This window comes from Gemmatimonadaceae bacterium (assembly GCA_036003045.1).
Taxonomy (GTDB): Bacteria; Gemmatimonadota; Gemmatimonadetes; order Gemmatimonadales; family Gemmatimonadaceae; genus JAQBQB01.
This window is the reverse complement of sequence record DASYSS010000014.1, coordinates 1-57,671: the sequence shown is the minus strand read 5'-3', so window position 1 is coordinate 57,671 and position 57,671 is coordinate 1. Positions and strand designations below refer to the sequence as shown.

The 57,671-nt window shown below is 66.0% G+C and carries 40 protein-coding genes; 21 read left to right on the top strand and 19 right to left on the bottom strand.

Translation table 11 applies throughout. The features are described 5' to 3' along the window. Nucleotides 1–387 precede the first annotated feature (387 nt). A complete protein-coding gene (locus tag VGQ44_01785) occupies nt 388–1,266 on the bottom strand; it encodes a M23 family metallopeptidase (GenBank protein ID HEV8445512.1) in 879 nt (292 codons plus the stop codon). A gap of 263 nt (nt 1,267–1,529) precedes the next feature. Here VGQ44_01785 and VGQ44_01780 point away from each other — a divergent pair, with 263 nt between their 5' ends. Further along, a complete protein-coding gene (locus VGQ44_01780) occupies nt 1,530–3,770 on the top strand; it encodes a hypothetical protein (GenBank protein ID HEV8445511.1) in 2,241 nt (746 codons plus the stop codon). Here the strand turns inward: VGQ44_01780 and VGQ44_01775 are convergent. Continuing rightward, on the bottom strand, nt 3,698–4,303 hold the full coding sequence (locus VGQ44_01775) for a YetF domain-containing protein (protein HEV8445510.1): 606 nt from the start codon (nt 4,301–4,303) through the stop codon (nt 3,698–3,700). The two genes, VGQ44_01780 and VGQ44_01775, sit on opposite strands and share 73 nt — an antisense overlap. A gap of 150 nt (nt 4,304–4,453) precedes the next feature. Between VGQ44_01775 and VGQ44_01770 the strand changes: the two genes are divergently transcribed. Next, a complete protein-coding gene (locus VGQ44_01770; protein HEV8445509.1) occupies nt 4,454–4,924 on the top strand; it encodes a hypothetical protein in 471 nt (156 codons plus the stop codon). Nucleotides 4,925–5,135: 211 nt separating this feature from the next. Here VGQ44_01770 and VGQ44_01765 read toward each other — a convergent pair whose 3' ends face one another. After that, entirely contained in the window at nt 5,136–7,802 is a 2,667-nt protein-coding gene (locus VGQ44_01765) for a serine/threonine-protein kinase (GenBank protein ID HEV8445508.1), read from the bottom strand. Then, nucleotides 7,799–8,374, bottom strand: coding sequence for an ECF-type sigma factor (locus VGQ44_01760; GenBank protein ID HEV8445507.1), 576 nt, complete (start codon nt 8,372–8,374; stop codon nt 7,799–7,801). Before VGQ44_01760 ends, VGQ44_01765 begins: the two co-directional genes overlap by 4 nt. A gap of 182 nt (nt 8,375–8,556) precedes the next feature. Here VGQ44_01760 and VGQ44_01755 point away from each other — a divergent pair, with 182 nt between their 5' ends. Next, nucleotides 8,557–9,126 (top strand): outer membrane beta-barrel protein, encoded by a 570-nt coding sequence (locus tag VGQ44_01755; protein ID HEV8445506.1) that lies wholly within the window; start codon nt 8,557–8,559, stop codon nt 9,124–9,126. A 201-nt stretch (nt 9,127–9,327) separates the two neighbouring features. Beyond that, nucleotides 9,328–12,156 (top strand): hypothetical protein, encoded by a 2,829-nt coding sequence (locus tag VGQ44_01750; protein ID HEV8445505.1) that lies wholly within the window; start codon nt 9,328–9,330, stop codon nt 12,154–12,156. Nucleotides 12,157–12,299: 143 nt separating this feature from the next. Here the strand turns inward: VGQ44_01750 and VGQ44_01745 are convergent, their stop codons facing one another. Next, nucleotides 12,300–13,619, bottom strand: a complete 1,320-nt coding sequence (locus VGQ44_01745; GenBank protein ID HEV8445504.1) for an FAD-dependent oxidoreductase — start codon at nt 13,617–13,619, stop codon at nt 12,300–12,302. 16 nt (nt 13,620–13,635) lie between these two features. Beyond that, a complete protein-coding gene (locus VGQ44_01740) occupies nt 13,636–14,250 on the bottom strand; it encodes a DUF3109 family protein (GenBank protein HEV8445503.1) in 615 nt (204 codons plus the stop codon). Between the two features lie 300 nt (nt 14,251–14,550). Between VGQ44_01740 and VGQ44_01735 the strand changes: the two genes are divergently transcribed. Further along, nucleotides 14,551–15,201: a class I SAM-dependent methyltransferase gene (locus VGQ44_01735; protein HEV8445502.1), complete on the top strand. Its 651-nt coding sequence runs from the start codon at nt 14,551–14,553 to the stop codon at nt 15,199–15,201. A gap of 41 nt (nt 15,202–15,242) precedes the next feature. On the opposite strand, the gene VGQ44_01730 is transcribed toward VGQ44_01735, so the two are convergent. Further along, on the bottom strand, nt 15,243–16,379 hold the full coding sequence (locus VGQ44_01730; protein ID HEV8445501.1) for a VOC family protein: 1,137 nt from the start codon (nt 16,377–16,379) through the stop codon (nt 15,243–15,245). Nucleotides 16,380–16,502: 123 nt separating this feature from the next. After that, complete coding sequence (locus VGQ44_01725) at nt 16,503–18,512, bottom strand: PQQ-binding-like beta-propeller repeat protein (protein HEV8445500.1); 2,010 nt, start codon at nt 18,510–18,512, stop codon at nt 16,503–16,505. Nucleotides 18,513–18,660: 148 nt separating this feature from the next. On the opposite strand from VGQ44_01725, the gene VGQ44_01720 reads away from it, so the two are divergent. The 4 genes from VGQ44_01720 to VGQ44_01705 all read left to right on the top strand — a co-directional run bounded on the left by VGQ44_01720 (nt 18,661) and on the right by VGQ44_01705 (nt 23,806). Beyond that, nucleotides 18,661–19,836, top strand: a complete 1,176-nt coding sequence (locus VGQ44_01720; GenBank protein ID HEV8445499.1) for an ATP-binding protein — start codon at nt 18,661–18,663, stop codon at nt 19,834–19,836. 291 nt (nt 19,837–20,127) lie between these two features. Next, the gene (locus VGQ44_01715) at nt 20,128–20,964 is read left to right on the top strand and encodes a hypothetical protein (protein HEV8445498.1); all 837 of its coding nucleotides are present in this window, start codon (nt 20,128–20,130) and stop codon (nt 20,962–20,964) included. Then, nucleotides 20,961–22,316, top strand: coding sequence for a hypothetical protein (locus VGQ44_01710; protein HEV8445497.1), 1,356 nt, complete (start codon nt 20,961–20,963; stop codon nt 22,314–22,316). Before VGQ44_01715 ends, VGQ44_01710 begins: the two co-directional genes overlap by 4 nt. A 215-nt stretch (nt 22,317–22,531) precedes the next feature. Further along, nucleotides 22,532–23,806 carry a hypothetical protein gene (locus VGQ44_01705; protein HEV8445496.1) on the top strand — a complete coding sequence of 425 codons (1,275 nt, stop codon included), beginning with the start codon at nt 22,532–22,534 and terminating at the stop codon, nt 23,804–23,806. A gap of 300 nt (nt 23,807–24,106) precedes the next feature. Here the strand turns inward: VGQ44_01705 and VGQ44_01700 are convergent, their stop codons facing one another. Both VGQ44_01700 and VGQ44_01695 read right to left on the bottom strand, forming a co-directional pair. Further along, complete coding sequence (locus VGQ44_01700; protein HEV8445495.1) at nt 24,107–25,600, bottom strand: hypothetical protein; 1,494 nt, start codon at nt 25,598–25,600, stop codon at nt 24,107–24,109. Nucleotides 25,601–25,774: 174 nt separating this feature from the next. Then, nucleotides 25,775–27,685 (bottom strand): PAS domain S-box protein, encoded by a 1,911-nt coding sequence (locus VGQ44_01695; protein HEV8445494.1) that lies wholly within the window; start codon nt 27,683–27,685, stop codon nt 25,775–25,777. Nucleotides 27,686–27,809: 124 nt separating this feature from the next. On the opposite strand from VGQ44_01695, the gene VGQ44_01690 reads away from it, so the two are divergent. Continuing rightward, entirely contained in the window at nt 27,810–30,266 is a 2,457-nt protein-coding gene (locus VGQ44_01690; protein HEV8445493.1) for an ABC transporter permease, read from the top strand. A gap of 6 nt (nt 30,267–30,272) precedes the next feature. Here VGQ44_01690 and VGQ44_01685 read toward each other — a convergent pair whose 3' ends face one another. Next, the gene (locus VGQ44_01685; GenBank protein ID HEV8445492.1) at nt 30,273–30,887 is read right to left on the bottom strand and encodes a cytochrome P460 family protein; all 615 of its coding nucleotides are present in this window, start codon (nt 30,885–30,887) and stop codon (nt 30,273–30,275) included. A 182-nt stretch (nt 30,888–31,069) separates the two neighbouring features. Here VGQ44_01685 and VGQ44_01680 point away from each other — a divergent pair, with 182 nt between their 5' ends. Continuing rightward, nucleotides 31,070–33,256, top strand: a complete 2,187-nt coding sequence (locus tag VGQ44_01680; GenBank protein HEV8445491.1) for a prolyl oligopeptidase family serine peptidase — start codon at nt 31,070–31,072, stop codon at nt 33,254–33,256. After that, a complete protein-coding gene (gene ggt / locus VGQ44_01675; protein ID HEV8445490.1) occupies nt 33,253–35,046 on the top strand; it encodes a gamma-glutamyltransferase in 1,794 nt (597 codons plus the stop codon). Before VGQ44_01680 ends, ggt begins: the two co-directional genes overlap by 4 nt. A gap of 7 nt (nt 35,047–35,053) precedes the next feature. Here ggt and VGQ44_01670 read toward each other — a convergent pair whose 3' ends face one another. Then, on the bottom strand, nt 35,054–35,662 hold the full coding sequence (locus VGQ44_01670; protein ID HEV8445489.1) for a hypothetical protein: 609 nt from the start codon (nt 35,660–35,662) through the stop codon (nt 35,054–35,056). 230 nt (nt 35,663–35,892) lie between these two features. Between VGQ44_01670 and VGQ44_01665 the strand changes: the two genes are divergently transcribed. Continuing rightward, nucleotides 35,893–36,483 carry a hypothetical protein gene (locus tag VGQ44_01665; protein HEV8445488.1) on the top strand — a complete coding sequence of 197 codons (591 nt, stop codon included), beginning with the start codon at nt 35,893–35,895 and terminating at the stop codon, nt 36,481–36,483. A gap of 109 nt (nt 36,484–36,592) precedes the next feature. Continuing rightward, nucleotides 36,593–36,835, top strand: a complete 243-nt coding sequence (locus VGQ44_01660) for a hypothetical protein (GenBank protein HEV8445487.1) — start codon at nt 36,593–36,595, stop codon at nt 36,833–36,835. Between the two features lie 43 nt (nt 36,836–36,878). Here the strand turns inward: VGQ44_01660 and VGQ44_01655 are convergent, their stop codons facing one another. Then, a complete protein-coding gene (locus VGQ44_01655) occupies nt 36,879–38,123 on the bottom strand; it encodes an ankyrin repeat domain-containing protein (protein HEV8445486.1) in 1,245 nt (414 codons plus the stop codon). A 211-nt stretch (nt 38,124–38,334) separates the two neighbouring features. Between VGQ44_01655 and VGQ44_01650 the strand changes: the two genes are divergently transcribed. Next, nucleotides 38,335–39,108, top strand: a complete 774-nt coding sequence (locus tag VGQ44_01650) for a peptidylprolyl isomerase (GenBank protein HEV8445485.1) — start codon at nt 38,335–38,337, stop codon at nt 39,106–39,108. Here VGQ44_01650 and VGQ44_01645 read toward each other — a convergent pair. The 3 genes from VGQ44_01645 to VGQ44_01635 all read right to left on the bottom strand — a co-directional run bounded on the left by VGQ44_01645 (nt 39,054) and on the right by VGQ44_01635 (nt 42,831). Further along, the gene (locus VGQ44_01645; GenBank protein HEV8445484.1) at nt 39,054–40,550 is read right to left on the bottom strand and encodes an amidohydrolase family protein; all 1,497 of its coding nucleotides are present in this window, start codon (nt 40,548–40,550) and stop codon (nt 39,054–39,056) included. The two genes, VGQ44_01650 and VGQ44_01645, sit on opposite strands and share 55 nt — an antisense overlap. A gap of 81 nt (nt 40,551–40,631) precedes the next feature. After that, entirely contained in the window at nt 40,632–41,756 is a 1,125-nt protein-coding gene (locus VGQ44_01640; GenBank protein HEV8445483.1) for a serine hydrolase, read from the bottom strand. A 505-nt stretch (nt 41,757–42,261) separates the two neighbouring features. Continuing rightward, nucleotides 42,262–42,831, bottom strand: a complete 570-nt coding sequence (locus VGQ44_01635) for a hypothetical protein (protein ID HEV8445482.1) — start codon at nt 42,829–42,831, stop codon at nt 42,262–42,264. Between VGQ44_01635 and VGQ44_01630 the strand changes: the two genes are divergently transcribed. Both VGQ44_01630 and VGQ44_01625 read left to right on the top strand, forming a co-directional pair. After that, on the top strand, nt 42,742–44,283 hold the full coding sequence (locus tag VGQ44_01630) for a TonB family protein (GenBank protein HEV8445481.1): 1,542 nt from the start codon (nt 42,742–42,744) through the stop codon (nt 44,281–44,283). The genes VGQ44_01635 and VGQ44_01630 overlap by 90 nt on opposite strands. Before the next feature lie 436 nt (nt 44,284–44,719). Continuing rightward, entirely contained in the window at nt 44,720–47,443 is a 2,724-nt protein-coding gene (locus VGQ44_01625; protein HEV8445480.1) for an ADOP family duplicated permease, read from the top strand. 121 nt (nt 47,444–47,564) lie between these two features. Here the strand turns inward: VGQ44_01625 and VGQ44_01620 are convergent, their stop codons facing one another. After that, on the bottom strand, nt 47,565–48,131 hold the full coding sequence (locus VGQ44_01620) for a hypothetical protein (protein ID HEV8445479.1): 567 nt from the start codon (nt 48,129–48,131) through the stop codon (nt 47,565–47,567). A 354-nt stretch (nt 48,132–48,485) separates the two neighbouring features. Between VGQ44_01620 and VGQ44_01615 the strand changes: the two genes are divergently transcribed. Next, nucleotides 48,486–49,667 (top strand): metallophosphoesterase, encoded by a 1,182-nt coding sequence (locus VGQ44_01615; protein HEV8445478.1) that lies wholly within the window; start codon nt 48,486–48,488, stop codon nt 49,665–49,667. A gap of 230 nt (nt 49,668–49,897) precedes the next feature. On the opposite strand, the gene VGQ44_01610 is transcribed toward VGQ44_01615, so the two are convergent. Continuing rightward, nucleotides 49,898–50,425, bottom strand: a complete 528-nt coding sequence (locus VGQ44_01610; protein HEV8445477.1) for a hypothetical protein — start codon at nt 50,423–50,425, stop codon at nt 49,898–49,900. A gap of 132 nt (nt 50,426–50,557) precedes the next feature. Between VGQ44_01610 and VGQ44_01605 the strand changes: the two genes are divergently transcribed. Both VGQ44_01605 and VGQ44_01600 read left to right on the top strand, forming a co-directional pair. Further along, nucleotides 50,558–51,166, top strand: coding sequence for an ECF-type sigma factor (locus tag VGQ44_01605; protein ID HEV8445476.1), 609 nt, complete (start codon nt 50,558–50,560; stop codon nt 51,164–51,166). Next, entirely contained in the window at nt 51,163–53,940 is a 2,778-nt protein-coding gene (locus VGQ44_01600) for a protein kinase (GenBank protein HEV8445475.1), read from the top strand. The genes VGQ44_01605 and VGQ44_01600 overlap by 4 nt, the downstream gene beginning before the upstream one ends. Nucleotides 53,941–54,197: 257 nt before the next feature. On the opposite strand, the gene VGQ44_01595 is transcribed toward VGQ44_01600, so the two are convergent. After that, on the bottom strand, nt 54,198–54,629 hold the full coding sequence (locus VGQ44_01595; protein ID HEV8445474.1) for a TonB-dependent receptor plug domain-containing protein: 432 nt from the start codon (nt 54,627–54,629) through the stop codon (nt 54,198–54,200). A 720-nt stretch (nt 54,630–55,349) separates the two neighbouring features. On the opposite strand from VGQ44_01595, the gene VGQ44_01590 reads away from it, so the two are divergent. Then, complete coding sequence (locus VGQ44_01590) at nt 55,350–57,476, top strand: hypothetical protein (GenBank protein ID HEV8445473.1); 2,127 nt, start codon at nt 55,350–55,352, stop codon at nt 57,474–57,476. The last annotated feature ends 195 nt before the right edge of the window (nt 57,477–57,671 follow it).

The window sequence follows — 57,671 nt, the reverse complement described above, 5'->3', positions numbered from 1 at the left end:
ACGATGATCGCGGTGACGAGTGTCCGTCGTAGTATTGCCGGGTGTCGCAGACGCGACCCGTAGCCGAGAAGGAGACCCTCGTCCCGCCGCGGTGCTGCAATCCACGCATGCTGGAGCTGGTGTCCCGGCGCTGCCGGGCACGGATAGAAGGCCGTCGTGATCGCAGCGCGATCCGACCCTGAGAGACCGCGAACCGCGAATCGTCGGAACCACCACTGCGAAAGGCCCGCCGTGCCCGGGCCTCAGCAACCTGCTTTACCCACTGAAGGACGCTTGACAGAAACGGCCTCATAGAAGGCAATACTGACCGGCCGTATCGTCAGTATTGCACTGGTCGCGCGGAAGCCCTCGGGCCGTTTCGGCGCGTGAATGCCGACGGGGAGTCACTCAGCGCTTGGCGACCGCCCTCGCGGAACTCTTACGGGCGGTCGCAGTCGAGCGCTCGCCGGCCTTCGATGTCGGCGCCGTTACAAACGGCGGACCGAGAGACAACAGATCGGCCGGATCGATTGTCAAAGCTCCAAAGCGCGCGCTCCAGTGCAGGTGTGGCCCGGTCACACGCCCGGTCGCGCCGACCCGCCCGATCTCCTGTCCTTTCTCCACCGTGTCGCCGATCGCCACCTCCGGCTGGCTCATATGGAAGTAGCCCGTCACGAGCCCGTTTCCGTGGTTGATGTACACGACGTTCCCCGCGAGGAAAAACGTGTCCACCAGAGCCACGACGCCGCGGTTCGCCGCGTAGATCGGATCCCCCATCGCGCCGCGGTAGTCGACGCCGAGGTGGCTGCTCGACACGCGGCCGTTGAACACGCGGCCACTGCCGAATTTGCTCGTCACCTTGGCACTCCTCGGCCGAGTGAAGGGCGCCTGCCAGAGCGCGGGCGTTTCCTGCGCCTTGCGACCGACCTCGCGCGCGAGCTCGTTCTCATGCTCGACGCGCGCCTCGGTCGCGGAGTCTGGGCGTGCGGTGAAACGACGGTCGACCCTGAGACGGCTCGCACCCTTGGCCTTGCCGCGAGAGCCCATCGCCGACGGCGGCGGAGCCTGGTGCGGGTACGGGAGCTTGAGCCGGAGAGTGTCGGCCTTCCCGGACGCGCGCCCGATGACCACATTCGCCACGACCGAGTCCGACACCTCGACCGGAATGGCCCCGAGCGCTTCGAGCTTGTCCGTGCCGGCGTCGAGGAAGTGCAGCGGCTCGCCGGCCATCTCGCCGGCGACCGACACCACCGAGTCGGCGTGCCCGTCGAGTCGGTCGATCGTCAAGCGAGTAAGTGTCCCACCATTCGGGCGGCGCGGCTCCATTGTAAGACGTGGGGTCTGAGCGGCGACGCGAGATCCACCCAGCGCGAACCCAGCCGCGAGCGTGAATCGAACCAGTCGGCGGACGAGCGGACAGAACCTGTCCACCCGTCTACCTGTCCACCTGTCGAGCGGTTTAGTCATGTAGTAGAGGTGCACGGTAGTAGGATAGACGGGGCGCCGAGTGGTTCGGCAACCCGACGGCCCGCCATGGGTACGAACAAACGATGGACGTAGTTCGCCGCTTTTCTCTCCTCGTCACGGCCGCTCTGTTCGTCGCCGCCCTCATTCTCGGCGCGATGCACCAGCGGCCCTCCATCGATGCCGACGCCGCCTCGCAACTCATGAGGTCGACGTCGTACTTCGATTCCACGATCGTGCTCGCGCGAAACGCGAGCCCCCGTGGCGCTCGCGGCGACGCGCTCACGGTCAGCCTCAACTACCTGGAGCGTCTACGGCTCGGCCTCGGCAGCCCATTTCGCCTCGTGGATCAGGCGTTGGACGATCCACGCCTCGATGCCGACCCTGCGCTTCGGACAAGCGTCGTGTGGGCGCTGTTGGGGCGGCTACGCCGCGGTGACGCGTACGTCGTGGACTCCGCGGCGCTCGACGGTCTCGGACCTTGGGACGCGGACGGACACGGCGCGACGGGCTCGCAGCAGCTCGCGCTCATCGAGCGGGCAGTCGAATCGGCATCTGACCCGCGCGCGGGTGAGCTGGCCGTACGCCTCGCGTACATGATCAGCGCGGGGAAGGCGGCGGTGGCCTCGCCGGCCGTGGGTGTTGCCACGGAAGCGGCGGCCCTCGTCCGCGATCGTGTGCTCGCCCAGCGCGACCTCGACGACCTGTTTGCCGACGCGCTGCGCGATCCCGAGAACCGCGATGTCCTCTCGCTTCTCGAGGACCGCCGTGAAGCTACAGCCTTCCGCGTCGAACGCCCCGCCGCCGAGCCGCTCGACGCCGACCTGCGTACCGAAGCGATGAATGCCGTACCGGCGCTCGTGCGCGCCCTCGACACGCTCGAGAGGACGCCGGCGCCACGACTCGCTCAGCGCGCGACGCAGCCGCTGCTCGGACGTCACTTCGCCAATCGGGCGAGTGAGCTCGGAGCCGACCTCCCGCCTTCGGCGCCGATCGTCGTCGCTTCTCGTCTTCGCAACGAGCGCGCGCAGCCGGCGACGAACGAAGAGACGCTCGCCGCGGCGTACGACGTGGCGCCGCAAGCATCCGACTCCGTGCATCGCGTGGCGGCGCGCTCGCTGCTCTCCGACGCCGTCGCGCTACGCGCCTACGCGCAGGAGCGTCCGTGGTTGCCCGGCGACTCGACCGTCAGCTCCGCGGAGCTGGCTGACGAGTTCGAGCTCGCGTCGATCACGTTCGGACGCGACGTGCCGCGCGCGTGGCGTCCGTACTACCTCGGCTCGCTCCAGACCGCACTTCAGGACATGCGCCGCGTTTTCCCGGCGGTGTCGTTCGCCGGCCTGCACGTGCAGTTCGGCAATCAGACGCTCCCCGACTCGGCGCTCGCGATGCACGACCCGCGCACGCGCACGATCCAGCTGTCGATCGCGTCGTCCGCGGGGACGATCGCGCATGAGCTCTCGCACGACCTCGACTGGCAGACCGCTCGCCGGATGTACGCCAACGGCCGCGGGTACAGCACCGATCGAGCGATGGAGGATCGACACGGCGCGCTCGCCGAATCGGTGCGCGGCCTCGCCGAAGCTCGCGTGATTCGCGGTCTCGGCGGCGGCGGGCCGAGCGCGCCGTCGCACAACGATCGCCCCGCGGAGCTGTTCGCTCGGAGCGTGGACTGGTTCGTGTCGTCGACGCTCGCCGCGCAGGGGCGGTCGAACGGCTTTCTCACGGCGGTGCAGGACCCTATGCTGCCGGGTTACGCCGCCGGCGCACCGGCGATCGTCGGAACGGCAGGCGCGGAATCGCTGCTCGGCGCTCTGGCGCAGATGACGTTCATTCCGGACTCCGCGCGCGATGCGTTCGAATCGCAGTGGTCCGATCCCGCCGTCATCGATCCGACGCTGCTCGTGCGCCGGGTGCTCGACACGCCGGTGTCCTGGCGAATCGTGTGGCAGCAACTCGGGCGCTCGCCGAACACGCAGGCGAACGCCTCGATGCTCGGCCCCGCGTCGACCGCGCTCTGCCCGACCGGCAAGTCGCCCGAAGCGGCCGCGCGCGACCGGCTGCTTTCGCTCGCGATCGACGCGCGCGCGCGTGGCGCGGCGATCCGGCGCGCGCGGTACTATCCGTCGAGCATGCGCGGCGAATGGGCGCGCGGAGTGCTCGCGACGCCGCCCTGGCGCACGGACGTCGGCGAGTCCGTCATCGACGCGCTGCGCGCGTCCGTCGTGAACGAGTTGTCGGGCGCGGCCTGGGCTCAGGGTGTGGTGCCCGTGGTCCCCGCGATCTTCCGCTCCAGCGCGGCGAGCTGCTCGACCATCGCTCGCTGACGCGCCTCGAGCTGGCCGAGCAGGCCCAGCGTCTCGTGGTGCCGCGTCTCGTCCTCCGTGGGGTGTCGCTGGATGAACGTGAGCGCGCCGCCCGTTTCGAGTCTGCACGAGTTCACGTGGGCGAGTGACTCGATGCCTTGCCGTCTCGCCGCGGCCTCCAACTCGGCGACCGTGATCAGCTCGCGCTCGAGGTGATGACGGAGAATGCGGCCGTTGCGAATGAGGTCGTCGGGCTTTCCCTCGACCTTGTCCAACTCGCCGTAGTGATAGAGCATCCGGACGACCACCGCGTTGATCAGCAGCAGCGCCGCCGCTCCGATGATGCCGCCCGTGAGCGAATTGTCGTTCCCGATGATCGCGTTCTGCACCGTGTTCGACAACAGGAGCAGGACGACGAGATCAAACGGGTTTATCTGCGACAGCTCGCGTTTCCCGGCTAATCGAAGCCCGATGAGAAGGAATCCGTAGACGACGAGCGTCCGGAGCAGCTTCTCGAGAATTGGAATGCCGGGTTGGAGGAGTTCTTGGAGCATGACGGGAGCGGGTGGACGGGTGGACGGGTGGGCCGGTGGACCGGTGGACCGGTGGACCGGAACGATTCGAGTGCGGCGGTTGATCAGGGATCCCGACCGTGCCTCAGAGACCAGTTCGCCAATCTCGGACAATTCGATGTACAATCCGCGGTGGCCAATGGCAACCGCGAGATCGAGCGCAAATATCTTCTTGTCGGTCTTCCGCCACGGGCGACGACCGCGCCCGCCCTGCACATCGATCAAGGGTATCTGCCAGGGCGCCGCATCAACGAGCGCGTTCGCCGAACGAAAAGCGATGACACGGTGCGCTACTACCGGACCATAAAATCTGGTTCGGGAATCTCCAGGCTCGAGATCGAGGAGGAGACCGACGAGCGGTTTTTCTCGGCGGTTTGGCCGCTCACGCTTGGGCACCGCATCGAGAAGCGGCGATACCAAGTGGCTGAAGGGGATCTCATCTGGGAGATCGACGAGTTTCTCGACCGATCCGGGCTTTGGTTTGCGGAGGTCGAGTTGAGCGCGGTCGACCAGCGGGTGCTGGTGCCCGGCTGGCTCGCGGAGTTCGTGGAGCGAGAGGTGACGGAGGACGGGAGGTACACCAACTACGCTCTATCGAAGTGATCTGAGGTCTGAGGTCTGTGACTCTCGTTCGAGCTCTCCGTTGCGCGGCGGACATCTCGAAAGTTGGGTCGAGCCGAGCCCCGAGTGGCAGCTTTCAGCATGAGCGTTGAGCTGCAACTTCGTTTTGCTGGCTGAGGCTCATGCTCGCGGCTGATGCTCGCGGCTCGAGCTCGGGTAGCCGCCTGGAGATGCCGGAACGCAAAACCAATCTCTATTTGTTCGCGGCCTTCTCAGACGCCGCCAACTCCGCCCGGTACTTGGCCGCGGCGCCTTTGTTTCCGAGGGTATCGAACTCCGCCGCCAGGTCTTTCCGCGCGGTCTTCAAGAAGGTCAGATTCCCGCTCGCCTGCGTAACCAGCACGTCGTACCCCGCCTGCGTTTCCGCCTGCGCTTCGGCGAATCGGCGCTCCTTCAGTAGCACGTGGCCCAGCTTGACGAGCGCGATCCCCGTGTTCGTGTGGTTCGGCCCCTGCGCGACCGTGTAGCGGCGCACCGCCTCGCGGTAGAGCTGCTCGGCGCGCGGATAGTCTTTTTTGTCGTAGATCGCGGTCGCCAGGTTCGATATCGCGAGCGCGATCAGATAGTGCTTGTCGTCGTAGATCTTCCGATAGATGTCGAGGATCCGCGTGTAGTAGGCAATTGCCTCGTCGTCGTGGTCGCGCTGGTAGGCGATGTTTCCCAGCTCGTTCAGTGTCGACGCCACCGATGGGTGTACCGGGCCGTACACGCGCTCGCGAATCGCCAGCGCCTGGTTCAGCACGGTGTCCGCTTCGTCGAAGCGCTTCTCGAACTCGAGCGCACGACCGAGCATGGTGAGAGCCAGCGCCGTGGCGGGATTGCTGTCCCCGTAGAACGAGCGCGTCATCGCCAGCGCCTGACGGTGGAATCGCTCGGCGTCCTTGTAGTTCCCGCGCTCTTGCTGCGACGCGCCGAGGTTCTCGAGGATCTCGGCGACCTGCGGGTGCCGCGCACCGTACTCCTTCGTATAAATGGCGAGAACCTGCCGATTCAAAGAATCGGAAACGTCGTAGTGCCCCGCGTAGAAGTTGACGTCGGCGAGCGTGCTCAAGTTCGCCGCGAGATCCACCGGCGCGGCGCGCGCCGCGGTGTCACGGCGGACGACGTTCTGCATGATCGGAATCGCCTTGTCGTACGAGCCGCGCTCCTCGAGCACGCGTCCGAGCTCGGCGAGCGAGTGGATTACGGCCGGATCGTTCGACGGCAGACTTGCCTCGGCGAGATCGACGCCTTGGCGAATCAAACGCTCGGCGTCCTCGAGCTGCGCCTGGTCGATGCGCAGGTCGCCGAGCGCGACGAGGGACGCGGCGACGTCAGGGTGTGTCGGCCCGAGCACCGCGCGACGACGGTCGAGCGCGAGCCGGAGAAGCGAGTCGGCACGCGGGAGCTTGCCGAGGTGCTGGTAGATGCCGGCGAGCGTGACGTACAACTCCGCTTGCACCGCCGGCTCGGCATCCAGTGTGCGCGCTTGCGCGAGACCGCGGTCGAGCAGCGTGACGACGTGGAGGCTGTCGGCGGGTCCGGCGGCCTTGTCGCCGCCCTGGAAGAGATCGAGCGTGAAGCGTTGGATGCGCTGCGCGCGCGACGCTTCGGCGAGCGCGTCGTTGCGCGCGCGGGCCAAGCGTGCCGTGTAGAACGCGACCAACCCGACGACCAACGCGATCGCGACACTCGCCGCCAGCACCGCTTCGCGATTGCGCCGTACGAACTTCCCGAGGCGATACGGCAAACTGTCCGGCCGAGCCTCGAGCGGCTCGCCGTCGAGAAAGTGATCGACGTCGCGAATGAGCGCGTCCACCGTCGCGTAGCGGCGCTGCGGATCGCGATGCATGGCGGTGAGACACAACACGTCGAGGTCTGACCACTCGGCCGGGCGCAGCGGCTGCCCGGCCTGGTCGCCGCGCTCGGCTGCGGGATTCTTGCGCGCTCCTATAGACGGCCGCTCCGCCTCGCGTTCCGACAGCGCGGCCTCGAGCGCATCCAGCTTGTCGCCCGGCTCGAACGGGATGCGGCCGACGAGCAGCTCGTACAGGATCACGCCGAGCGCGTAGACGTCCGTGTACGTGCCGATTCGTCCGCCGCGAATCTGCTCGGGCGCCGCGTACGCGGGCGTGAGCAGTCGCAGTCCGGTGCGCGTACGATCCTTTCGCGTCTCGAGACCGTCGAGCTGCTTCGCGATGCCGAAGTCGAGCAGCTTCACGATCCCGTCGTTGCCGACGAGAATGTTCGACGGCTTCAGGTCGCGGTGAACGACGAGATGGCGGTGCGCGTGCTGCACGGCCTCGCACACGTCGCGAAACAGGCGAACGCGTCCGACGATCGACGTCGAGTGGGCGCGGCAGTATTCCGTGAGCGGCGCCCCCGCGACGTACTCCATGACGAGCCACGGCGTGCCGTCGCCGAGCGAGCCCGCGTCGTACAATCGCGCGATGAACGGATGGTTCAACTGCGCGAGCGTCCGCTGCTCGCTGGCGAATCGCTCGCGGCGCGAGGGAGACAGCCAGGCGTCGCGCAAAATCTTGATCGCGGCGACCGCGCCGAGGTCGTCGCGCTCGGCGTGGTACACGACGCCCATTCCGCCTTCGCCGAGCATGCGCGTGAGCCGGTACGGTCCAAGGCGCTGACCCGCAATTCCATGCTCGCCGGTGTTGCCGAGCACCGAGTCGGCCGCCGCGCCGACACCGCGATCGAGCAGCGAGTCGTTGCGTGCGTCCTCGGCGAGGAGCGCCAGAGCGTCATCGACGAGCGAAGGGTCGTCCGCGCATTGCGCCTCGAGGAAGGCGCGTCGATCGGCGGGCGGCAGGTCCGCGGCGTCGTGGAACAGCGTCTGGACGCGCCCCCAGCGAGCGGCGTCCATCATCGACCGGCGCCGCCTGTGCGCAGCTCGCGCGCGAGCCAGGCTTTCGCGGCGCGCCAATCGCGCAACGCCGTGGACTCGGAGATGTCGAGAAGCTGCGCCGTTTCGGCGACGTCCATCCCGCCGAAGAACCGGCTCTCGACGAGCAGCGCTTGCCGGGGCTCGAGACGCGCGAGGTCGTTGAGCGCCTCGTCGAGCGCGACGAGGTCGTCCGCCGTGGAGCTGGTCTCCTGAAGCGAGTCGTCGAACGTGACGACGACGGCGCCCCCGCCGCGTTTTTCGGAGCGGCGGCGGCGCGCCGCCTCGATCAGCACCTGGCGCATGGCGCGCGCGGCGATGCGCTTGAAGTGGAGGCGGGAGGTGTTGGCGACGCCCGGCGATTCGCGGAGCTTGAGCCACGCTTCGTTGACGAGCGCGGTGGGACTGAGCGTGGCGCTTGGGTCGTTGCGGCGCACGGCGGCGGCGAGGCGTCGCAGCTCTTCGTAGGTGGCGCTGAAGAGATCGTCGAGGGCGCGCGCGTCGTCGATTCGGCCTGCGAGTTCATTCCCGGCGTCGGGACGGGACCCGTCAGCCACGTTGCTCTCCGGTAGGTGTGACGGTTTCCGACCCCCCACCGCGCAATGGGGAGTACGACGAGCGGCCCGTCAAGGGCTGCGGCACCTCTGGTCTATTGTTACCGTATCGTATATCTTCGGCCCCGCAAGGGCTGGATTCCCTCCTCACACCTCCCCGTCCCTCACCTGTCAGGAGAATGACCATGCGACGTTTGGCAGCTCATGTCTCGACCCTAGCCCTCGCGACCGCGTGCCTGGCCCTGGCAGCGGCACCCGCTGCGGCCCAGGCGAAAGGCGCGGCGAACTTCTCGATGGGCTACACGGACGTCGGCCCCGTCGTGGGCATCGGCGGAATCAATGGCGCGAGCGCGTCGTTCGGCGGCCGCTTCGAGCACGCGATCAAGCCGCTGCCCGACCTCGGCAACGGAACGCTCGGCATCCAGGCCGCGTTCGACTACTACTCGTGGGGACAGGATTTCGTCGGGTACAGCTTCAGCTACAAGTACATCCCGATCGGCGTTACGGCGAACTACCACTTCAAGCTCGACGAGCCGAAGATCGATCCGTTCATCGGCGCGGGGCTTGGCTACAACATCGTGAGCTGCAACGGTACGGGCGCGTTCGGGAACGTGAGCTGCGGCTACAGCAGCGGCCTGTATTTCATCGGGCGCGTGGGCGCGCGCTACTTCTTCGCGCCGAAGATGTCGATCTACGCCGATGCGGGCGCCGGCGGCGCCGCGTTGAACGTCGGCTTGATGTTCAAGGTGCAATAGTGGCTTGACGGCCGCCGTCCGCCGCGGTTACCTGAGTGTCTGTGACACTCACGGGGAACCTCGGTGACGAAACGACCGTCTGACACTACAGAATTTCGGACCCACCCGAGTGCGGACCCTTCCAGCGCTGACGTAACGCTGGAGGGGTCTGCTTTTTCACGCCGCGGCTTCATCGTCGAAGCCGGGCGGCTCGGGCTCCTGATGTACGCGACGCCCCGCCTCGGCGGTGCGCTCCTGAGCGGATCTTCTCCGCTCTCCGATCTCCGTACTCGTGCGGCCTCGCCGCAGCAGCAAGTCGCGACGCTGGCGACTGGGCTCAAGTGGCGCATGCTCGGCCCCTTCCGCGGCGGACGCACCGATGCGGTGTGCGGGGTTCACGGCCGGCCGAACGAGTTCTACTTCGGCGCGGTGAACGGCGGCGTGTGGAAGACGATCGACGCTGGACGCGTCTGGGAGCCGATCTTCGACTCGCAGGCGGTCGCGTCGATCGGCGCGCTGGCGGTCGCCCCCTCGGCGCCCGACACCGTTTACGTCGGCTCCGGTGAATCGACGCTGCGCGACTCGACGGGTTTCGGCAACGGCATGTACAAGTCGACCGACGCCGGAAAGACGTGGACGCACATCGGCCTCGACGACACGCAGCACATCGGCAAGGTCGCGGTTCACCCGAAGAATCCGAACATCGTCTTTGTCGCGGCGATTGGTCATTTGTATGCGGCGAGCCCGGAGCGCGGCGTGTTTCGCACGCTCGATGGCGGGAAGACATGGAAGAAGGTCCTGTACAAGGACGAAAACGTCGGCGCCGTCGAGGTGGTGATCGATCCGTCGAATCCGCAGATCGTGTACGCGGGTCTTTGGAATACGCGGCGCCCACCCTGGTACACGTACGCGCCGACGAATGGCCCGGGCGGTGGGATCTTCAAGTCCACCGACGGCGGCAACACGTGGAAGCAACTGACCAGCGGCCTGCCGAAGGAGGGAATCGGCAAAACAGGCATCGCCATCGCGCCGAGCAATCCGCGGCGCGTGTACGCCGTGGTCGATTGCCTCGTGGCCGATCCGAACGCGCCGCCGCCCGCGCAGGGCGGAGGTGGTGGGGGGGGAGGGCGAGGCGGTGGGAATCCGCAGTGCGCCCAACCGCAGCCGCCTCCGGGGCAGGGTGGTTTCTTCCGCTCGGATGACGGCGGTACGACGTGGACGAAGCTGTCGAACGATCAGGCCCTTTGGGGACGCGGCTGGTACTTCGAGCACGTCGTCGTCGATCCCAAGAACGCCGACAACGTTTATGTGTCGAACGTATCCGTATCCAGATCAAAGGACGGCGGCCACAGCTGGGTGGCGCTCCGCGGCTCGCCTGGCGGCGACGACTACCATCAGCCGTGGGTGTCGCCCGACGATTCGAACACGATGATCGTGGCGAGCGACCAAGGCACGATCATCACGCGCAACGCCCTCACCGACGATCCGCGCGACGTCACGTGGAGCTCGTGGCTCAACCAGCCCACCGCGCAGATCTATCATCTCTCCGTCGACTACCGATTCCCGTATTGGGTGACGGGTGCGCAGCAGGACTCCGGCGCCGTCGCGGTGAGATCGCGCGGCAAGTTCGCCGAGATCTCGATGCGCGACTGGGAGCCGATCGGCGCGGGCGGCGAGAGCGGCTACACCGCCGGCGATTCGCAGCATCCTGGAATCATCTTCGGCGGCACCGGCCAGCGGTTCGACCTCGAGAGCAATACGGCGGTCGGCGGCACGACCGCGCCGCGCACGCCCGACTGTGCGCGCGCCGATTGGACGCAGCCGCTCGTCTTCTCGAAGGCCGACCCGAAGGCGCTCTATTACTCCAATCAATACGTGTTCAAGACGGTCGACGGCGCGGCGACGTGGACGCAGATCAGCCAGGATCTCACGCGCCCCGATCCGGGCGTTCCGCCGAATCTCGACGCGGCGGCCGCGGCGCAGGTGGATCGCAACGGCAAGCGCGGCGTCGTCTACACGATCGCACCCTCGCCGCTCGCCGCGCCGACGTTGTGGGTCGGCACGGACGACGGCCTGATTCACGTCACGACCGACGACGGCAAGACGTGGCAGAACGTGACGCCGAGCGCGCTCACGCCGTGGAGCCGTGTGACGACGGTCGACGCGTCGCATTTCGACGCGAACACCGCGTACGCGAGCGTGGACCGGCACCAGCTCCAGGATTTCGAGCCGTACATCTATCGCACGCGCGACATGGGCAAGAGCTGGCAGAAGATCACCAACGGGCTGCCCGCGGGCGTATACGTGCACGTCGTGAAGGAAGATCCCGAGCGGCGTGGCCTGCTCGTCGCGGGCACGGAGCGCGGCGCGTTCGTTTCGCTCGACGACGGCGACAGTTGGCAGCCGTTCCAGATGAATCTTCCGGTGACGTCCGTGCGCGACTTCGAGATTTACAACAACGATTTGATCGTCGGAACGCACGGCCGCGGATTCTGGGTCGTCGACGACATCAGCCCATTGCGCCAGATCAATGCGACGGTTCTCGCGGCCAACGCGCATCTGTTCAAGCCGGCGGACGTGGTCTATTTGCCACAGGGCGGCGACAACGGCACGCCGCTCCAGAAAGACGAGCCGCAAGCGGCGAACTCCGCGTTCGGCGCGGCGATCGACTACTACCTCAAGAGCAACGCGTCGGGCCCCGTGTCGGTCGAAATCGTCGACGCGACGGGCAGCGTCGTTGCGACGTTCTCGAGTACCGCGCCGCAGGGTGGAGGAGGCGGTTTTGGCGGCCGCGGCGGACGAGGCGGCGGCATCCCGAACACGTCCGCCCTCTGGCGTCCGGCGCCCGAACCCTTCGCGACGACGGCCGGGGTGCATCGTGTGACGTGGACGCCAGTGGCCGGCGGTGGAGGGCGCGGCCGCGGTGGTGGCGGAGGACGCGGTGGGGGCGGAGGCACGCTCACCGGAACGTTCACGGCACGACTCTCGGTCGGCGGCCAGACGTACACGCAGACGTTCAACGTGAGGGAAGCGCCGCAGAGGCCGCACTGAGGGTGGACGGGGGACCGGTGGACAGGCGGATGGCCGGAACAGAGTGCGTCCTAGCTCCGGGCGCGGTCGGTAGCTGTCACCGAGTGCAGCGGCAGACGATGAAGAATGTTCCCGTCCACCCGTCCACCTGTCCAACCGTCCACCTACAGCTGGCCGACGAGTGGTCCCCACTCGTCGACCAGCTTTTTATACGCAGGATCGTCGTAGCGCGACGGCAGAAACCATCGCGCGTACTCGGGCAGCTTCTCACCCGCGACGTGCAGGGACACCAGCTCGCCGCTCGCGTGCGCCGACATCACTCCCATGCCCGAGAGAGCGCCGAGCACGAACACGCCCTCGATCGGCAGGGGGCCGATCAGCGGACGGTTCTCCGGTGTCTTGCAGTAGAAGCCGCCGTCGATGAACCCGTGGTCCGCGGCGCCCTCCGCGACGTACGGTGCGAGGCCGGGCACCATGCGCGCCGCCCCGCGCAGCACGACGCCGGCGTAGGACCGGTCGAAGCTCGGCGGCCAGGAAAATTCCCTTGGCTCGGTTTCGAATGTCCAAATGAGATAAAGCTCATCGCCGTAGCCGAGGTCGATCGGGCGGATGTGGACGCCAGCCGGGCGCGATTCGCGCTCGCCGTCCAAGTGGACCGGGTCGCTCCAGATGAGAAACGGCGCGTCGCGGCCGACCGCCCGTCGCGGATCGCGCAGCGTCATCTTGGCGTGCAGCTCGCTGAATACCGGCAGATCGACGCCGAGCAGCGTCGAGAACGCGGGAAGTCCTGGGCCCGCGGCGACGACGAGACAATCCGTGGTGATGGAGTTGCCCGACGCGAAGTGCACTTCGCGCACGCGCCCGCCGGCCGCGTCCACGCGAGTCACGCGCGCGCGGACGAACCGCGCGCCATTCGCCACGGCTTGAGAGAGCAGCCAGGATCCGAGCGCGACGGCGCTCAGCCAACCGGCGCGGCGCACGTGAAGAGCGCCGACCGTGTCGTCGGTGAGGTAGGGAAACGCGGCGCGCGCGGCGTCGCCGACGAGGAGATCGGCGCCCGTCGGCTGTTCGCCGAAGCCTTCGGCGGGGGCGGGTCGGTAGCTCGAGATGCTCGAGTGGCGGCGCACGTCGCCCATGCCGAACGACGATACCCGTTGTGCGGTCGCCTCGAGTTGCGTGAGCTTGTCCGGATTCGCCGTCGCGAAGAGATAGCCGCGCCGATTCATGCGGAACGCGTGGCCGCTCTCGGCCGACGTCTCCTCCAGCAGATCGATGCTGCGCGAGACGAGGCGCAGCATCGTGTCGTCGGGGCCGGGCCACCAGTTGCGATACGCCTGGGTGCCCTTGTCGCTCGTGAGCGTGAGCGGCTCGCGCTCGTCGACGATCGCCACGTTCTTGATGCCGCGGCGCACGGCGATGTGATAAGCCGCCGCGGCGCCGGCGATGCCGCACCCGCAGATGACGACGTCCGCCGTCGAGCGCATGGAGCCGAGCGCTAGCTCACGCGTCCGGCTCGCGCCGCGAACGCGCGAGCTGCTGCAGCTCCTCGAGGCCGGCCTTGCCGACGACGTGCTCGAACTCGTACGCCAGCATCTCGAGCGCCGTCTGCGTGCCGTTCGGGTCCGGGCCGCAGCACTGCGTCTCCTCCGGACACCACTCGGCGTCGAGCGTCAGCGTCGCGTCGGAGATCACGACGGGGAACGCCCGGCAGTAGAACGGCTTGAGTCCCGGCGACGACGACTCGGCGATCTGCAGCACGCAGCGGCGCTGGCTGTCGAGAAACACACACCCATGGCCCACCACCTGCGTGCCGACGCATTTCCCGGACGGAAAATCCGCGTCCTCGATCTGCTCGGTCTCGAACCAGCGCGACGGATCGTGCTCCTGCGTCGCCTCCATGTGCCCAACGACGAGAGCCGCTTCGCGCAGAATGCGGTCGCGATGGTCGAGGTCGACGTACACGCCGCCGCGGCAGCACTTCGCGCTGCAGTTCATCATCGAGCACGACGACGAAAAGCGTGTGGCGAAGACCTCGTCGTCGGCTTGGAGACGGGAGAGGTGGGAGAGGTTGTGGTGGTGGAGCGGATGGGTGACGTCAGTGTCTTGTTCGGACATGGCGGCGAAAACTAGAGAGCGGACGGATGAGTTGCGAGGTGGATCGCGGCCATTCGTGGGTCTGTCTCGGATGGGGGAGGACGGCTGGCCGCTCGACGTCGGACGTCTGATATCCGACGTCGGCCATCAGGCTAGGCGTGACACGGCGAACTAATTCAACGCAGGGTCTGTCGTCAGATGTCCGATATCAGACGTCCGATTTCCAGCGCGCAACCGTACTCACCTGTGCGATCGACCCCAGAGTGGCCGAGAAACCCCTGCGCAGTTACATGTACAGGCTCACTCACCTCGCGCAACAAGATGGCGTGCACCCAGTGTCACGGAATTGAATCCGAATTCGACACCCGCCTCGCCCAGCGCGAACTGCGGCGGTATCGTCGTCGCGGGCCGACACGGTCCACCAAGCTGCTGCTCGAGGCGCTCGAGCCGGCGCTGACTCCGGATTCGACGCTGCTCGACATCGGCGGCGGCGTTGGCGCGATCCATCACGAGATGCTCGACGCCGGCGCGGTGAGCGCCGTGCACGTCGACGCGTCGCCGGCGTACATCGCGGCGGCGAGCGAGGAAGCGACTCGGCGGCATCATCTCGAGGCCGTCGAGTTCATCCAGGGTGATTTCGTGACGTTGTCGCCGGGAATCGCTCCCGTGGAAATCGTGACGCTGGATCGCGTCATCTGCTGCTACCCGGACATGCCCGCGCTCGTTGGCGCCGCGGCCGACAAAGCCCAGCGCTTACTCGGCGCGGTCTTTCCGCCGAGCGTCTGGTGGATGCGAGTCGCCGTGTGGTGCGTCAACTATGTGATGCGGCTTCGCGATTCGGACTTCCGGGTTTTCGCGCACCCGACCGATGCGATCGAGGCCGTACTCAAGGAGCACGGCCTCGATCGAGCGACTCGAAGAAGGACGATCCTTTGGGAGGTCCGCACGTACACGAGATCTCGCGCCGTGTAGCGCTCCACCGTTTCCGTCAAACCGCCCATCTGTCCACCCGCTTACGTATCGTCCCTCGTCCCCTTCGTGATATTGCTGATTTGCAAGTCCCAGGCGAACGGGTCCGGTGTGTGATAGCTCTTGAATTTGGAAGTGTGAATGTCGCCCCCGCCCCCGGTATCGACCTGCAGGTGTTCCGGGTCCTGGCGGTTCGGCGTGCCGAGCCCGCGTTTCTTCAGCTCCGCCTCGACCTTGTCCGGATCGAACCCCTCGATGCCGAACGAGATGTGGTCGATGTTGACCGCGTTCCGGTTCCGAATGATCGCCCCGCCGATGTCGCCGATGTGGACCTGCGACTGATTTCCCGACGCGAAGCTGCGCGGCACCCAGCTCAATAGCGCCTCGTAGAACGCCACCGTCCGCTTGAAGTCGGTGCAACCATACGAGATGTGGTCGAGCCACACGGTCTTCCATCCGGTCGGCTCGAACGGCGCGGCCGCGGCGACCTTGCCGTTCGCCGGACCTTTGCGACGATTCGCCTTCGTGCCGTTCGTCAGCTGAATGTCGAAGCCGTCGGGATCTTGAATGCGGAAGGCTTTGTAGTCTCCGTTGTGATCGGCGACGGGATTGAGCCCGCGCTTCTTGAGCTCTGCCTCGACCTTGTTCGTATCCCAGGGCTCGATTCCCCAGGCGAACGCGGCGATGCGAGCCGTCGGCTGCGGACGGTTTCCTCGACCACCGCCCCGCCCGCCACCTCGCCCGCCGCCCGCGGTATCACCAGCCGGCACCGGCGCCGGCGGCGGTGCTGGAGGCGGCACGAAGCCGTTCACCATGATGACACCGCCGACGTCGTCGCCGATGTCGAGCACGGCCTGCTTTCCGTCATCGCTCCGCACCTTCCATCCCATGAGCGCCGAGTAGAACGCGGCGGCCTTGGGATAGTCGGTGCATTGATACGTGATGTGATCGAGCCACACCGTTTTCCAACCGGTCGGCTCGAACGGCGGAGGCAGATGCGTCGTGTCGGCCGGCGCGCGATTGCCGAGCCGCCCGCGTCCGCGGCCGGTCGTGTCTCCGCCTTGCGCGAACGACGACGCCGGAATCGCGATCGCCGCGACGCCGAGCGCGCGCAAAAGCTCGCGGCGCGAGATGAGGCCGCTATCGAATTCACGAAACAAACGATCGATCGGATTGTCCATCGGAGTCTCCTGGCTGGAGCAACTCGCTAGGTCACGCCCATCGTTGCGCCAAAATGAGTTGTGTCCGTTCACCCGTCCACCGGTCCACCCGTCCATCCGTCCATCCGTCCACCGGCCCACCGCCTACCGGCCAGCCGGCGCCCTCAGCGCGATGAACTCCCCCGAATACGGCCCGCCGCTCACCGCCACGACGATGTACTGCCGGCCGTTCACCGCGTACGTCATCGGCGACGCACTGATCGGGGCAGGGAGCAGCACAGAGCCCACCTCGGCGCCCGTCGCTTTGTCGTAGGCGCGGAGCATCGCGCCGCGCGAGCGCGTGGGAAGCGTCGTCACCTGCGGATCGCCGGCGATGACGAGCGTTTTGGTGACGAGCGTTCCGACGATGAAGCCCCCCTGTCCCGTGCGCGGAATCGTCATCCCTTTGAGCGCTTGATGCTCGCGCACCGCGTCGGGCGTTTCGCCGTGCGGCACCTGCCACGCGATCTCACCCTTGTCGAGGTTGATGGCCGTCATCGTTCCATAGGGCGGCTTGAAGATCGACAGGCCTTGCACCGCGAGACCGCCCATCCGTCCGCCGCCGGGCTGCGGCGCCATGCCGGCGATCCAATCCATGTCCGAGCGATCCTTGCTCGGCTGCACGAGACCGAGCACCACGGCCGCCGAATTCGACGACGCGACGTAGAACATGTGCGTCTCGGGATCGAAAGCGCCGCCGGGCCAGTTCGATCCTCCGTTCGTCGGGCCGCGCGCGAGTGTGGCGAGCGGTCCCTCGGCCTTGCTCACGACCGGCGGCGTGAAGATCGGGCCGAGCTTGAAGCGCGACGCCAGTGCCACCGCCTGTTCGTGCAGCTCCGGCGTGAAGTCGATCAGATCGTCGAGTGACGTTCCGTTCTTGGCGTATGCAGGCGGCTTGGTCGGCATCGGCTGCGTCGGCGAATACCACTCGCCGGGCACGTCGCCTTTCTCGACCGGCTTCTCGTCGATCGGCCACACCGGTTTTCCGGTGAGACGGTCGAACGTATACAAGATGCCCTGCTTCGTCGGCACGGCGACGGCTTTGATGGTCTTGCCGTCAACTTTAATGTCGGCGAGGATCGGCGCCGCGGGGATGTCGAAGTCCCAGATCGGATGGTGCACGATCTGGTAGTGCCACTTCTTCGCGCCTGTGCGGAGATCGAGACACACGAGGCTCTCGCCGTAGAGATCGTTGCCCGGACGATGTCCACCGTAGTAGTCACCGGTGGGCGACTCGACGGGCAGATACACGAGGCCGAGCTCTTCGTCGATCGTGACCTGCGACCAGACACCGGTGTTCCCGGTGTAGTCCGCGGAGCCGTTCAACCAGGTGTCGTAGCCCGGTTCGCCTTTCTGCGGAATCGTGTGGAAGATCCAAAGACGTTTGCCCGTCCGGACGTCGAAGCCGCGGACGTAGCCCTTATTGTTCTTGAAACTCTTTGGCGCGGTTCCCTCGCGAAACGCCGCGCCGATGACGACCACGTCTCGGCCGACGACCGGCGCTCCCTGGTAGCCGATTTCGCCCGTGACCAAGTCCGGCAGAATCGTCTGGTCGATGTCCATCTTGAGATCGACCGCCCCTTCCACGCCGAAGTTTGGAATCCGCGCCCCGGTCTTCGCGTCGAGCGCGATGAGCCGATAGCCTGGCGTGACGTACAGGATTCGCTCGTCGCGTCCATCGGTCCAGTACGCGAGACCGCGTCCCGACAGCAAACGAGGCGCGGCTGCGCCGCGTGGGCCTTCATCCTCTCGGTGCACCCACTTTTGCGCCCCGGTGACCGCATCGAGCGCGACGACCGCTCGGTTCGTTCCGCCGGTCGTGTAAAGGATTCCACCGATGACGAGCGGAGTGGACTCGAGCTTGTACTCGGGACGTGGGCCGAGCGAATCGGTCTTGAAGCGCCAGGCGACCTCGAGCGAGCTGAAGTTGCCGGCGCCGATCTGATCGAGCGGCGAGTAGCGAGATCCGCGCGTGTCGCCACCATAGCTCGGCCAGTCTCCGCGACTCGTTGTGAAGGGCGGAGTGCCCTGGCCGGGCAGCGGCCATGCGACGGCGATCAGTGCAACAGTTGTAAGCGTCAACCCGCGAATCGGTCGGCGAACGTCGCGCGCCATTCGTGTCCCACCCGGTGGCCAGAGGTCGGGGCGAATGATGGCGCGGCGCAGCGAAAACCGGAATGCCGCGCGTAGTCTGGCGTCCCCCGGTGTTTATTTGCAGGCTTAGCGGAACTCCCCTCCCCAACCAAGGCCATAGAGACGCAGGATGTCCCGAGCGATGATCGTGGGCGCCGTCGCCCTCCTCGTTGCTGCCCAGGCAGGGTGGATCGTCGCGCTCCTCGTCAGCAGGACGCGCCGCCGGCGGACGGAGGCGCGCAACAACGCGATTCTCCGGGCGCTGCCCGACCTCATGTTCGTCCAAACGCGCGACGGCGTTTACGTCGACTACAGCGCGAAGGACGACGCCTTGCTCTTCGTTCCGCCCTCGCAGTTCATGGGGCGAAACATGCGCGACATTTTGCCGCCGCCGTTGACGGCGCTGTTCGAGGAGAAGTTCAAGCGCTTGTTGGCGGGCGAGGAACCGGTCTTCGTCGAATACGAGGTACCGCTCCCGTCAGGCGAAACGGGGGCGTTCGAGGCGCGTTGCGTCCGCTGCGAATCGAACAAGATCCTCAGCATCGTGCGAGACGTCACCGTCGAGAAGCGGGCGATCAAGGAACTGCACAACGCGCAGCTCGAGTTGCTCCGCGCCTCGAAGCTCGCGACGTTGGGCGAATTCGCCGCGTCGATCGCGCACGAGCTCGCGCAGCCGCTCACCGCGATCATGGCCAACTCGCGCGCCTCGCTGCGTTTGCTCGAGCGCGAGTCGAAGGACCTCGCCGAGGTCCGGCGTAGCCTGCACGACGTCCTCGAGTCGTCGCGTGTCGCGCGAGACGTGATCCATCACACGCGCCACTTGTTTGGCCACGGCGATCCCGAGCAGGCGCCGATCGATTTGGCCTCGATCGTCAACGAAGTCTGCATGATGGTCTCGTCGACGCTCGCCGAGCATCGCATCGCGCTCGAGGTGCAGCTGGACGTCAACGACGGCACCATCCGCGGCGACCGTATCCAGCTTCGCCAAGTGATCCTCAACCTGATCAGCAACGGGATCCAGGCGATGGAGGAGCTCGAGGGAGAGCGTACGCGGCGCCTCACGATCTCCGCGGGCGTCAACCCGGACCGCACGGCTCGCTTGACCGTGAGCGACACCGGCATCGGTCTCGCGAACGTCGACCGCGAAAGGATTTTCAGCGAGTCTTACACCACCAAGCCCGACGGTATGGGCTGGGGTCTCTCGATCAGCCGCTCGATCGTCGAGGCGCACGGCGGGCATCTTTGGGCGGAGCCGAATGCCGGGGGCGGGGCAAGCTTCTCGTTTACGTTGCCGATCCCGTCCTAACGGCGCTGACGTCCTAACGGCGCTGACGTCCTAACGGCGCTGACGTCCTAACGGCGCTGACGTCCTAACGGCGCTGCCGTCCCAACGGCGGCGAAAACAGCACGTGCCGTACGGATCAGTCTCGGAGTTGGGCAGCTTCGGCGTTCGGTAGTTTCGGGGTTCGGCAGTCTTCGGCGTTCGGTGGTCTCGGGTTTCGGGAGTCTCGGGTTTCGGGAGTCCAATACCCTTGCCTCCCGCTGGCCCAAGCGGCCAACTTCACGCTGCCCCTATCCGTCGAGAGGGACGACCGGCGTGCGACTCGTGATCAAACGGTGCGTGGCGTGCGCGTTTGCGGCCATCCCTGTGGTCATCCCAAGGGTGGCCGTTGCTCAGGCATCTCTCTCCCCGGCGGCGCCGAGCGGCCAGAGCGCGACCCCAGCGTTCGAGGGGTGGTACAAGAATCCGGACGGGAGCTACAGCATCTCGTTCGGCTACTACAACCGCAACACGACCGAAGTCCTGTCGGTGCCGATCGGGCCTGACAACTTCGTCAGCCCCGGAAACGCCAATCAGGGACAGCCGGCCTATCTGTATCCGCGCCGAAACTGGGGCGTGTTTGCGGTCAGAGTGCCGGCCGATTTCGGCGACCAGAAGAAAGTCGTCTGGACGATCAAAGTTCACGGCCAGACGTTCTCCGTTCCCGGCAGTCTGCGCGAGGAATGGCAGATCGACGCGCTCGAAGGTGAGGCGGGCTCGAACAACACGCCGCCGTCACTCAGCTTCGACGACGGAGGCGCGCAAGGGCGCGGCCCGGCGGGGATCACGGTCGAGCGATCGGCCGCGGTGGGCAAGCCGCTCTCGATCACGCTCACCGCGGTCGACGACGGAGCCGGTGTCGGAGCGCTCTCACGCGGTGGGGCCCCGGTGGTCGTGACGTGGTTCACGCATCAAGGCCCGGCCCAAGTCGTCTTCTCGCCCGCGAGCACGCGTCTCACCCCGACCGGCGGGAAGGCGACGACGACGGCGACCTTCAGTCAGCCCGGTGACTACGTACTTCGCGTGCGCGCGAACGACTCCGATGTCACAGCCGCGGGACACGCGCAGTGCTGCTGGACCAACGCATTCGTCAAAGTGAGGGTGACGCCATGAGGCTGTACACCTCGACTCTCGCCGTTGTGGGCGTCGTTTCGCTGGCACTGCCGGCGGCGCTGTACCGCCCGAAGCCCGCAGTCGCGACGACGCATCGCGACATCACGTACGCGAAGGACGTCGCGCCGATTCTCCAGCAGAAATGCCAGGAATGCCATCAGCCGAACTCGATCGCGCCGATGTCGCTCCTCACGTACAAGGACGCGGTCGACAACGCCGATGCGATCAGAGAGAAGGTCGCGAACCGTTTGATGCCGCCGTGGCACATCGACAAGACGGTCGGCATCCAGAAGTTCAAGAACGATCGCAGCCTCACCGACGAGCAGATCGCCACGATCGTGAACTGGGTCGACGACGGCACGCCGCGCGGCAATCCGTCCGACGAGCCGCCGCCGCGCGCGTTCGCCGATCCGAATCGCTGGCAGCTCGCCGACAAGATGGGCGGACCGCCGGATCTCGTCATCCGCTCGACGCCGTACACGTTGGCGGCGCACACGCAGGACAAGTGGTTCCGCCCGACGATCGAGACCGGACTCACCGAGCCGCGTTGGGTCCGCGCGATGGAGATCAAGCCCGTGCGGCCGGGCGATCGCAAAATCGTTCACCACGTGCTCGCGTATCTCATTCAAGACGAGCCGGAGGTCACCGGCCTCGCCAGCACCGCTCACGACCATCAGATGAACCCCGGCCTGTTCATGGAATGGGCCGTCGGCAAGACGGGGCAGATCTACGAGAAGGACGCCGGCAAGCTGATGCTCCCCGGCTCGAAGATCCGGTACGAGATCCACATGCACGCCATCGGCGAGGAGTACAAGGACAGCCAGGTCGAGCTGGCGATCTATTTCTACCCGAAGGGCTTCGTCCCCAAGCATCGCACGGTGCTGACGATGTTCAACGTGGCGCGAAACTCGGATCTCGACATTCCGCCCAATGAGAAGACCATAACGCAGAACTTCTACGTGCTGCAGGCCCCGGCGCGTCTGGAAAATTTCCAGCCGCATATGCACATGCGCGGCACGGCGATGTCGCTCGAGGCGATCTATCCCGACGGCCGCAAGGAAGTGCTGAGCCAGGTCAAGAACTTCCAGTGGAATTGGCACATCAACTACGTCTATGCCGACGACGTCGCGCCCCTTCTTCCCAAAGGCACGACGCTCGCCTTCACGGCGTGGCACGACAACACCGCCGCCAACAAGAACAACCCCGATCCGAACCAGTGGGTCGGCTGGGGCGACCGGACGGTGGACGAGATGGCCCACAACTGGATCGACGTGACCTATCTCGAGCAGGCCGAATTCGATTCGCTGGTCGCGGCCCGGAAGGTTACAGCGAGACCGAGGGTGATACCGTAGTAGTACGTCTGACGCGCTGATGACTGCCGAAAGCCGAGACTGCCGAAAACCGAAACTGCCGAAGACCGAAACGACCGAAAGCCGAAGCGGCGAAACCGCCCAAGGCCGACCTGCCGAAAGCCGAAACTGCCGAAAGCCGAAAGCCGAAAGCCGAAACTGCCGAAAGCCGAAACTGCACCCGCCCCAACTTCTCTCATCCGCGTAGGAGCTTTCTCGTGGCCGATCCGACTCCCCTTTTCGACGCCTACGATCGCGGCACGCTCACGCGTCGCCAACTTCTTCAAGCGCTCGGCCTCGCGGCCGTCTCGCTGCCCCTCTCGCGCGCGTTCGGGCAAGGGCAGTGCGCGGGGCGCGACCGCGACACGTCGGCGGCGTGCATCAAGACGCCGATGAAGGCGCCGTTTGAGCCGACCGGCTTCAAGACCGTGCTGCTCGACCATTTCAACATGCAGGTCACGGACGCCGAGAAGGAGGCTGCGTTTTACGCGGCCTTCCTGGGCTGGAAAGTGCGCAGCAACGACGGGAAAGAGATCTACATGGACATCGGCGACTGGGGCGGCGTGCGCATTCGCGGCGGCTACACGCCACCCGCGCGCGGCCAGGGCCAGGGTGGTCGGGGTGGGGGCGGGGGCGGGGGCGCAGCGCGACAGGCTGGTGATACGAGCGGCGGCCGCGGCGGCGGCGGCGGTGCCGGCCGCGGTGGTGGTGGCGGCGGCGGCGGTGGACGCGGTGACGACCCGAGCCACATGGCCGCGTGCACGACTCCTCGAGTCGCCGGGATCGAAGGCGGCGGCGCACTCTGGGACGGCTTTGCTTGGGGCATCGAGCCGTGGGACACGAACAAGGTCGAAGCGGCGCTCAAATCGCGCGGCCTCAATCCCGTCGCGGACCACAGCGGCGACGACTTCCGCAGCTTTCACGTGAAGGACCCGGACGGGATGGACGTCTGGATCACCAACGGCAACAAGAAAAATCGCCGCAAGGGACCCGCGAACGGAAAGCTGAACGTCGATTTGCCCTTCGAGCCGACGGGTTGGAAGACGATGTACCTCGATCACATCTCCTATCAGTGCACGAGTTACAAGGAGACGGTCGCGTTCTATGAGGCGTTGCTTGGTTGGAAAGGGTTGGGCGACGAAGGCAGCCAGAACGAGACGCAGATCTCGAAGGAGATCGGTGGACTGCTGATTCGCAGCGGCCAGAACGGCAACGCGTTCGCGCCGGGCTTCGTGATGCCCGCCCAGCGTCGCGCCGTCATGAATCACATCTCGTTCGGCGTCTCGCCGTTCGACGCGGACAAGATGTGGGCCGAGATGTGCAAGCGCGGGCTGTCAGCTCGCGTCGATACCGGCGCGATCAACTCGTCGCCACCGCTCGAGCACGACATCCACACGGCCACGTACAAGAGCTTCCACACGCGTACGCCGAACAATTATGACTTGCAATTCAGCGCGAAGACTTCGGCCGACATGAAGACGGGGCCTGGATGACCTCACCGCACATAGGAGCGCTGACGTCCCTGAGGGCGCTGACGTCCTGAGAGCGCTGACGTCCTAACGACGCTGACGTCCTAACGACGCTGACGACCGAGAAGCGCAGTGGGGGAATCAGCGCTGTAAGGGGCGCTCTAAGGACTTCAGCGCTCTAAGGACGTCAGCGCTCTAAGGACGTCAGCGCTCTAAGGACGTCAGCGCTCTAAGGACGTCAGCGCTCTAAGGACGTCAGCGCCCTAAGGACGTCAGCGCCCTAAGGACGTCAGCGTCGTTACGCAGTTCGGCCGCCTCTACCGCTTACGGCCGAATCGCGGGCGCTGGCGTATACCGTCGTCCGAAGTTGTAATCCGCCCACGACAAGAAGTACTTCCAGTTCGGCCCGTCCGTGTGGCCGCCGTCGTGCTGTCGCCATGCGAGCTGCCCGTCGAGCAGTCCGACGTTTACTGGCGGCATCTTCTCCTTCGCGTAGTCGTCGGATACCCCGAGGGTCTTGGCGCCGAGCAGACGAAACGCCGGCTGGGCGGCGACGGCGGCCATGTAGCTGCCTTGGTGGTCGAGCCACTTCGCGTCGCCGCGTTCGGGGACGCCGTAGCTCACGAACGTGAGACGCGGCGCGCAGAGCGCGAGCAGTTCGTGGGAATCGACAGGCAGGTCGCCGGCGTTCTTGCTGCCGAAGGTGGCGTCCGAGGCGCCGTACTTGAGGAAGTTGCCGGCCATCCAATGATACTCGCCCGTGCCGGTGAGATTCTCGACAGCCTCACCCCAGTTGCGACGGTTGAGCTTCGCGCCGCCTTCGCCGGACGAGCCGATGAGAACGAGCGCGAACCGTTCGTCGAACGCCATCGCGACGAGTGCCGCCTTGCCGTAGCGCGACACGCCCTCGACGCCGACCTTGGTCGCGTCGACCGCGTTGTCGGTCTGGAGATAGTCGAGCACGCGCGACGCACCCCAGCCCCACGCCCGTAACGCGCCCCAGTCGTCGGGCTTCCTCGGTTGTCCCGTGTTCGTGAGACCGATGATTCCCTTCGTCAGCCCCGCGCCGTTGTCGGTCTGAACGGCGGTTGGATTCAAGAATACGAATCCCCACCCGTCGAGAATGAGTTGCTCCGCCGCGGGTGCGTCGCTGCCGGGCGCCGGTGGCGGAAAGTTGAACGCGGGACGAGTCGCGGGGGGCGGCGTCGGCCGCCCGAGCGCTTGATCGAGATTTCCACCGCGGAACATGATCATCACCGGGACCGGTCCCTTCGCATCAGCCGGCACGACGAGCGTCGCGGGAATGTCGACGGTGATCTCGGGATACGCGGCGTTGTCGACATGACCGGTGAGCTGCTTGCCAAGTACGCGTCGCCCCGCGATGGTCGCCGTGTCGGTCGCGACGACGCTCCACGTCAGTCGCGGCACGTTCTTCGGAATCCGACCGTATACCTCCCTCTCGAAATCCTCCACCAACTCGGCGCGACGCCGGGTCCAGAGCGCGGGACTCGTGACCTTGCGTCCGTCCTTCATCGTGAGAAGGTCCGGCAGGTTGGGAAAAGGATTCGCCTTGGCTTCGTCGTAATTCGCGTGATTCGCATCCTGCTCGTTGCCGCTCGGTCCCGGCCTCAGCGCCTTGATCCCGAGCTGCTCCATCATCTGCTGGTGGTCTTCGGCCGCCGTCCACGCCTTGGACGCGGAGACGCTTGCGTTCGCGGGCGAGCCCGCCTGCTGCGCGCGCGCGTCGGTCGCGGCGAAAGTCAGCACGAGAACGAGCTCCGGCGCGATTGCAGCGAACGTTCGAGCACGATTCGGCATGGTGGACCTGGCGCGCGACGGTGAGTTGCCGGGTGATCTGACGACTTCCAAACTATCGCTCATTCTTGGGGTGGACGGGTGGATGGGTGGACGGGTGGACAGATGAGAACATCAGGCTCCGCGATAGTTGCGCGTCTCGCGCTCGTTGCGGCGATCCGCGGCGGAAGCGAAAACTCAGACCGGAACGGATGACGGTACGAGGGCGGCGACCAACTCGTCGACGTCGATCGGTTTGACCAGGTGGACCGCGAAGCCGGATGCGTCGCTGCGATAGCGGTCCTGTGGTTGGCCGTAGCCGCTCAGCGCGATGAGCGTGGGCGGCGTGTCGGAAAGACGGGCGCGAAGCTCTCGCGCCAGCGTGTAGCCGTCCATCGTCGGCAGGCCGATGTCGAGAATGGCGAACTGCGGCCGGAACGACTCGGCGACTTCGATCGCCTCGATCGGATTCCGAACGGCGCGAACGTCGTAGCCGAGTACGGACAGCAAACGCGACAACCCCTCGACGACGTCGCTATGGTCGTCGACGAGCAGAACGCGCGCGCTCGTTGAAGTCGTGTCATGCGCGTCCTGCTCGGAGGCGCTGGCTGTCGCACCTCCCGACGTCGCCGCGCTCGGCAGGCGAATACTGAACTCGGCCCCTTTTCCCGGCCCGTCGCTGTGCGCCGTCGCGGTTCCACCGTGCAACTCGGTGAGCGTGCGAACGAGCGACAATCCGATACCCAGTCCGCCTCCGGCACGGTCGGGTCCGCGCGCGCCTTGCACGAACGAGTCGAACATGTCCGGGAGGAGCGACGTGTCGATGCCGATCCCGGTGTCGCGTACGCGAAGCACGACGTTGTCGTCTTCGCGCGCGCCCGTCACGGTTACGACGCCGCCGGGCGGCGTGTAGCGCGCGGCGTTCGAGAGCAGATTGTCGACCACCTGCGTCAGCCGCACCTCGTCGCCCTCGACCTCGAGTCCCAATTCGGGAATCGAGACCTCGAGGCGGTGACTCCGCTCCTCGAAGAGCGGCGACGTCGATTCGACCGCGCGCGACACCACCGCGGCGAGATCGAGCCGCTTTTTCGAGAGGTTGACCGTTCCGCGAGCAACGCGTGACAGGTCGAGCAGGTCGTCCACGAGGCGCACGAGGTGTTTCACCTGCCTGACGATGACGTCGACGTCTTGCCGGCCTTCCGCGTCGACTTGGCGCTCGAGAAGCCGCGCGGATGTGAGGATCGGCGTCAACGGATTGCGAAGCTCGTGGGAGAGCAGCGCGAGGAACTCGTCCTTCAGGTGATCGGCCCGCCGGAGCGCATCCTCATTCGCCCGTTGAGACGTTACGTCCGTGACCGAGTTCACCAAACAGGGCACGCCGTCGATTTCGGACTTCGCGCTCGAGAGGGCGACTCGGATCATCTGGCCGTCCTTTCGCCGCTTCGTGAGCTCCACGCTCGGACGCAACCCGGCGTTCAACGATTCGACAAACGCCACGCGTTCTTCGGCGGACCAGATTCCGAGCTCCACGGACGTTTTGCCGAGCAACTCTTCGCGGCTGTAGCCGAAAAGCCTGCCCAGCGCGTCGTTGACCGTGAGGAAGCGTCCGTCCGATGCGCGCGTGATGGCGAGAGCTTGTGGGCTCAGGTCGAATACGGTTTCGAATCTTCGCTCCGAGGCCCGCAGCGCGTCTTCGGCGGCATGGCGGTCGTGGATGTCGATTGCCACGGCGAGCCAACGCACGACCTTGCCGCTCGAGTCGCGCAGCGGTGAGCTGCGTCCAAGGTGCCACCGATACTCGCCGTCCCGATTCCGAATGCGATACTCGATTTCGAACTGCGTCTCGGTTTCGAGCGCGTGAGCCCAACGGCGCCACAGCTCGTCGCGATCGTCCGGATGCACGGGTTCGAGCGCTCCCTTGTCGGTGAGCGTCTGCTCTTCCGTCAGCCCCGTGAGCTCGAACCAGCGATCGTTGACCCACTCGAGCTCCCCCTGTGCGTCCGCCGTCCAGATGATGTGGGGCAGGGCGTTGGCGAGCGCGCGATCGGCGGAATCGCCTTGCTCGCGCGGCGCAAATTCGTGGTGATCCTGAGGTTGGGTCTCTGGCATCACGGCGTCGAGGGATTCTCGGAGTATGGTTCCCGCGCGCCCGCGTCGCCAGCGCATCGGGTCATTTCCCAACCAAGCGGGCGCGACGCCTGTCTCAATCCCGGAGTTTCCCCGGGAGACGACCGTGATCTTTCGTGACGCGTTCTTTGCCGTGCGCGCGTGGCGCCGCCGGCCGACCCTGGCCGCGATCGCCATCGCCACGATCGCCATCGGCATCGGGGCGGCCACATCCATTTACAGCGTGGTCGACGGCGTCCTTCTTCGACCGCTGGCGCTGCCCGAGCCCGGACGACTCGTCGCGATCTGGCAGACGTATCCGCAGTGGAAGAAGAACGAGATCCTCGCGTCGATGTGGGAGAACATTCCGCTGTCGCAGCCCGAATTCCGCGATCTCGCTCGCGAGCAAACGTCGTTCTCGAGCGTCGCCATGTGGAGCAGCGGACGGGCAATACTTTCGGTTGGCGAACGATCTCAAGAGATGCGCACCATTCGGGCGAGCGGGTCGCTGCTCGCGACGCTCGGCGTGTCTCCCATCGTGGGGCGCACCTTCTCGCCCGACGAGGACACCCCGACCGGCGCCAAGGTCGCGCTAATGTCGTACGAGGTTTGGCAGAGCGACTTCGCCGGTGCGCGCGACATCGTCGGCCGAGTCGTACGGCTGGACGACGTCCCGTTCTCCATCGTCGGCGTGCTGCCGCCGGGGCTCACGCTGGGACGCACGGGGCAGATCGTGGGCGCCAGCACCGCGCCGATCGGATTCTGGGTCCCCGTGGGGCAGGACGCGAACGACTACTCCGAGCGCACGAATCACAGCTACAAGGCGATCGGGCGACTCGCTCCCGGTGCCACGATCGATCGAGCTCGCGCCGACGTCGCGCGGATTCTGTCGCCGACCGCAAAGGACCAAGCCGACAAAGGCACGCGGGTCGCCGAGTGGCAGGTCGATCAGACGCGCGACGCGCGTGGGCCGCTCTATGTGTTGTTGGCGGCGGCGGGACTGCTGCTGCTCATCAGCTGCGTGAACGTGGCCACGCTGTTGTTGGGCGAGGCGGCCGCCCGCGAACAAGAGATGGCCGCGCGCGCCGCGCTCGGCGCATCGACGCGGCGACTGGTGGGCCAACTGTTGGTCGAGAGCATCTCGCTCTCACTCGCCGGACTGGTGTTCGGCGCGGTTCTGTCGTGGTGGGGCACACGGATCCTGGTCGCCATCGCGCCTCCGCGAATCCCGGGTCTCGCCGACGTGCGGGTGGACGGACGCGTCCTCGCCGTGTCGCTCTTCGTGTCGCTCGCGACGGGCGTGCTCTTTGGATTGGCGCCGGCGCTGACGTTGTCGCGGTCGCGGCCGGGTACGTTGTTGCGCGGCGGCGGCGGACAGAGCGCTCGGGGCGGCGCCGCTCTTCAGAGAACGCTCATCGCCGTTGAGCTCGCGCTGTCCGTAGTGCTGCTCGTCGGCGCCGGGCTGTTGACGCGCACGCTCCAGCGGATCTCTCGAGTCGATCCGGGGTTCCGGACCGAGCATCTCATCTACGACCAGCCGTCGTTACCACGTGTGGCGTATCGCGACTCCAACCTTACGCGCGCGTTCCAATCGGCGGTGATCAGGCGTCTCGCCGCGCTGCCCGGCGTGACCGCCGTAACGGCCGGCGACCAACCGCCGTTCAGCGGAGGGTCGTCGAGCAGCAGAGTCCTACCCGAAGGTGAGCCCGAGCAAGGTCCGGGCGGCGGCCCTCGTGACACCGGCCCGCGCCACGAGGCGCAGCAACGCGTGACGATCCCCGGCTACTTCGCCACCGTCGGCATTCCACTCAGAGCGGGGCGCGACTTCACGGACGCGGATCGCGCGGGAGCGCCGCTCGTCGTGATCGTGAGCAGCTCGCTGGCGCGCCGCGATTTTCCCAACGAATCGGCCGTCGGCAAGCGGGTGAAGTATCAGAACGAGTGGCGCACCATCGTTGGTGTCGTCGACGACGTCCACTTTCAGCGGTTGTCGAGCGACGTTCAGGCGACCGTCTACACGCCCGTGGCGCAGCGACGCGGTTCGTGGGTCCTGTCGCTGCTCGTTCGCACCACGGATGACCCCGCCGCTCTCGAACCGCAGGTGCGGAAGGTCGTCGCCGAGCTGGCGCCGCCCGCGACGACGCAGCGCCTCGAGACGATGTCCACGATGTTGAGCCGCTCGTTCGCCGAGGAGCGCTACCGCGCGCTGCTCGTGTCGCTGTTCGGCATCGTCGCGGCGGTTCTCGCCGCGGTGGGGATCTACGGCGTGACCGCGCGTGCCGTCGCGCGGCGCACGCGCGAGTTGGCGATCCGGTCCGCGCTTGGCGCCATGGCGCGGTCGATTGCCGTCACGGTCATCGCCGGCACGTCGATCGGTGCGGCAGCGGGCATGTTCGCCGGATTGCTCGGCGCGCGGCTGAGCACGCGCCTGCTCGGGCCGTTCCTTTTCGGTGTCTCGCCGGGCGACTCGGCGACGTATCTCGCGATTCTCTTGCTCTTGGTGATCGCCACGCTGGGCGCGAGTCTTGTTCCGGCGAGGCGTGCGGTGCGTGCGGACATCGCCAACGTGCTGCGCGGGGAGTAGCGGAGTCTATCGCACGAACGCGCTGAACACGCGGTCATGATCCGTTCGCTGGTCGTGGCATTCGACGCAGAGCTTGCGATGCTCCTCCGTGAGCGACGGCGTGGTGTCGTTGCCCATGAACCGCTCGAATCCCCATCCGCCCGTGGCCGCGTAACGTCTCGAGTCTTTGACCATCACGTCGAGCCGTTCGCGGTCGCCGCTCGCGATCACGCCGGCGTTCTCCGAGGCCTTCAAGAGATCAAACACGAGGATCGAGCCGTCCGCAAAGTGTCCCGATGAGAAGCCGCCCATCGCCGCGGCATTCGCGTAGACGTGATGCATGCCGCCGCCGGTCGAGAACGCGGGGCTCGATGGCAACACCACCATGGACTTGATGTGCGTCCATTGGCGGAATCCGGTCGGGTATGGGACTCCGATGAAGCGCGGTGCCGCGAATGCGACTACGAGCGAAAGACTCGTGAGGGCGACAGCGGCGCGTGCCCGGGTGTGTGTGGTGTTCGGCATGCGTAGATAGTGCACATCGTCGACGGGGCTGTCGCGCGAGAAGTGACCGAGCGTGCGGTACGCGCGCTGCGCCGACTCGGCGGGGGCCGAAGCGGTGTGAGTCTGATGAATGTCCACGACCGTTGGGGGCAACTTCGGTGGCGATCAGTCACGGGGTCTGTGGGCGATCGTGCCGGCGACGGATCGACTACGCGAGTGAGCGCGGAGTGGTATCGATGAGCAGAGTCCGCTCGCCCACTCAGATCGAGCGGCGCCGGCCGGTAGTCGACGAACGGATGCCTTTGAAGTAGTGTTGCGGCATGCATACATCCCGGCTGCTCGCGCTTCCCGCCATGGGGCTGCTCGCGGGTGCGGTTGAGTCGCAGACTCCCAAGCCCCCCACCCGATCCGCGTCGAGGCTGACGATCGATCAGCTCATTCAGATCAAGCATCCATCGGGGCACCAGTGGACGCCCGACGGCAGCCACATCTGGTTCACGTACGACGACGGAGGCGTCAACAATGTGTGGGCCGCGCCGGCCGACGGAAGCGGGCCGGCCGTCGCGTTGACGAGCTATCCTGACGGGCAGGGTGGTGCCGGGAGTTTCTGGAGCAGAGACGGGCAGACCTTCTTCTTTCCGCGGGACGGTGGCCTGCTTGCCGTTTCAGTGAAAGGCGGTACGCCACAGGCCGCGTGGCCGTCGGCCGTGCACGGGCGGGCCTTCTCGCTCTCGCCAAACGGCGAGCGTGTGGCGTTCGTCGCGAACGTCGCACGTGGCTTCGATCTCGTCGTCCATACCATCGCGTCGAACACCGATCGGACGGTCGCGCACTCCGACAGCATCATCGGCACGCCGGCGTGGACCTCCGACGGCGAGAGCCTCACCTATACGGCTGGCGGCGGCGCCGGCGGACCGATTCAACACTACGCGTCGCCGCCAGAGATCGGCCCGAAGTTGATCTTCGTCGCGACCGAAGGCGGTCGCGGTGGGGGAGGCCGCGGCGGCACGACGTACACGGTTCCGGCAGCCGGTGGACCGACCACACAGCTGGCGGGTGCAGCGGTTGGGGGTTTCGGTCGAGGCGGCGCGCGACTCGATGCGACGCATACGCTCGTGACGCGAACTTCGAACAATGGGCTCACGCGAACGACCGAGTCCGTCGACGCCAACGGTGGCCCGCCGGTGATTCTTCATGTGGACACGGCCGCGAAGTTTTTCAGTTCCGTCAACACGACCAACAACGCCATCTCGCCCGACCGGCGGTGGCTGTTGTACACGAGCGACGTCACAGGCTGGGATCAGATCTACGTCGTGCCGGCGACCGGCGGCACGCCGGTTCAGCTCACGAAAACGCCAGGCGAGCATTGGCGCGCCGTGTGGTCGCACGACAGCAAGCGGATCGCGTGGGACGCGAACACGGCCGCCAAACCCGGCACGCGTCAGATCGAGGTCGCGACGGTCGGCGACGATCCGGCCACCGCGACGATCGTCGCGGTCACGTCAGGCAGTGGAACCAACACTGCCCCGCAGTGGTCACCCGACGACAAGCGTCTCCTTTTTCAGCACACCGACTCTCAGAACTCTGCCGATCTCTACGTCGCCGAGGCCGGCGCGAACGCAAAGGTGACGCGTTTGACCTCGTCGATGCCGGCGGGCATCGACAAGTCGCAGCTCGTCGCGCCCGAGCTCATCCACTATCCAGGCCCGGACGGGAAACAGGTGCCGGCGTGGCTCTTCGTGCCGAAGAATCTCGACCGCACCAAGAAGCACGCGGCGGTCGTGTGGATTCATCCAGACGGCGTGAACCAGAACTACGATGGCTGGCACACCGATCGCAACGAGGCCGTGTATTACGAGTTTCATCAATACCTGCTGCAACAGGGATACGTCGTCATCGCGCCTGACTATCGGGGCAGCATCGGCTACGGCCGCGATTGGCGAAACGACGTCTACATGGACGTCGGTGGGAACGACGCCAAAGACGCGCGTATGGCCGCCACGTATCTCAAGACCCTCGGCTACGTCGACAACGATCGCATCGGCGTGTGGGGCCTGAGCTACGGCGGCTTCTTCACGCTGCTCGCGATCACGCAGGAGCCGACGTGGTTCCGCGCGGCGGTGGACGTCGCGGGTGTCGCCGACTACACGCTATACTACGACGACCCATACCACGGCGGTTGGACGACCAGCCGCATCGGGACGCCGCAGGAACACCCCGAGGTCTACGCGAAGGCGGCACCAATGTCACACGTCGATCAGATCCAGCATCCGCTCCTGATCTTGCACGGCACGGCGGACGTCAACGTGCCGTTCATTCATTCGGTGCTGCTGATGGACCATCTGCTCAAAGCTGGGAAAGGCGACCTCGCGAGCTTCATGGTCTATCCGGGAGAGTATCACTACTTCGACCGGAGCTTCGTGGTGCGCGACGCGTGGCAGCGAGTGGATGCGTTCTTCAAGCAGAACTTGCGGCCCGAGGTCATGACGCCCGGAGGTGCTCGATGAGCGCCGGCGCTCGTTTTTCGCTCGCCGCTTTCTTTATCGCGAGTGCGGGGCTCGCAGCCTGCCATCGCTCGAGCACTCCATCCGCGTCCGCGCCCGCCGCCGCCGCCAGTCCGGCGGCCGTCATCCACTCGGCGTTTCCATCGGACTGGCGATTCAAGCCGGGCATCCCCGGTACGTTCGCCGAGCACGGCATGGTGGTCAGCATGTCGCGCGACGCCAGCGAGGCTGGCGTCGAAATCCTCAAGCAGGGCGGCAACGCCGTGGACGCCGCGGTGGCAACGGGCTTCGCGCTCGCCGTGACCTATCCGAGCGCCGGCAACATCGGCGGCGGCGGCTTCATGACGATTCGCATGGCCGACGGACGCACGATGACGCTCGACTATCGCGAAGTCGCGCCGCTCGCCGCGACGCACGACATGTACGTGGAGAACGGCAAGCTCACGGAAAAGAGCCGGATCGGGTATCTCGCGTCAGGCGTGCCAGGGTCGGTGGCGGGCATGGCCGAAGCGCTGCGCAAGTACGGCACGATGCCGCTGGCCAAGGTGATGGCGCCGGCGATTCGACTCGCGAAAGAAGGATTCCTCACCGGCCGTCCCGAGACCGACAGCGGGACCGGCGGCGGTCGTCGCGGCGGAACGGGGGAACGGAACTGCAATGCGCTGATCGCCCGCTTCGAGGGAAAAGATCTCTTCTGTCCGGACGGACACGCGCTCGCGGCCGGCACTCGCCTTACGCAACCCGATCTCGCGCGCACGCTCGAGTCGATCGCCGCGCAGGGGCCGAAAGCGTTCTACGAAGGCGCGATCGCCGACTCGCTCGTGGCGGACGAGCAGCGTGGCGGCGGAATCATCACGAAGGAAGATCTGCGCCGCTACACGCCGATCTGGCGCGACGCGATTCGAACGAGCTACCGCGGCTACACGCTGCTCACGATGCCGCCATCGTCATCCGGCGGGATCACGATCAGCGAGACGCTCAACATTCTCGAGAACTTCGCGCCGCTGCCGCCGCCGGGGAGCACGGAATATTCCCACCTGATCGCCGAGGCGCTGCGGCGGTCGTTCACCGATCGCAACGAGAAGCTGGGCGATCCGGCGTTCGTGAAGGTTCCGCTCGACCAGCTCACCGACAAGGCGTACGCCAAGTCGCTCGCGTCGCAGATCGATCCGCACCACGCCACGGCGACGCCCGCGTTCCATGCACGCGGCGAAGAGATGGAGACCACGCACTATTCAGTCGTCGATGCCGCGGGAAACGCCGTCGCGACGACGACGACGCTCAACGGCAGCTACGGCTCCGGCGTCTGGATTCGCGGCGCGGGGTTCTTCATGAACAACGAGATGGACGACTTCGCCGCGCAGCCCGGAACGCCGAACATGTACGGCCTCGTGCAAGGCGAAGTGAACGCCGTGCAGCCGGGCAAACGCATGCTCTCGGCGATGTCGCCGACCATTGTGCTCGATCCACAGGGCAAGTTGCTGCTCGTCACCGGCGCCGCGGGCGGGCCGACGATCATCACGACGACGATGCAGGTGATCCTCGACGTCATCGAGTTTCACATGAGTCTCTCCGACGCGATGCACGCGCCGCGGCTGCATCATCAGGGGCTGCCCGATCGTCTCGACTATGAGCCGAACGGTCTCACCGTTGCCGTTCAGGATTCACTGAAGGCGATGGGTCACGCGCTCGGGACGCGTCAATTGGCGACGGCAAATTCGATCATGCGCGTGGGGAACGGACTCGAGGGAGTGGGCGAGCCGCGGTCTGGAGGCGTGGCGGTGGGTTACTGACCGACCATCAAGGCCGCAGCACGATGCCGGCCGACAAGCCAAGGTGGTGACGCCACGTTTGCCAGATCTCGTCGTCGAAGTCGGTAAACAACAGCGATGCGCGCACGCGCGCGTCGAGGCGCGGTCGAATCCTGGCGTCGAAACCCGCTCCGCCCTCCACCGCCGGCGACCACTGGGATTCATTGCCTCCGATGATGAAGCCGCTTCCCGTTGTCGAGGCGCTCCAATACCCGGCGCCCCCGAGGCCGTCGAAGAACACCCGGCCTCCGCGAACATTTACGCTTCCTCGAATCCCGCCGAGCAGCAAGAACTGAACGTTCGTCGAGTGAAGGGTCGGCGGAACGCACGGCGGCGTCGGAAGTGCTTCGCACTCACCGGGGAAAGAGCCCGACCGATACCCGCCTCGAATATCGAGGATGAGCGACCCAGGGTCCGGGGGGACCAATCGCTCGAGCGACACTGCGACGCCGTCGAGCGTACTGAGTGAGGTGGGCGTGAGATCGGCGCGCTGATTCTCGTAGCCGAAGAACACGCGAACCTCGGACTTCGTGGAAGAAGTCTGAGCGTCCGCCGCGCGACCGAGCGCGCCCGCCAGCACGATGGCGCACACGCTCACATGCACGAAAGACGGCGGTGCAACAGTGAAAGCGGACCGGCACCGACGAAACAGATGCATCGTTGCTCCGGAGTGAATCGTTAGCCAAGATCAGAGGTCACACACACGGCGGGCCGTTGCGGAACGCGCTGCATTGTCTACTTGCGCTGTCGTGTTCCTGATATTCTAAATCAACTTGCGATGACGCGACGCCGCGTCCGACCGTTATGTGAGTATAGCCAAGGATCGCAATGCCGGCGACACGCACCGCACTCATCACGTTCCTTCTCAGCAGCGTCGCCCTCGCCGTTGCTCCAGCCCAGAGCTCTTCGAGGCCGGTGTCGCTGGGAGTCGAGGGCGGTTGGAGCGCCCCAGCCGGAAGCGCGCAAGCATTCAAGCGCGGCTATCAGCTTGGCGGGCTTGCCGAGTTTCGGACGCCGCTGGCTTGGATCGCCATACGGGTGGACGGCGGATATCAGAGCCTCGGTAGCACGACCGCTGCGGCGACAGATCTCGCCGGCAACGTTATCGCCTCCGAGCGAACCGTCAGCGGATTGTTTTCGGCATCGGCGAACCTCGCGCTCCGCGCTCCAAATCTCCACACGGCCGTGCGCCCGTACGCCCTCGTTGGTGTCGGCAGTTACTGGCTTCATTCGCGCAGTTCGCCTGCGTCGACGTTCACGCTCAACGAGCCGACTCGCTGGTTTAACGGCTCGGACGCGGCGGTTGGCCTGGAAGCGTCGTTCGCGCGCGTGGTGGCCTGTACGCAAGCACGCTATCAAAGCCTCGCAGGAACGCCGCTTCGCTTCGTTCCGATCACCCTCGGCCTGCGCTTGCCTTGAGCCGCGCGCTGGCAACTCTGCTCAGTCTCATCGCGATCAACGTGCGTTGTTTGGGTGCAACGAGAACTGTATCGGGAACTGCACTCAGGCGTTGACAAGATTCAATGCAGTGACGGTCGCCGGAGACGCGCACGTCTCTCTGGGAGGCTGGAACTACTACGCGCGCCTGGGCGTCGGCCCATGGTGGGGAAGGGACGAGGACCACGCCTCCACCGAGCGCGGCGCGCTCGTGACCATGGAAATCGGAACGCACGACGGCCGACTCGATGGGGGGATCGAGCAAAAGCGTCTCGAAGGGACTCGCGTCGGCGCGCTCCCGCTCATGAACGTGATCGCGCGCATATCTTACTGAACCTGCCCTGGCGCGCGGCGGATGGTTGCTTAGCGGGTGGACGCTATGCTCTGCCGCCGCGTGTCTCGACGAGCCGCATCGCCTTTTCGCTCACGAACTCGCGATCGTGAAACTTCGCGCCCCACGACAGTGGCGTCACGTCACGATACTCGTGCATCAATTCGTCGCCCACGAAGCGCAGCTGCTTGCGCAGCGAGACGCGCACGTTCGGGTCGGCGCCGTGATCGAGTAAGAGCGCCGCAAAATCGTCCGTTTTCCGCATGCGCTGCGATTGCGCGACGACACAGCCGAACAGCGCGGTGTGTCCACCGAACCCGTCCGCCCCCACCTCCGCGTGGGCATTCACGTCCACACCGTGGGCGAGCAGCCAACGCGCCATCGCCATCTCGTCGTAGTCGACGCACAGGTGGAGGAGTGTGGCGCCGCCGATCGGCCTGGTGTTGAGCGCGAGCGATTCGTCGGTGTGACATCCGATGGACTGGGGGTAGATCTCGGCGTGTGAGAAGACGCGCGAGAGGAGCTTGGGATCGCGGCCGAGGTGCGCCTCGAGCAAGTCGATGCGTCCGCGATGGAGTGCCATCGTGGGCGTGTCCGGCAGTTCAACGCCGTACTGCGCGAGCAGCTCCAGGCATGCGTGCTTTCCCTCGGGTCCGCGCACATACGTCTCGAGCACCAGCGCCGCTGGCGTGCCGCCGTCGTCGGGGACATACCGCGCGTCCGCCCCGTGCTCGAGCAGGAACGCCATGCCATTGGGGGTAAGAGTTTCGGCCGGCCCCAAGAGGGCGGTGGGCTTCGGCCGCGCGCCCATGGCGTAAAGCTGCTGCGCCGCAGCCAACTCGCCCTGGAGACACGCGCGATCGAACGCGTGATCGAGATCCGCGGCGCCAAGCTGGCGGAGCATCTCGATGATGCGCGTGCGTCCCAGGTTCGCCGCGTACGACATCGGCGGACCCCAGTTCTCGCCCACCGTTCCGCGTGCGGACTCGGTGAGCAAGCTCGGATGTTTGATCATGAGCTCGCGCAGTCGCGACACGCGGTCGTGGCAGATGGCGTCGGTCACCTCGCAGGCGAGGACGAGGCGCGGCCAGCTCGGGAGCCCGTAGCTGCGCGCGAGCGCGAGCTGCGCGTCGGCAAGCTTCGCGTCGGCCGCATCCGGCTGCTCCGGATGGTGTTGCTGAAGATCGCCGATCGCGTCGGGATCGCCGCGCCGAATGCCGCGGAGCAGATCCTTCGCCTGATTCTTGAGTTGGCGAAGGTTGGGATGGACGGGAAAGTGACGGTTGCTCATGACAAACCTCCTCGACGGAATGCCCGGAGTCCGCTCCATCGGGCGAAGGAGGTTCGTGAAGAACCGTGTCGTCTTCGAATTCTCTCAGGTGGTCTCGGGCCTTTCCGCGGACTGGCGGCGTCCTGCACGCCGTGCCGCTAACGTATGCTGCACGAACGCGTCGCGCCAATCGGGTATTGAACGCGAGCCAAGCGATGCGCATTCTCCACCGATGCACTTACCTCGTTTCCTGGCCAGTGTCGCCGTCATCGCTATGGTTGGGTGCGCCACCGTGGCGAATTCGGCCGGGCCGGCCAAGCTGAACACCGCCGCCGACGTCTGGGCGACCGGCACCGCGGTGCCCACGCTTCCGGGACATCCGGTCATTCCCGCAACGCCGCCGTCGACGCCTGCCAACAGTCCGCTGCTCCATCCCGAGGACCCGTTTTGGCTCGCGCAGGCCCCGGAAACGTTTCGTGTTCGCGTCGAGACGACCCGCGGCCCATTCACGATGGAACTCGTGCGCGCGCTCGCGCCGATCGGTGTCGATCACTTCTACAACCTCGTGCGCGCCGGTTACTACAACGATTCACGCTTTAGCCGGATCAATGCCGGCTGGATCGCGCAGTTCGGCATCGCGCGCGATTCGCAGGTGACCGTGACGTGGTTGAGCCATCCCATCAAGGACGACTCCGTGCGCGGGCACAACGCGCGCGGCACCTTCACCTACGCGATGCGCAAGCCGAACGACCGGACGGTCGAGATCTCGATCAGCCGGCGCGACAATCTGGTCCAGGACGGCCAGGGCTTCGCGCCACTCGGCACAATCGTTCAAGGGATGGACGTCGTCGACAGCCTGTACTCGGGCTATGGCGAGACGTCGGGCGGCGGCGTGCGCGCGGGCAACCAGGGTGAAGCGATCGTCGGGGGCAATGCGTGGTTCGACGCGCATTATCCGCGACTCGACCACCTCATTCGGATGACGATCGTTTCAGCCGCGCGCTGAACCATTGCTCTCCAATCCGGCGACGGGCCGCCGCGGCGGCCGGTGCGAGGTGTGGGCGCCCAGGCGGCGGTATCGGCGGCGCTCGCCGGACCGATCTTACCTTCGGCGGATTTGAGCAGCGTTGCCGGATCGTAGACCCGTCCGGCCTTGATGACGACGCGCGGATTGCGCACACGCTTGATGTCTTGCAGCGGGTCGCCGCGCAGGACGACGAGATCGGCCCACTTGCCGGCTTCGATCGTGCCGAGGCGGTCGCCAAACCCCATGGCCCGCGCGCTGTTGATCGTCGCGATCTTGAGTATCTGCCAGTTCGGGATGCCCGACGCCGAATACGCGTACATCTCACGCGCCGCGGAGAAGGGGGTGAACCACTCGCCCCAACTCGGGTGGTCGGTGCCGAGGGTCATGAGATCCCCGCCGCCGGCATCGAAGAATGCTTTGATCTCTTTTCGCTTCACGTAGTAGATCTTCTCGAACTGCTTGTTGTTGGTGCGGGGCGGACGCTTGGCGAGCACCTCGCGCATGTACGGCGTCAGGAAGCGGCGCTCGTCACCCGCGTAGTACTCGGTGAGGATGGTGTCCTTGGCGCCGTACATACCATAGGTGCTCAAGGTGGCGTCGAAGTACGCGTGATGCGTGATGAACAACGCGGCGATTTTCTTGAAGGCCGGCGTATCGAACGTCATGTCCTCGTACGAGGCGTACGCGGATTTGTCGGGGGTGAAGGCATCACCGCCCATGAAATGCTCGATGCGATCGATGCCCATGACGATCGCGTCGCGCGGATTGACGCTGCTTCGATTGCCGGAGTCGAGATGACCCGTCACGGTCAGTCCGTGAAGGTGCGCGCGCTCGATCACCGCCTTGAGCTCGTCGGGCGTAATGCCCTTGGTCTTGATTCCCTTGACCCCCAGCTCCGCCCAATGGTCGATCTCGGCATAGATCTGATCGCGGGTGATCTCGCGATTCCAATTCGGGCGCGCGGTGCCGAAGTACGGTCCGGAGTTCATGAGACGCGGACCGACAAGCTCGCCGTTGTCGATCTTGATGCGCAGGGCTCGCATGTCGTCCGGGTTCATTTCGCCGGCCGGGAATGTCGACGTGACGCCGTTGGCGATGAACAGCGGAGGATACGCGACCGTCTCGTCCTTTCGACCGGCGTTGAACAGATCCATGGCGTAATGCGCATGGAGATCGAAAAAGCCCGGAACGACCGTCTCGGTGTCGGCGACCTCGACGCGCTCTGCATCGGCCGCGGCGATCGACAGGTCGCCGCCGACGCGCAAGATCTTACCGGCGCGAATGAGAATTCCTGGGTTTCTCACGCGGGCGTTGCCCGTCGACGCAAACAGCCACCCGCCGGTGACGACGACGTCGCGTTCTTGGGCTGACGCAAGACTGGTGACCAACAACGACAGCAGCAGTGCAACGCGCTTGATCATGCTGAGACCGTCGCGAGGGAAGAGGACTTGACGACGGGTGACGATGGCGCGCGCGAACTTCGGTGTCCAGTTACCGGGGCCCTACTGGCCGGCAGTCCACCCGGCCTGAAGTTGGCTTCGCAGGCGCCACGGCAACGCGCGTTCTGGTCCGCCATCGGTAATCGAGAGCGCCGCCAGGTCGACGATGTCGCTGCGGACGTCTTGAACGACGCCGACCGGGGCCACACCGCCGAAGGCTCGTCCGTGAATCCAGTTGGTCAGCACGATCACGACGAGGTCGCGCTCCGGATCGACCCACATCGACGTTCCGGTGAAGCCGGTGTGGCCGAACGCGCGCGTCGACAGATATTGACCGCAGCTTCCATCTCCCGGACACGTTTGCCATCCGAGCCCGCGCCATCCAGGACCAGGCTTGGTGAACTCGCGAACGGTGCTGTCGGCGAAGAGTCGTGTGCTCCCCGCGACGCCTCCATCGAGCATGAGCTGAGCGAACACCGCGAGGTCACTCGCCGTCGAAAACAGCCCCGCGTTGCCCGCCACACCGCCCAGTGCGCGCGCGGTGGGGTCGTGCACTTCGCCGCGCGCAACAGTGGTTTCCGTGGGAGCGATGCGGCCGCGCAGCCAGGGCGCCGGCCGAAACATCGTCGAGCGCATGCCGAGTGGAGTGTAGACCGCGCGCTGAACGAACTGATCGAGCGGCTCGTGCGTGATACGCTCGACGACGAAGCCCATGACATCCATCCCGAGATCCGAATACTCGTATTCCGAGCCCGGCGCGCGAACGAGGCTGGTCGCCAGCACAGCTTCCCGCGCCGACTCGGAGCCGGCTCCGCTCTTCGGGAGATCACGTCCGGCCGGCAAGCCCGATCGATGGGTCAGCAGGTCGCGAATCGTGATTTCATTCTTCCCTCCGCCGCTGAACGCCGGCAGGTAGTGCGACACACGGTCATCGAGTCGCAGCTTTCCGCGATCGACGAGGACCATCGCCGCGGCGGTCGTGGCGACGACTTTCGTGAGCGATGCAAGGTCATACATCGTCCGCTCGGCATCGACCGCAACACCCGATTGCCAGTCGAGCGTGCCATAGCCGCGCTCCCAGACGACGCCGCCGTGTCTCGCGACGATCACCGCGGCGCCGGGGAAGCCGCCAGCACGAACGCCGCTGAGCACGACATCGTCGATCATCGCCAGTCGCGACGCGGACATTCCCACCGACTCCGGCGCCACCCGAGGCAAGGGCGAGCGTCTCTCTCCCGGCGGCGGACCAGTTCGCGCACCCGCGACGGCGCTGGGGACGGGCGCAGCTGAACCGAAAAGAAGTGAGGCGACAGCGAAGAAACGGACCGAAAGAAGCATCGAACGCCAGACGACTCAGACGGGGCGGTGGTTGCGCCGCGCCAACGTACCGAACGCGGTATCGGAGGATTCTAGTGTGCCACCTTGATACCTCGTATTGGTCATGAGGCTCCCAATCCGACGCCAAGCGAACTGCCGAGCTTGCTCATTAGTCCGGTATGCGATTCAGGGTAATCCGAGTGCCGAGGAGACCGAGGTGGCGGCTCGAGAGGCTGAGGACGGAAAGGCGGCGGCCTACTCGAGTGCGCACCCGACCTCGGGGGCCGGCCTCTCGTAGAGTCGAGCCCCGGAGGGCCTTCCCATTTCACGGGACTTTACTCGGGCCGCGACTGGCCGAAACTCCTAAGTGCGGACGTTATCTTCGCAGCGCCCGATCGTCGGGACGAGGCACTTCGGAAACGGTATGCACATGGCTGACGCTAAAGCGTTGTTTACCCAACGGTTCGATGCGGCGCGCATTGCGTTGACCGAAGGGGACGAGCCCGCCGCCGCCGAACGCCTTCACTCGGCGATAGTCGCGGCCCGCAGCGATCCCAGCCTTCGGCGGGAGCTCGCCATCGCCCTCTTCCAGCTCGGAAAGCTGTCGCGGAAGTTCGGCCGGGCAGGGGAAGCCGAAGCGGAGCCGCTCCTCACCGAAGCGCTCGTCATCAGCGAAAGACTCTTCGGCCGGGAAGACGCCGCACTCGCGCCGCTGCTCAGCGAGTTGGGCCGGCTGCACATTCATCGCTCGCAACACGCGCGCGCAGAGGACGTCCTCCAGCGCTTGCTCGCGATCGCACGCGGCGCGGGCGAGGAGAATGCCGATGTCGCCACCGCGCTCGCCGGCCTCGCCGTTGTGAAACGCAAACTCGGCGATGACGCCTCGGCGGAAGCACTGTTCAGAGATGCGTTGCGTATTCGAGAGACGGTGCTCGAGCCGAATCACATGGTCATCGTCGTGACCTTGGAGCATCTCTCCGAAACGTGCGCGGCGCGCGGGAACTTCGCCGAAGCGTTGGCGCTGCTTCGCCGCGGTCTGGCAACACGCGAGTTGGTGTTGGGTCCTGGCCATGCAACCGTGCAAGCCGCGCGGTCGCGCGTGACCGAGCTGGAACTGCAGGCCGCCGTCGCGGCCGACACGGCGTCGGTTTCCGTCGGGCAGGCCGCCGAGGCTGCGATAGCCTCGCTCAAGCGAGCGCTGTACCCCGCCGGCGATACGCCATCGACGGAGGTGCCATCATCGACCAATTCGAAGAAGCCGGAATTCCTCGGTGCGCCCAAGCTGCGACCGCTTCGCCCAGTCGCGCTTTCGCGCGAACGTGCGAAGACGCCGGCGGTCACCGCTGCGGTGGCCGCCGCCTCGTTGATGGCATCTTCGATACAGACGCCGTCTGCTTCCCAGATCATCATCTCCCCACCCGCGAGCGCTGGTCCCTCAGGGAGCCTCGCCGGTCGCGAATCGGTGGGGGGCGTGCAGCATCGCGATGCCGTGCTCGCGGGAGTCGCGCACAGTGATGTCGCGAGTGACGATGCCGCGGCTTCCGGCTGGCGACCAGCCGCACCGGTCCAAGCCGAATCGCCCGAGTCGGCGCGCAAGAAACGAACGGTATTGTATTCGTCCGTTGGAGTGGCCGCGGTCGCGATCGCGATGGCGGGGCTGCTACTGTCGCGCCCGGGCGCCAGCGGCGGCAGCGACCCCGTTTCCACGAAGACGAGCGCTGCGCAGCGCACCACCGCAGTCGTCGCCCCTGTCGTGCGGGCCCCGGCGACGAAGACCGGATCCGCCGCAACCGGCGCGGCGGCGGCCGCCGTGGTCGCCACGCGTACGGAGTCGGTCCCCTCCGCCAGCGCGCCCGCGCCCACCGCTCCCGTGGTCAAGCCGGAGCAGCAAACAGCGCCGGAGAGCGCTCCGCTCCGCCTGCCCCGTGTCGCCGTTCACCTGGCACCCATCAACGTCCCGCCCATCACCGTTCCGAACATCCCGGCGGCGCAGAGCGTCGACTCGATCGCGCGTCCGGCAACGGAGCGGCAGCGAGCGGCCGACACCGATCGGGCTGGAACGGCGGAGAGAGTCTCACCTCCCGCGCCGGCGGACGTCAATATCGCGGTCAGCCCTCCCAAGATCATCGGGCGCGTGCCCGAGCCGCGCTTCCCGGAGCCGCTGCTGCGCTCGGGACGCCGCGATGGACAGGTCGTCGTGCGCTTCATGGTGAACGAGTTCGGGAGCGTCGATGTCGCGAGCATGATCGTGGAGCAATCGGATCACGAGCTGTTCACGGCTGCCGTGCGCGAGATTCTGCCCCGCTTCCGGTTCGAGCCGGCCCGCACGCACGCACCGGAATCGAAGCCGGTTGCCTCGTGGGTGAGCGTGCCGTTTCGGTTTACGACGAAGAAATAGGGCGGAGGTCGTGGGCGGCCCAGGCAAGGCGAGACGTTCAGTCTCGTGTCGAGGAAATACTCGACGAGTGATGACCGATCGCGAGAGGAATACGCGGGCTCGACGACGGCGAGCGTGAAGTATCTGATGGCGGGCCGATGCTCTTGTCCGCGGGCGCTTCGCAACTCGACGCCGTCGCCAGGACCGCAATCATTGCGGTGCAACACCCCACTGCCAGCCTACCGTTCGTTGACATACCTCAATAGTTGTGGTATCGTCGCGACCTGTAGCCAATTCCTGGAACGCTCGATGGACTGATCCACGCACACGGGTCGCCGCGCGCGAGGTTCTACCGCCTGACACCTGTGGGCAGGAAGCAGCTCGTCGCCGAACAAGATGGCTGGGCGGACTACGTGGCGGCGGTCGGACGGGTAATGCGAGCAACGACGGAGCCGGCATGACGCAGGGCGACCCGAAGTGGCGGCGGTATCTACGCTTCTGGCGGCGCGATCTCGCGGGCGACCTCGATGACGAGTTGCAGTTTCACTTCGCCAACCGCGTCTCCGAGTTCGAAGCGTCTGGAATGCCTCGAGCTGACGCCATCGCGGCGGCGCGCGCGCGCTTCGGCGATTTGGAATCGGTGAGGCGCGATTTGGCTGCGATCGATACTCGAATCGTCCGGAGGGTCGAGATGCGACAATTGTTCCGGGATTGGACTTCGGACTTCCGATTCGCGGTGCGCTCGTTCAAGCGGGCGCCCGGCTTCGTCTTTACCGCGCTCGTGACGCTCGTCGTCGGTATAGCGGCTGTCACGACCATCTTCAGCTTCCTCGACGCCGTCTACTTTGCCCCGCTTCCATATAAGGACGCGAACCGCATCGTCGCCCTGAACGAAGTGCGACAGGGTGAGCCGTTTTCTTTCAGCGCGGTATCTGCGGACGCGGTTCGACTCATTCAGCGTTCGTCGCGCTCGTTCGAGCGGGTCTCGTCGTACCGGGATGCGTTCGGAGTGGCGTCAATCGGGACTGAACCCCGGCCGGTCGAAATCCTGCGCACCGACACAGCCTTCATTCCACTCTTCGACCTTCGACCTCAAGTCGGCCGGTTGCTAACGCCGGAAGAAATCGACGCAGGTGCGTCCGCGGTAATGATCAGCGATCAACTATGGCGAGACGCGTACGGCGGCGATCCGTCGGTTGTAGAGCAGCGGTTGTCAATCGATGGCCGCTCGCTCGCGATCGTTGGGGTATTGCCGCCCGGTTTCCGGTTTCCTCGTCAGACCGACGCGATCACCGGAATGGGGCGGAGCCTCGACACGGCGTCGAGCCACGAGCGCGACTACACAGTGCTCGCCAAGTTGCGCCCCAGCGTCGACCGGGCGTCGGCGCGTAGTGAAGTACGTGAGATCGGCAGGCGCCTTCGCGATGTCGACGCAACGGTGTTCGGCCATGCCCAGTTGGACGTGCAGAACGAGATGCTCGATCGACGGGCGCGACAGGCGTTGCCAATGCCCGGCGCGTTCCTCGGTACCGGCTTGCTGGTCCTCCTGATTGCCTGCGCCAACGTCGCCAATCTATTTCTCGCCCGAGCAGCGGAGCGGCGAGGCGAGATGGCCGTTCGCGCATCGCTCGGGGCAGGCCGCTGGCGGCTCGTGCGTCAGACACTCGCTGAGACCTTGCTCATCGGCGCGATTGCGGCGGGACTCGGGACAGCAGCGTCTGCGGCGCTGGTGCGACTCGGTCTTCACTTTATCCCGACACAGGGGTTTCCCTCGTGGTTCCATGTGTCGCTCGACGCCAACGTTCTCCTATTCGTAGTCGCCGTCACGGTGCTCGTCACCGTCACGGTCGGATTGACTCCAGCCCTCGAAGGATCGCGGTTCGATCTCGCGCGTGCGCTCAAGCGTGGGGGAGACGGTGGCGCGGCGCCGAGCGGGATTGCCCGCGCGAGCAGGCGCGGACTCGTCGTGCAGTTGGCGCTCGCGGCGGCGCTCTTCGTGAGCGCCGCACTCATCGTGCGCTCCTATCGGCGGATCGTGGCAGTCGACCTTGGCTATCCGGCCGACAAAATCGCCGTTCTAACGCCGCTCGTCGATCGCGTTCGGTACTCAGACTTGAACCAACTCATCGAGTTCGCACAGCGCGTCGCGGAGAGAACGGCGGCAATCCCCGGCGTCACCGCGGTTGCCCTGCACGGCCCCTTTGCCAGGCTTCGGTCCACGACCGACTCGACCTTGAGCAGGCATTCTGGAGCATCAGTCCCCGCGGTGCGGCGCTTCGACGGCCGACTCATCCCCGACGGTGATACGGTTCATGCGCTTCGCTCGTTCGACTATCAAGGAGTCGAGGTCGTCAGCGACGCCTACTTCCCGATGCTGAATCTCCGCCTGCGGAGGGGACGTTCGTTCGGCGCCGACGATGGCCCGGCCTCCACACCCGTGACGGTGATCAGCGCGCGGCTGGCTCTCGCACTGTGGCCGACGAGCAATCCACTCGGGCACACGATCCAAGTCGGCGCGACGGGAGACAAGCTCACGATCATCGGAGTCGTCGACGACGTTCGCAGAATGCGGGGCGGTAGCCGAGGGTTCACCGATGCGCCGCTGCTTACGCCATACGTATCGACGCGACAGGGACTCACCTACACGCCGGAACTGATTCTCACGGGCCGCGGCGACGTCGCGCCTCTCCGCTCGCAGGCCGTCTCGCTCGTGCGGAGCGAAGACCCAAACGTGATCCTGTCCACATTCTCGACGCTGGCGAGCCTACAAGGTGAAGCGCTTCTCGTCACGCGCGTCTTCGGTGGTCTCATCGTCGCGCTCGCTGCCGCCGCGCTCGGCCTGGCGATCGTCGGCATCTACGGCGTGATCGCGTTCGGCGTCGAACAGCGTACTCGCGAGATCGGAATCCGCATTGCGTTCGGCGCGACGTCGGGCGACGCGGTGCGCATGATCATGGTCGACAGCGTGCGCTTCGTCGCGTATGGCCTCATCGCCGGTGTCGTTCTCGCGATCGCGCTGGCTCGGGTGATTAGGACCATGCTCTTCGGAGTGTCGTCCGTCGATCCACTCTCGTACGGCGCAGTCTGCGCGCTCTTTGGCGCGGTCGCCGTTCTCGCGTGCTACTGGCCCGCCCGGCGGGCGGCGCGGATCGATCCTCTCGTCGCGTTGAGAACGGACTAGCTCGCCATCGCCACAGAGACGCGTGTAACACAGACGAGCACCATGTCCAATCAACTCCTCGGCACTGGGCCCGACATCCCTTGGGCAACGGCAAGGCGACGCCTCAGCTAGTTGCCATTTCTCATGGGGCTACGTCGAGCACAAAGCAACCCCAATCGTTCCCTGCTGTCGCGACGATGACCCATTGGCCCGCGCTCGGAAAGGATACCTCACTCGGATAGCCGTACAACGGCACCGACGGTCCAGTACCCTTTGCCAAGCCGTCTATGCGAAAACGGACCGAATCAGCCGGGCTGCCGATGCGAGCCGCCCGAACGACAAGCGGAGGTTTCTGTGACGAAGAGCCGTGTAGCGGGAGCCAGAGGACTTTGTACCCTTTGACCGCGTGAAACCCGCCCCATGACGCGTCGAGAAACCCTCCGCGAACGATAAAGTCACCTGAGCGCAAGGAGCCGTTCGGGGCCGAGGTGTACGCGGTGTACGACGCCGCGACCACGCAGCGTCGTTCGGCGGTTCCGCCGAACCGGGAATCGGTGAAATAGGATTGCTGGACCACCTGCGGAGCATCGTGCGCGAAGTCAGCCCCTTGGGCTTCGGCCTCTCGAATCGTCACGGGTATGTTCTGCGACACGACGACGTGCGTCAACGATGCGATCATCAACGCCGCAGCCAAACTGACCTTTCGCATGCCAGCCTCCATCGAAGGTCGGAGATCAAGGTGGCCGCAAGCACTGCGCCGCGCGCCGCGATCGGAGCCGTGACAGCCTCTGCGACTAGGACTCCGGCGTTTGTCGCGCCGTCACGATCATAGCGGACCGCGCCGTCGCTTTTGGCCACGGATGCCTCAGCTTTGCGGCCGATGAATCCATAAGTCATGTCCCCGCGCGTATTGAGAGCGTCCGGTTGGTGGTCAAGCATCGGTAAGGATTGGCGAACAGCGTTGAGTTTTGGGCCTTTCTGGGGTTCTGTATACGGCGCGTCAGTCTCGGTCGCATCTGTACCGCGACCGGCAAACATGGCCACGACTTCACGACGAATACCGATGAGCCGATTCGTTCCTGCTTTTCTTCCCCTGTTGTTACCGGCGACACTCGCTGCTCAGGGAACCCTGAGCGTGACCGTGTTCGTCGACCGGAACGGCAACGGCGCGCGCGACGCCGGCGATCGTCCGATCCCGGGAGTCGTGATCTCCAATCAGCGGGATGTCGCAACAACGGCCGCCTCAGGCGTCGCGCGGATCGAGCGAGGTCCGACCGGGATCATCTTCGTTGCCGTTCCAAACGGATACCGCAGCGTCGGCTCCTTCTGGCGCGCGCCGGCTCCGGCGGATTCTCAACTGATGTTCGCGCTGCAGCCGGCGCCGGCGCCGCGCACCTTCAGCTTCGTTCACGCGTCCGATCCTCACATCGAGCCGAACAACGTCGGCCGCACGCGGCGCTTCCGCCAGCTCGTCGATTCGCTACGACCCGACTTCACCATCGTCACCGGTGATCTGATCCGCGACGCGATGAGCCAGCAGGAGCCCATGGCCCGGTCGTACTTCGAGCTCTTCGACGCAGAGACCCGCGGGTTCGCGAAGCCGCTGTGGACCGTGCCGGGGAATCACGACCATTTCGGCATCATCCGCAGCCGGTCGCACGTGGCCGAGACGCATCCGCTGTATGACCGAGCGATGTATCGACTGTACCGCGGTCCGGATTACTACTCCTTCACCTATGGCGGCGTGCACTTCGTGGGGCTCAACACGCTGATGGCGGACGATTCGGCGTATTACGGCCGCGTCGACAGCCTGCAGCTCGCCTGGCTGCGGCGCGATCTGGCGACGGTTTCGCCGGGCGTGCCGATCGTGACGTTCAATCACATTCCGATGGTGTCGGCGTGGGAGTTGTTGGCGGGATTCGCGGACATGGCGCTCGTCTCATCGCTCAGGCGGGTCGACGGTAAGACCACGGATCGTCACACCGTGGCGAACGTCTTGGAGGTCATGAGCGCGATGCGCGGACACCCTTGGGTGCTCGCGCTCGGCGGACATATGCACGCCGCGGAGAAGCTGGTCTTCCAGACGGAGGGAGTGCCGACCCGTTTCGAGCAGGCCGCCGCCGTCGTCGGCGCAAACGGGGGCGATGATTTGATCGCACCATCGGGCATCACGCTCTACACCGTGCGGAACGGCTCGATCGATGCCGGGCGCTTCATACGCCTCGACCCGCCGCCCAAGCCGTAGCGCGAGCCCGAAGCGGGGCGTCGGTGCTGGGATTTTGCGCGAACGGCCGCCTCGATGGGCGGCCGTTCGTGATTCTCTCTCGTTGAGCGTTGCAAGGATTGGGCGCCAACGGTGTCGTCGCGATCACGACGAAGAAGGGCGGAAGGCCGTGAGGCGCGTTCCGCCGATCGTGTAACCGACGGCCATGGCTGTCGCCGCCCTGCTCATCTACTGGGGCGGCGACAATCGCGTTATTTCGCGAGATCGATCACCCCTTCGAACGAGCCGGACGACAGCAGCGTTCCCAGATCGAGGCGCCTGATCGAAGTCATGACGCCGGTGGCGCTGGCGAACCGGCCCGTGCCACCCGTGATCGTTATGGTATCGGTGATCTCGGCGATGTCGCCGACGATCACGGCCCCGCCCGATGCGCTGCCCGTGAGCGCAGCTCCGTCCGCGGCCGTGTACGTGACGCTTCCAGTTCCGACACCCGTGACGAGAGACGCGACTCCGTCATCAACGAACGTGAACCGACCAAGGTGCGAAGCGACGCCCACTCCGCTCAGGTGCACGACGAGGCTGTTCGTCTCCGCTTGGTAGGTATCCGTCTCCGAGCTCTTCACAGAGCCGCGGATGGTCAGCGTCGTGGTTGTGCCGGACGCGCGTTCTCTCGTCGGCAGTTGCGGGCTGATGGGCGAAACGGGATCGCGTGATGCATCGGAGCCACAAGCGGCGATGCCAAGCATCAGTAAGAGGACGAGCGTCTGGTGATGTCGCATACGATTCTCCGAATGGGGTTGACGTTGGCAGCGAGATCCTATTGCCGGGCCACTGGGCCAGGCGTAGGTTCGGCCACCGGCTAGAGTCGGCGCGGAAGCCGCATAAGCACACGCGCAGAACCAACCCGAATCGTGCAACGCACCGTGCCGTCACAGGATCACGCGGAGGAGATCACCGCTGCCCTGGCCATGCTGCGCCGAGGCGCGCCAGAAGGCATGGAGCGGTTGATTCCATTGGTGTACGCGGAGCTTCGGCGCCTCGCCCACTATCAGCTTGGCGCCGAGCCGGCTGGGCACACTCTTTCCACGACGGCGCTCGTCCACGAGGCATACCTACGGCTCGCCGAGCAGGATTCGAACTGGAGCAGTCAAGGTCAGTTCTTCGGAATCGCCGCGCGGGTGATGCGGCGGGTGCTCGTCGATTATGCGCGCCGCCATGGGGCCGCGCGACGCGGGGGCCCGCGACAAGAGCGCGTCTCGTTGGAAGAAGCGGACTCCGGAGGAGGCGACGCGTTGTCAGTCGCGGCACAGCGCGACGAGTTGCTCGCGCTCGATGACGCGCTCGAGCGCCTAGCCACGATGGACGCACGCCTGGCTCGAGTCGTCGAATGCCGATTCTTCGGCGGCCTTACCGAAGAGGAAACAGCCGAGGTGCTCGGCGTGTCGCGACGAACCGTGGCGAGCGACTGGGTGATCGCCAAGGGCTGGCTGTATCGCGCCCTCCACACCGACGACGTATGACGGATTTCCCGCGCCCGCTAGGTACGGACTCGCATCGATGGTCGAAGATACGCGAACTGGTCGAATCGGCGCTCGCATTGTCGCCGGAGATGCGCGCCGGGTTCATCGAACGATCGTGTGGAGAGGACAGCGCGCTGCGCGCGGCAGTCTCGTCGCACGTTGACGCCTGCGAGCACGCCGCGACATCCGCATCGTTCCTCGACAGGCCCGCCTCGGCGTTCGCGGCTGCTTTGCTCGACGGCAGCAACGCGCCGTGGACAACTGATGGCGTTGCCGAGAGCGAACCGTCCGACGGGGTCGCGACGCGATTGCGCGCGGCGCTGGGCGGTCATTACGAGATCGAACGTGAGCTCGGCCGCGGCGGTATGGCGGCGGTATATCTCGCTCGCGATCTCCGGCACGAACGCCGCGTCGCCGTCAAGGTGTTGAACCCGGCACTAGGCGTGGCGCTGAGCGCCGAGCGATTTCTCCGGGAGATCCGCGTCACGGCCGGATTGACCCATCCACATATCCTGCCGCTTCACGATTCCGGCGAGGTGGATGGATTGTTGTACTATGTGATGCCGTACATCGACGGCGAGACGCTGCGCGACCGCCTCGCGCGGGCGCCGGTGCCTATCGACGCGACGCTGCGGATGATGCGCGACGTGGCGAGCGCGCTCGGGTACGCGCATCGGCATGGCATCGTGCATCGCGACATCAAGCCGGCGAACATTCTGCTCGCTGATGACCACGCGGTCGTCGCCGACTTCGGGATCGCGCGCGCCGTCCGCCACGCACGTCAGCGGAGCGTCGTGGGCGCGCGCGATGCGGCGATCACCCTTACCGACATCGGCACGTCGCTCGGGACGCCGGCGTACATGGCGCCCGAACAGGCCCTCGGCGACGCTGCCGTCGACCATCGCGCTGATCTCTACGCGTTCGGCGTCGTGGCATACGAGGCTCTCGCCGGCACACATCCGTTCGGCTCGCGCTCCGGAGCCGCGATCATCGCCGCTCATTTGTCGGAGACTCCTCAGCCGATCGACGCGCGCCGCCGCGACCTTCCGGCCGACCTGGCCGCCGTCGTCATGAAGTGCCTCGAGAAGGATCCGGCGGCCCGCCCGCAGTCAGCCGACGAGGTCCTCGCCGCGCTCGACGCCGTCAGACCGACGCTCGGTTCATCGGCGAACATTGCGACGCGTTCGACGACGACTCGATGGACGTCGCGGCGACGACGGATCGCCGTGGGCATGGTCGGCCTTGTCGTCATCGCTGCCGCGCTCACCGTTATCATGCGCGGTACACGCCGTGGCGGTGCAGCGCCTCGCGACGAGGCGACGGCCGCTGCGGCGGCGATGCGGACGGTGGCGGTCGTTCCATTCGAGAACACGGATGGTGTCGCGGCCGACGAGTATTTCAGCGACGGACTCACCGACGAGCTGGCGCACGCCCTCGCGAATCTGCCCGGCCTTCGCGTCGCCGGGCGGACGTCAAGTTACGCGTTCAAGCACAAAGCGATCTCCGCTCAGGAAATCGGCCGCGCGCTCGGCGTCGGCGCGATCATCACGGGCGCGGTTCGCCGCGCGGATGATCGCCTGCGGGTCACGACGCAGCTCGTGAGCGCGGCGGACGGCAAGGTGGTGCTCGACAGCATGTTCGAGAGTCACTCGGGCGACGTTTTTCGCGTCCAGGACGATCTGACACGCGCTATCGTCGGTGCGCTCAGTCCCGCACTTGGCGGACACCCGGCCGCGGCGTTCGCCACCGCGAGCACGCGTGGAACGGCCGACACGGCGGCGTATTACCTCTACCTGAAAGGACGGTATTACTGGCTCGAGCGGGGCGCGGCGAACGTCGCGCGGGCAATTCTGTATTTCCAGCAGGCAACCGCCCGGGACTCGAGCTTCGCGCGCGCTTATGCCGGGCTGGCGCTGGCGTACGACGTTTTGAGTGCATACGTTGTCGATCCAACCGATTCGGCGACCGCTCTGACTGCCGCGAGCGCCACACGTGCCATGGAGATCGACTCGACGCTGGCGGATTCGCGTGTCGCGCTGGCCTTGGCGCTCGACAGACAGATGCGCTTCGGCGCCGCCGTCGCAAGCTATCGAAAGGCGCTCAGCATAGAACCGTCGAATCAGTACGCGCATCACGCCTTCGGAATGATGCTCGTCTTCACGGGGCACACAGACGAAGGCGTCGCCGAGCTTCGTCAGGCGACGCAACTCGATCCGCTGGCCAAATCAGCGGGAACCGCGTTGGTTCTCGGCTTCCTCGCCGCACGACGCTTCCCCGAGGCCTTCGCGGAGGCACGCCGCGTTCTCGCGTTCGATTCGACCTTCTCGCTCGGACTGCATGTGCTCGGCACCCTTCAGATTTTCGCCGGTCAGCCGGACAGCGCGGTGCAAACGCTCGAGCGGCATGAGCAACTGTACCCGGAACGTGGCGGCACACGTGCGCTGCAAGTTCTCGCCTATGCCGCGGCCGGGCGGTGGCGCGACGCCGGACGCGTTCGCGAGCAATTGCACGGTCCGGAGGGTGATCGATCGGATGGCGTCGAAGCGGCGTTCGCCGATTTGGTGTTCGGCGACCGCGAGCCCATCGTGCGTCTGCTGTCGACCGAGCAGGGCAGACGGAGCTGGCTCAATTTACTGAACGGGTTCGGCTGCAATCCGCTCATCGATCCGTTGTGGTCCGACGAACGCTTTCGCGCCGCGATGCACGATCTCGAAATCGAACGGTGTCCCCTCGCGCGCCCGTGGCCGATATCTCAACCGCCGGCGGGAAGATGACGGCCCATCCTTGATTCCTCTATAGAGAGAGGCGCGCCTACGACGCGCCCCTTCTGGCGGCGTCGGCGTTGCCGAATACGGGATCTCGCTGCGCGGACGGCGGTCCATCAGCGCCTTAGGCTCGCCCTGTGCCAACCTCGCTTGTGTTCATACATGAAGATCACTGGCACATCGAACAGTAGGTCCGCGGCAAGCTTTCCTGCCACGATGGCGAGCGTCGGTCCGCCTTGAGCCGGCCCGATGCGCAGCTTCTTCCGTTACGGCTTTCCGCCCTTCTTCGTGGTGATGACGATGACGCCGTTGGCGCCCTCGATTCCATAGAGACCGGCCTCAGAGGGCCGGAGGAGCTTGATGGTTTCGATGTCGGCGGGATTGATGCCGCTCAGAACGCCGGCGGTGCCGGGCCGGAACGGCAAACCGTTGAGCACGTACAGGGGCGGAGTCGCAGTCCCGTTGTACGACGAGCTCCCGCGTATTTGTACCACGATCTCGTCTCCGACCCGCGTGATCACCAGACCGGGAGCTTTCCGCTGCAGCACCACCTCGATCGGCTCATTGGGGTTTCGAAGGTCGGCCGCAGTAACCGTCGGTTTCGCGGCGTCTGGATCGGGCGCGGTCTTCGCCGGCGAACACGCGAGAACCAGCGTGGTCGCTGCGAAGGCTGCTGCGGCTCGCCACTCAATGCTCATCGCTGGCCTCGGGACATGGGAATCGAGAACGGTGATCCCTTGACTTACAACGTCGTGATTGGGAGAGGAAGTACTCGCCTGGGCCGGCCGCTTTCGCGCCGAGTCGGAAAGCGCTGAGCGATCGCGCGGCTGCTTCCGCGCAGCGTCAGACGCTCTTTCAACGGGATGGTGCGCGAGACGAGGGCGACGATTTCGCTAGCGAGATCGTCGAGGGCAGCCAGGCTCACCTGGCGCGCTTCAACGCGCGCTCAATCCGACTCGAGTCGTCGAAAAACGACCCGGTCGCCGCGACACCGAGCTTCGATGAGCCGGCGCCGCTGCCGTCGGTGAGAGAAGCGGCGCCCGCCGCTGTGCTCAACCCGTTCGAGGCGTACGCGCAGGGGGAAGACATTCTCGCCCGGCAGCTGTCCGCCATGAGCGCGGCGCGGCTGCGCGAGATCGCCGTCGCCCGCCGCGAAGCACACGGCGCGTTCTTCGAATTGCGGACGGCCGCCCGGCGTGCTCTCTTTGAGCACTCGCAGCCAAGAATTCTTGATTGCGAATCTCCCCGGCTCCCACCCACCCGAGATCCGGCCCGGCCGGCCTGTGTCCATGAAAATGAACGGCGTTCGCGTTGCACAACGCGGAGCTCTTCGCTCTGCGCCGGCGGCAGTCTTGCTCGCGCTCATCGGTGGCTGCGGAGGCGGTGACCCCACAGGAACTGGTGGAAGCACCGGATTTGTGGGCGATGGGTCCACGGTCACCATCTCGCCGGCGAGTCTCAGCGTCGTGCAAGGCAAGAGCGCGACCGCCACGGTCACGCTCGTGCGCAACGGCTCCGCGGCTCAGGGAGCAACGGTGACCTTTGTCATCCCGTTCTTGTCCAAGGGCCTCACCGCGGCATTCGATCCGCCCTCACTCGCCCCCGGAGTTTCCTCGACGACCGTCACGATTGCCGCTGCCAGCGACGCGGACATCGTGACGAGCGAGCAGCCCAATCTTGTGCCCTTGGTCGGCCATGATACGCTCGGCCTCAACGGAACAACTCCGTCAATCAATCTCGCCGTGCGGAACGGGCGGCCGGGCGTGGCCGTGTTGAAGGCAGGCTCCGGGACGGGGACCGTCACATCCAGCCCCGCCGGCATCAACTGTGGCGGCACCTGCAACAGCCAGTTCGACGCATTGACGCAAATCACGCTCACCGCGGCGCCGGCCGCGGGCAGCGCGTTCACGAGTTGGGCGGGCTTGTGCACAGGCACCGCGCTCACCTGCACGTTCACCCCGAACGACTTCGGCAACACCATCACCGCGACGTTCAGCTCGACGCTGCCGGCGATCGCACTATCCGTTTCGCCCGTGCCGGTGAGCGTGCAAGCTGGAGGGGCCAGCGCGAGCGCGACCCTCACGCTTTCGAGGATCAATGGATTCGCGGATCCGGTGAATCTCGCCGTGAGCGCGGCGAGCGGTCTCACGGTGACGCCAAACCCAGCGAGCGTCACGGGCACGACATCCACGCTGGCCGTCAGCGCGGCGGCGTCGTTTCCCGCCGGCAACTATCCCGTCACCATCACCGGCACGGGCACCGGTGTGACGCAGCAATCGACGACGTTCGCCGTGCAAGTCTCGCCGGCAGCCGGCGGCGGCGCGACGACGTTCAACTACGCGACCTGCGAGACGAACCAGATCCCGGTGTGGTTCGCGATCCAGAACGGATCGGGGGCGTGGACCCAGGTGACGCCGACGAACACCGCGTTCACCTTCACGATCAACTCCGTCGGCGCGATCGCCTACGTGCTCAAGAACGGCACGTCGATGGAGACGAGGGTGCTCTACGGCAACGCGGCCGAGATCGCAGCGATCGCGATCGCCAATCCGTGCGGCGGAGCGCCGACCGGCACGAAGCGAATCACCGGCTCGTTCAATGCAGCCGGCGACTCTACCAATATCGTGAACGTCGTCGTCGGCGGTGCGCAGTTCATCAAGCCGAACAACACAAACGGTTTCACGCTCACGAACGTGCCCAAGGGCGTGCGAGATCTCATCTCAGCGCGCGTTTTGGTCACGGCGCCAAACACGGATCGCATGGTGCTCCGGCGCGGCACGAACTACGGCAACAACGCCAACATTCCCACCATCGACCTGAGCATCAACAACACGACCGACGGATTCACTCCGGTGTTCGGCGGCATCGTGGTGCCGAATCTCGGAACGGACCAAGGCGAGTTGGACGCGTCGCTGATCACGGTGAACGGACCCTCGGAATCATATTTCTCGTATTCCGACGCTCCCCGCCCGGTCCTCGGCTTCCCGTTCATCGGATTGCCCGACACACAGCTTCAAGCGGGCGACTTTCACCAAATCTCCGTCTTCGCCGCGCCGTCGTCCGGTGGAACCTCATTCCGGTTCATACAGGCGATCCAACATACGCCGAGCGTGCAGACGATCTCGCTCGGACCGCAGCTCGGCGTCGCGACCAAGGTGACCACCCTCGGCACGTCGCCGTATCTCCGACTGCGTGCGCAGATCCCGACGCAATCGACGTACACTGCAGGCGCCGCCGCCGACTTTTTTCAGAATTCGAACTCCATATCGTTGCTCATGAGCGCGGCATACGCCGGCGCGGTGCCCGCGACATGGACGCTCGACATTCCGGATCTGACCGGTGCGGGCTACAACACGGCTTGGGCGCTCGTCAACGGAACGGGCGTTTCGTGGGACGTCAACGCGGTGAGCGGCAACGTTCTGCCGTTCATTGGCGGGAGCGCCGTGGACAACGCGCAGATCGTCGGAGCCGGAGCGGCGGATTCGGCGGGGACGTTTGCGTCGTCGTCGTCGCGAAGCCGACTCTTCCGGCGCCCACATCGCTGACCCGGGGAAGTCTCGGCGCAGTGCGTGCGGCGACTACACGCGCCGCGAGAACGACGCGTCGGGTACGATCGCGTACGGCATGTGGACGCCATCGCTTCCCGCCGAACGGCGTATGGAGCGACAGGCCGACGTCGAACGTGAAGTAGTTGACGCCGGTGCCCATGGCCGTCGGGGCGGCCAACTCTTCGCCCGGCC

Bases quoted from the DNA above. Each gene is read 5' to 3' on its own strand.
- VGQ44_01775 (HEV8445510.1), bottom strand. From the start codon at position 4,303: ATGCTCCAAGAACTCCTCCAACCCGGCATTCCAATTCTCGAGAAGCTG.
- VGQ44_01720 (HEV8445499.1), top strand. From the start codon at position 18,661: ATGTCCCGAGCGATGATCGTGGGCGCCGTCGCCCTCCTCGTTGCTGCC.
- VGQ44_01780 (HEV8445511.1), top strand. From the start codon at position 1,530: ATGGACGTAGTTCGCCGCTTTTCTCTCCTCGTCACGGCCGCTCTGTTC.
- VGQ44_01735 (HEV8445502.1), top strand. From the start codon at position 14,551: ATGGCGTGCACCCAGTGTCACGGAATTGAATCCGAATTCGACACCCGC.
- VGQ44_01645 (HEV8445484.1), bottom strand. From the start codon at position 40,550: ATGATCAAGCGCGTTGCACTGCTGCTGTCGTTGTTGGTCACCAGTCTT.
- VGQ44_01740 (HEV8445503.1), bottom strand. From the start codon at position 14,250: ATGTCCGAACAAGACACTGACGTCACCCATCCGCTCCACCACCACAAC.
- VGQ44_01655 (HEV8445486.1), bottom strand. From the start codon at position 38,123: ATGAGCAACCGTCACTTTCCCGTCCATCCCAACCTTCGCCAACTCAAG.
- VGQ44_01600 (HEV8445475.1), top strand. From the start codon at position 51,163: ATGACGGATTTCCCGCGCCCGCTAGGTACGGACTCGCATCGATGGTCG.
- VGQ44_01665 (HEV8445488.1), top strand. From the start codon at position 35,893: ATGCCGGCGACACGCACCGCACTCATCACGTTCCTTCTCAGCAGCGTC.
- VGQ44_01765 (HEV8445508.1), bottom strand. From the start codon at position 7,802: ATGATGGACGCCGCTCGCTGGGGGCGCGTCCAGACGCTGTTCCACGAC.
- VGQ44_01640 (HEV8445483.1), bottom strand. From the start codon at position 41,756: ATGTCCGCGTCGCGACTGGCGATGATCGACGATGTCGTGCTCAGCGGC.
- VGQ44_01745 (HEV8445504.1), bottom strand. From the start codon at position 13,619: ATGCGCTCGACGGCGGACGTCGTCATCTGCGGGTGCGGCATCGCCGGC.
- VGQ44_01610 (HEV8445477.1), bottom strand. From the start codon at position 50,425: ATGCGACATCACCAGACGCTCGTCCTCTTACTGATGCTTGGCATCGCC.
- VGQ44_01595 (HEV8445474.1), bottom strand. From the start codon at position 54,629: ATGAGCATTGAGTGGCGAGCCGCAGCAGCCTTCGCAGCGACCACGCTG.
- VGQ44_01680 (HEV8445491.1), top strand. From the start codon at position 31,070: ATGCATACATCCCGGCTGCTCGCGCTTCCCGCCATGGGGCTGCTCGCG.
- VGQ44_01695 (HEV8445494.1), bottom strand. From the start codon at position 27,685: ATGCCAGAGACCCAACCTCAGGATCACCACGAATTTGCGCCGCGCGAG.
- VGQ44_01725 (HEV8445500.1), bottom strand. From the start codon at position 18,512: ATGGCGCGCGACGTTCGCCGACCGATTCGCGGGTTGACGCTTACAACT.
- VGQ44_01700 (HEV8445495.1), bottom strand. From the start codon at position 25,600: ATGCCGAATCGTGCTCGAACGTTCGCTGCAATCGCGCCGGAGCTCGTT.
- VGQ44_01625 (HEV8445480.1), top strand. From the start codon at position 44,720: ATGACGCAGGGCGACCCGAAGTGGCGGCGGTATCTACGCTTCTGGCGG.
- VGQ44_01710 (HEV8445497.1), top strand. From the start codon at position 20,961: ATGAGGCTGTACACCTCGACTCTCGCCGTTGTGGGCGTCGTTTCGCTG.
- VGQ44_01615 (HEV8445478.1), top strand. From the start codon at position 48,486: ATGAGCCGATTCGTTCCTGCTTTTCTTCCCCTGTTGTTACCGGCGACA.
- VGQ44_01750 (HEV8445505.1), top strand. From the start codon at position 9,328: ATGTACGCGACGCCCCGCCTCGGCGGTGCGCTCCTGAGCGGATCTTCT.
- VGQ44_01730 (HEV8445501.1), bottom strand. From the start codon at position 16,379: ATGGACAATCCGATCGATCGTTTGTTTCGTGAATTCGATAGCGGCCTC.
- VGQ44_01620 (HEV8445479.1), bottom strand. From the start codon at position 48,131: ATGCGAAAGGTCAGTTTGGCTGCGGCGTTGATGATCGCATCGTTGACG.
- VGQ44_01755 (HEV8445506.1), top strand. From the start codon at position 8,557: ATGCGACGTTTGGCAGCTCATGTCTCGACCCTAGCCCTCGCGACCGCG.
- ggt (HEV8445490.1), top strand. From the start codon at position 33,253: ATGAGCGCCGGCGCTCGTTTTTCGCTCGCCGCTTTCTTTATCGCGAGT.
- VGQ44_01650 (HEV8445485.1), top strand. From the start codon at position 38,335: ATGCACTTACCTCGTTTCCTGGCCAGTGTCGCCGTCATCGCTATGGTT.